The sequence below is a fragment of the Paraburkholderia sp. 2C genome (genome assembly GCF_054589215.1).
This window is the reverse complement of record NZ_BAAILL010000009.1, coordinates 1-56,906: the sequence shown is the minus strand read 5'-3', so window position 1 is coordinate 56,906 and position 56,906 is coordinate 1. Positions and strand designations below refer to the sequence as shown.

Annotated in this window: 53 protein-coding genes; 38 read left to right on the top strand and 15 right to left on the bottom strand. The window is 59.0% G+C overall.

All coding sequences use genetic code 11. The annotated features are described in order from the left end of the window. Positions 1–319: 319 nt before the first annotated feature. Positions 320–610, top strand: a complete 291-nt coding sequence (gene groES / locus ACYPXD_RS01245; RefSeq protein WP_075156406.1) for a co-chaperone GroES — start codon at positions 320–322, stop codon at positions 608–610. A 45-nt stretch (positions 611–655) separates the two neighbouring features. Further along, complete coding sequence (groL, locus tag ACYPXD_RS01240) at positions 656–2,296, top strand: chaperonin GroEL (protein WP_459706537.1); 1,641 nt, start codon at positions 656–658, stop codon at positions 2,294–2,296. Between the two features lie 188 nt (positions 2,297–2,484). On the opposite strand, the gene ACYPXD_RS01235 is transcribed toward groL, so the two are convergent. Continuing rightward, positions 2,485–3,345 (bottom strand): hydroxymethylpyrimidine/phosphomethylpyrimidine kinase, encoded by an 861-nt coding sequence (locus tag ACYPXD_RS01235; RefSeq protein WP_459706535.1) that lies wholly within the window; start codon positions 3,343–3,345, stop codon positions 2,485–2,487. A 226-nt stretch (positions 3,346–3,571) separates the two neighbouring features. Between ACYPXD_RS01235 and ACYPXD_RS01230 the strand changes: the two genes are divergently transcribed. The 9 genes from ACYPXD_RS01230 to ACYPXD_RS01190 all read left to right on the top strand — a co-directional run bounded on the left by ACYPXD_RS01230 (position 3,572) and on the right by ACYPXD_RS01190 (position 11,674). Continuing rightward, the gene (locus ACYPXD_RS01230) at positions 3,572–3,742 is read left to right on the top strand and encodes a rubredoxin (RefSeq protein WP_075156409.1); all 171 of its coding nucleotides are present in this window, start codon (positions 3,572–3,574) and stop codon (positions 3,740–3,742) included. A 401-nt stretch (positions 3,743–4,143) separates the two neighbouring features. Continuing rightward, a complete protein-coding gene (locus ACYPXD_RS01225) occupies positions 4,144–5,763 on the top strand; it encodes a hypothetical protein (protein ID WP_459706533.1) in 1,620 nt (539 codons plus the stop codon). 178 nt (positions 5,764–5,941) lie between these two features. Continuing rightward, on the top strand, positions 5,942–6,520 hold the full coding sequence (locus ACYPXD_RS01220) for a YqgE/AlgH family protein (protein ID WP_219797201.1): 579 nt from the start codon (positions 5,942–5,944) through the stop codon (positions 6,518–6,520). Continuing rightward, positions 6,520–7,011, top strand: coding sequence for a Holliday junction resolvase RuvX (ruvX, locus tag ACYPXD_RS01215; RefSeq protein WP_459706612.1), 492 nt, complete (start codon positions 6,520–6,522; stop codon positions 7,009–7,011). Before ACYPXD_RS01220 ends, ruvX begins: the two co-directional genes overlap by 1 nt. After that, entirely contained in the window at positions 7,004–7,549 is a 546-nt protein-coding gene (gene pyrR / locus ACYPXD_RS01210; protein ID WP_459706530.1) for a bifunctional pyr operon transcriptional regulator/uracil phosphoribosyltransferase PyrR, read from the top strand. Before ruvX ends, pyrR begins: the two co-directional genes overlap by 8 nt. Before the next feature lie 59 nt (positions 7,550–7,608). Then, positions 7,609–8,652: an aspartate carbamoyltransferase catalytic subunit gene (locus ACYPXD_RS01205; RefSeq protein ID WP_459706528.1), complete on the top strand. Its 1,044-nt coding sequence runs from the start codon at positions 7,609–7,611 to the stop codon at positions 8,650–8,652. A 105-nt stretch (positions 8,653–8,757) separates the two neighbouring features. Next, positions 8,758–10,035, top strand: coding sequence for a dihydroorotase (locus tag ACYPXD_RS01200; RefSeq protein ID WP_459706526.1), 1,278 nt, complete (start codon positions 8,758–8,760; stop codon positions 10,033–10,035). A gap of 27 nt (positions 10,036–10,062) precedes the next feature. After that, positions 10,063–10,911 (top strand): lysophospholipid acyltransferase family protein, encoded by an 849-nt coding sequence (locus ACYPXD_RS01195; protein WP_459706524.1) that lies wholly within the window; start codon positions 10,063–10,065, stop codon positions 10,909–10,911. Positions 10,912–11,047: 136 nt separating this feature from the next. After that, positions 11,048–11,674, top strand: a complete 627-nt coding sequence (locus ACYPXD_RS01190) for a phosphatase PAP2 family protein (RefSeq protein ID WP_459706522.1) — start codon at positions 11,048–11,050, stop codon at positions 11,672–11,674. Positions 11,675–11,696: 22 nt separating this feature from the next. Here ACYPXD_RS01190 and ACYPXD_RS01185 read toward each other — a convergent pair whose 3' ends face one another. Next, on the bottom strand, positions 11,697–12,551 hold the full coding sequence (locus ACYPXD_RS01185) for a symmetrical bis(5'-nucleosyl)-tetraphosphatase (RefSeq protein WP_459706520.1): 855 nt from the start codon (positions 12,549–12,551) through the stop codon (positions 11,697–11,699). 408 nt (positions 12,552–12,959) lie between these two features. Here ACYPXD_RS01185 and rfbB point away from each other — a divergent pair, with 408 nt between their 5' ends. The 4 genes from rfbB to rfbD are packed head-to-tail and all read left to right on the top strand — an operon-like array spanning position 12,960 to position 16,371. Next, positions 12,960–14,024, top strand: coding sequence for a dTDP-glucose 4,6-dehydratase (rfbB, locus tag ACYPXD_RS01180; protein WP_459706518.1), 1,065 nt, complete (start codon positions 12,960–12,962; stop codon positions 14,022–14,024). Between the two features lie 12 nt (positions 14,025–14,036). Continuing rightward, positions 14,037–14,930 (top strand): glucose-1-phosphate thymidylyltransferase RfbA, encoded by an 894-nt coding sequence (gene rfbA / locus ACYPXD_RS01175; protein ID WP_459706516.1) that lies wholly within the window; start codon positions 14,037–14,039, stop codon positions 14,928–14,930. Beyond that, positions 14,915–15,466, top strand: a complete 552-nt coding sequence (rfbC, locus tag ACYPXD_RS01170) for a dTDP-4-dehydrorhamnose 3,5-epimerase (protein WP_459706514.1) — start codon at positions 14,915–14,917, stop codon at positions 15,464–15,466. The genes rfbA and rfbC overlap by 16 nt, the downstream gene beginning before the upstream one ends. Before the next feature lie 8 nt (positions 15,467–15,474). After that, positions 15,475–16,371 carry a dTDP-4-dehydrorhamnose reductase gene (gene rfbD, locus ACYPXD_RS01165; protein ID WP_459706512.1) on the top strand — a complete coding sequence of 299 codons (897 nt, stop codon included), beginning with the start codon at positions 15,475–15,477 and terminating at the stop codon, positions 16,369–16,371. 16 nt (positions 16,372–16,387) lie between these two features. Here the strand turns inward: rfbD and ACYPXD_RS01160 are convergent, their stop codons facing one another. Genes ACYPXD_RS01160 through fcl (ACYPXD_RS01150) form a run of 3 tightly spaced genes read right to left on the bottom strand, consistent with a single transcriptional unit; the run spans position 16,388 to position 19,201 of the window. Then, positions 16,388–17,497: a glycosyltransferase family 4 protein gene (locus tag ACYPXD_RS01160; protein ID WP_459706510.1), complete on the bottom strand. Its 1,110-nt coding sequence runs from the start codon at positions 17,495–17,497 to the stop codon at positions 16,388–16,390. A 1-nt stretch (position 17,498) separates the two neighbouring features. Continuing rightward, positions 17,499–18,248 (bottom strand): glycosyltransferase family 2 protein, encoded by a 750-nt coding sequence (locus ACYPXD_RS01155; protein ID WP_459706508.1) that lies wholly within the window; start codon positions 18,246–18,248, stop codon positions 17,499–17,501. 5 nt (positions 18,249–18,253) lie between these two features. Continuing rightward, positions 18,254–19,201: a GDP-L-fucose synthase gene (gene fcl, locus ACYPXD_RS01150; RefSeq protein WP_459706506.1), complete on the bottom strand. Its 948-nt coding sequence runs from the start codon at positions 19,199–19,201 to the stop codon at positions 18,254–18,256. Between the two features lie 657 nt (positions 19,202–19,858). On the opposite strand from fcl (ACYPXD_RS01150), the gene ACYPXD_RS01145 reads away from it, so the two are divergent. The 15 genes from ACYPXD_RS01145 to ACYPXD_RS01075 all read left to right on the top strand — a co-directional run bounded on the left by ACYPXD_RS01145 (position 19,859) and on the right by ACYPXD_RS01075 (position 33,204). Next, complete coding sequence (locus ACYPXD_RS01145) at positions 19,859–20,800, top strand: glycosyltransferase family 2 protein (protein ID WP_459706504.1); 942 nt, start codon at positions 19,859–19,861, stop codon at positions 20,798–20,800. Positions 20,801–20,871: 71 nt separating this feature from the next. After that, positions 20,872–21,675 (top strand): methyltransferase domain-containing protein, encoded by an 804-nt coding sequence (locus ACYPXD_RS01140; RefSeq protein WP_459706502.1) that lies wholly within the window; start codon positions 20,872–20,874, stop codon positions 21,673–21,675. A gap of 12 nt (positions 21,676–21,687) precedes the next feature. Beyond that, the gene (locus ACYPXD_RS01135; protein ID WP_459706499.1) at positions 21,688–22,098 is read left to right on the top strand and encodes a GtrA family protein; all 411 of its coding nucleotides are present in this window, start codon (positions 21,688–21,690) and stop codon (positions 22,096–22,098) included. A 4-nt stretch (positions 22,099–22,102) separates the two neighbouring features. After that, the gene (locus ACYPXD_RS01130; RefSeq protein WP_459706497.1) at positions 22,103–23,062 is read left to right on the top strand and encodes an NAD-dependent epimerase/dehydratase family protein; all 960 of its coding nucleotides are present in this window, start codon (positions 22,103–22,105) and stop codon (positions 23,060–23,062) included. A 2-nt stretch (positions 23,063–23,064) separates the two neighbouring features. Next, on the top strand, positions 23,065–24,366 hold the full coding sequence (locus ACYPXD_RS01125; RefSeq protein WP_459706495.1) for a UDP-glucose dehydrogenase family protein: 1,302 nt from the start codon (positions 23,065–23,067) through the stop codon (positions 24,364–24,366). Position 24,367: 1 nt separating this feature from the next. Further along, positions 24,368–25,243, top strand: a complete 876-nt coding sequence (locus ACYPXD_RS01120) for an SDR family NAD(P)-dependent oxidoreductase (protein ID WP_459706493.1) — start codon at positions 24,368–24,370, stop codon at positions 25,241–25,243. After that, positions 25,240–26,247, top strand: a complete 1,008-nt coding sequence (locus tag ACYPXD_RS01115) for a Gfo/Idh/MocA family protein (protein ID WP_459706491.1) — start codon at positions 25,240–25,242, stop codon at positions 26,245–26,247. Before ACYPXD_RS01120 ends, ACYPXD_RS01115 begins: the two co-directional genes overlap by 4 nt. After that, complete coding sequence (locus ACYPXD_RS01110; protein WP_459706489.1) at positions 26,231–27,214, top strand: GHMP family kinase ATP-binding protein; 984 nt, start codon at positions 26,231–26,233, stop codon at positions 27,212–27,214. The genes ACYPXD_RS01115 and ACYPXD_RS01110 overlap by 17 nt, the downstream gene beginning before the upstream one ends. Next, positions 27,211–27,918, top strand: coding sequence for a nucleotidyltransferase family protein (locus ACYPXD_RS01105; protein WP_459706487.1), 708 nt, complete (start codon positions 27,211–27,213; stop codon positions 27,916–27,918). The genes ACYPXD_RS01110 and ACYPXD_RS01105 overlap by 4 nt, the downstream gene beginning before the upstream one ends. Then, positions 27,915–28,523: an SIS domain-containing protein gene (locus tag ACYPXD_RS01100; protein ID WP_459706485.1), complete on the top strand. Its 609-nt coding sequence runs from the start codon at positions 27,915–27,917 to the stop codon at positions 28,521–28,523. The genes ACYPXD_RS01105 and ACYPXD_RS01100 overlap by 4 nt, the downstream gene beginning before the upstream one ends. Then, positions 28,524–29,054, top strand: a complete 531-nt coding sequence (locus tag ACYPXD_RS01095; RefSeq protein WP_459706483.1) for a D-glycero-alpha-D-manno-heptose-1,7-bisphosphate 7-phosphatase — start codon at positions 28,524–28,526, stop codon at positions 29,052–29,054. Then, positions 29,051–29,767, top strand: coding sequence for a transaldolase (locus tag ACYPXD_RS01090; RefSeq protein WP_459706481.1), 717 nt, complete (start codon positions 29,051–29,053; stop codon positions 29,765–29,767). Before ACYPXD_RS01095 ends, ACYPXD_RS01090 begins: the two co-directional genes overlap by 4 nt. Before the next feature lie 205 nt (positions 29,768–29,972). Beyond that, positions 29,973–32,285, top strand: a complete 2,313-nt coding sequence (locus ACYPXD_RS01085; RefSeq protein ID WP_459706479.1) for a DUF7024 domain-containing protein — start codon at positions 29,973–29,975, stop codon at positions 32,283–32,285. Positions 32,286–32,293: 8 nt separating this feature from the next. Then, positions 32,294–32,458 (top strand): hypothetical protein, encoded by a 165-nt coding sequence (locus ACYPXD_RS01080; RefSeq protein WP_459706477.1) that lies wholly within the window; start codon positions 32,294–32,296, stop codon positions 32,456–32,458. Positions 32,459–32,463: 5 nt separating this feature from the next. Then, on the top strand, positions 32,464–33,204 hold the full coding sequence (locus ACYPXD_RS01075) for a class I SAM-dependent methyltransferase (RefSeq protein WP_459706475.1): 741 nt from the start codon (positions 32,464–32,466) through the stop codon (positions 33,202–33,204). Between the two features lie 181 nt (positions 33,205–33,385). Here ACYPXD_RS01075 and ACYPXD_RS01070 read toward each other — a convergent pair whose 3' ends face one another. Then, the gene (locus ACYPXD_RS01070; RefSeq protein WP_459706609.1) at positions 33,386–33,733 is read right to left on the bottom strand and encodes a transposase; all 348 of its coding nucleotides are present in this window, start codon (positions 33,731–33,733) and stop codon (positions 33,386–33,388) included. A gap of 267 nt (positions 33,734–34,000) precedes the next feature. On the opposite strand from ACYPXD_RS01070, the gene ACYPXD_RS01065 reads away from it, so the two are divergent. Next, positions 34,001–35,143, top strand: coding sequence for an acyltransferase family protein (locus tag ACYPXD_RS01065; RefSeq protein WP_459706473.1), 1,143 nt, complete (start codon positions 34,001–34,003; stop codon positions 35,141–35,143). A gap of 21 nt (positions 35,144–35,164) precedes the next feature. Here ACYPXD_RS01065 and ACYPXD_RS01060 read toward each other — a convergent pair whose 3' ends face one another. From ACYPXD_RS01060 to ACYPXD_RS01025, 8 genes are all read right to left on the bottom strand, one after another. Further along, complete coding sequence (locus ACYPXD_RS01060; protein WP_459706471.1) at positions 35,165–36,280, bottom strand: acyltransferase family protein; 1,116 nt, start codon at positions 36,278–36,280, stop codon at positions 35,165–35,167. A gap of 67 nt (positions 36,281–36,347) precedes the next feature. Continuing rightward, positions 36,348–38,579, bottom strand: coding sequence for a hypothetical protein (locus ACYPXD_RS01055; RefSeq protein WP_459706468.1), 2,232 nt, complete (start codon positions 38,577–38,579; stop codon positions 36,348–36,350). A gap of 150 nt (positions 38,580–38,729) precedes the next feature. Then, positions 38,730–39,584, bottom strand: a complete 855-nt coding sequence (locus tag ACYPXD_RS01050) for a glycosyltransferase family 2 protein (RefSeq protein WP_459706466.1) — start codon at positions 39,582–39,584, stop codon at positions 38,730–38,732. Next, entirely contained in the window at positions 39,581–41,227 is a 1,647-nt protein-coding gene (locus ACYPXD_RS01045; protein WP_459706464.1) for a glycosyltransferase family 4 protein, read from the bottom strand. The genes ACYPXD_RS01050 and ACYPXD_RS01045 overlap by 4 nt, the downstream gene beginning before the upstream one ends. Then, positions 41,224–42,375 carry a class I SAM-dependent methyltransferase gene (locus ACYPXD_RS01040; protein WP_459706462.1) on the bottom strand — a complete coding sequence of 384 codons (1,152 nt, stop codon included), beginning with the start codon at positions 42,373–42,375 and terminating at the stop codon, positions 41,224–41,226. Before ACYPXD_RS01040 ends, ACYPXD_RS01045 begins: the two co-directional genes overlap by 4 nt. Before the next feature lie 246 nt (positions 42,376–42,621). After that, entirely contained in the window at positions 42,622–44,115 is a 1,494-nt protein-coding gene (locus tag ACYPXD_RS01035; RefSeq protein WP_459706460.1) for an ABC transporter ATP-binding protein, read from the bottom strand. Next, positions 44,105–44,896 (bottom strand): ABC transporter permease, encoded by a 792-nt coding sequence (locus ACYPXD_RS01030; protein ID WP_459706457.1) that lies wholly within the window; start codon positions 44,894–44,896, stop codon positions 44,105–44,107. The genes ACYPXD_RS01035 and ACYPXD_RS01030 overlap by 11 nt, the downstream gene beginning before the upstream one ends. Before the next feature lie 104 nt (positions 44,897–45,000). Next, positions 45,001–46,416: a mannose-1-phosphate guanylyltransferase/mannose-6-phosphate isomerase gene (locus ACYPXD_RS01025; RefSeq protein WP_459706455.1), complete on the bottom strand. Its 1,416-nt coding sequence runs from the start codon at positions 46,414–46,416 to the stop codon at positions 45,001–45,003. Positions 46,417–47,254: 838 nt separating this feature from the next. Between ACYPXD_RS01025 and ACYPXD_RS01020 the strand changes: the two genes are divergently transcribed. Genes ACYPXD_RS01020 through ACYPXD_RS00990 form a run of 7 tightly spaced genes read left to right on the top strand, consistent with a single transcriptional unit; the run spans position 47,255 to position 55,453 of the window. Beyond that, positions 47,255–48,412: a glycosyltransferase family 4 protein gene (locus tag ACYPXD_RS01020; protein ID WP_459706453.1), complete on the top strand. Its 1,158-nt coding sequence runs from the start codon at positions 47,255–47,257 to the stop codon at positions 48,410–48,412. Next, the gene (locus tag ACYPXD_RS01015) at positions 48,409–49,431 is read left to right on the top strand and encodes a GDP-mannose 4,6-dehydratase (RefSeq protein ID WP_459706451.1); all 1,023 of its coding nucleotides are present in this window, start codon (positions 48,409–48,411) and stop codon (positions 49,429–49,431) included. The genes ACYPXD_RS01020 and ACYPXD_RS01015 overlap by 4 nt, the downstream gene beginning before the upstream one ends. A 42-nt stretch (positions 49,432–49,473) precedes the next feature. After that, the gene (gene gmd, locus ACYPXD_RS01010) at positions 49,474–50,589 is read left to right on the top strand and encodes a GDP-mannose 4,6-dehydratase (RefSeq protein ID WP_459706448.1); all 1,116 of its coding nucleotides are present in this window, start codon (positions 49,474–49,476) and stop codon (positions 50,587–50,589) included. Positions 50,590–50,597: 8 nt separating this feature from the next. Continuing rightward, positions 50,598–51,527, top strand: coding sequence for a GDP-L-fucose synthase (fcl, locus tag ACYPXD_RS01005; protein ID WP_459706446.1), 930 nt, complete (start codon positions 50,598–50,600; stop codon positions 51,525–51,527). Between the two features lie 38 nt (positions 51,528–51,565). Continuing rightward, on the top strand, positions 51,566–52,543 hold the full coding sequence (locus tag ACYPXD_RS01000) for a UDP-glucose 4-epimerase family protein (protein WP_459706444.1): 978 nt from the start codon (positions 51,566–51,568) through the stop codon (positions 52,541–52,543). Next, on the top strand, positions 52,527–53,570 hold the full coding sequence (locus ACYPXD_RS00995) for an MraY family glycosyltransferase (RefSeq protein ID WP_459706441.1): 1,044 nt from the start codon (positions 52,527–52,529) through the stop codon (positions 53,568–53,570). The genes ACYPXD_RS01000 and ACYPXD_RS00995 overlap by 17 nt, the downstream gene beginning before the upstream one ends. Further along, the gene (locus ACYPXD_RS00990; protein ID WP_459706439.1) at positions 53,567–55,453 is read left to right on the top strand and encodes a polysaccharide biosynthesis protein; all 1,887 of its coding nucleotides are present in this window, start codon (positions 53,567–53,569) and stop codon (positions 55,451–55,453) included. The genes ACYPXD_RS00995 and ACYPXD_RS00990 overlap by 4 nt, the downstream gene beginning before the upstream one ends. 54 nt (positions 55,454–55,507) lie before the next feature. Here ACYPXD_RS00990 and ACYPXD_RS00985 read toward each other — a convergent pair whose 3' ends face one another. Continuing rightward, on the bottom strand, positions 55,508–56,611 hold the full coding sequence (locus ACYPXD_RS00985; RefSeq protein ID WP_459706437.1) for an MraY family glycosyltransferase: 1,104 nt from the start codon (positions 56,609–56,611) through the stop codon (positions 55,508–55,510). Between the last annotated feature and the right edge of the window lie 295 nt (positions 56,612–56,906).

The window sequence follows — 56,906 nt, the reverse complement described above, 5'->3', positions numbered from 1 at the left end:
CGAGTCCGGCGTGACTCGGAGAACGTGCAACGACAATGCTAGCTGCGGGCGGCATGCCATAGCTCAGCGCTGGTCATGAAGTTGTTGTTTTGTCGAGGGTTTTTGAAATCGGGTAGGCGTTTGGGACGTCGTGGAAGTTCAAACTTGAGTGAATCTCGACAGACACCCGGTTAAACGTCATGTCGCTTCTTGAATTTGTCACTGCCCCTCCATATAATTAGCACTCGTCGCACCCGAGTGCTAACAATTTCTCCGGCCGGGCTCTCCGGCCGGGTTTGTCCTCAGCGTTCTTCAGTCTCAACCCAAGAGAGGAGTATGTATGAACCTTCGTCCTTTGCATGATCGCGTGATCGTCAAGCGTCTTGACCAGGAAACCAAGACCGCTTCGGGCATCGTGATCCCCGACGCCGCAGCGGAAAAGCCGGATCAAGGCGAAATTCTGGCAGTTGGCCCGGGCAAGCGTGACGACAAGGGCGGCCTGATCCAGCTCGACGTGAAGGTGGGCGATCGCGTCCTGTTCGGCAAGTACGCTGGCCAGACCGTCAAGGTCGACGGCCAGGAACTGCTGGTGATGCGCGAAGAAGACATCATGGCTGTGGTGAACAAGTAAGTTCAACGTCCCCAGTTCATTCAAAAGCATTCAAGGAGTTAGAAGATGGCAGCTAAAGACGTCGTATTCGGCGATTCCGCCCGCGCGAAGATGGTCGAGGGCGTGAACATTCTCGCCAACGCAGTGAAGGTTACGCTGGGTCCGAAGGGCCGCAATGTCGTGCTCGAGCGTAGCTTCGGCGGCCCGACGGTCACCAAGGACGGTGTGTCGGTCGCGAAGGAAATCGAGCTGAAAGACAAGCTCCAGAACATGGGCGCGCAAATGGTCAAGGAAGTCGCTTCCAAGACCAGCGACAACGCCGGCGACGGTACCACCACGGCTACCGTGCTCGCACAATCGATCGTCCGCGAAGGCATGAAATACGTCGCATCGGGCATGAACCCGATGGACCTGAAGCGCGGTATCGACCGGGCTGTGGCCGCAGCCATCGAAGAGCTGCGCAAGATCAGCAAGCCGTGCACGACGAACAAGGAAATTGCGCAAGTCGGCGCGATCTCGGCGAACAGCGATTCGTCGATCGGCGATCGTATCGCTGAAGCGATGGACAAGGTCGGCAAGGAAGGCGTGATCACCGTCGAAGACGGCAAGTCGCTGCAAGACGAACTCGACGTCGTCGAAGGCATGCAGTTCGACCGCGGCTACCTGTCGCCGTACTTCATCAACAACCCGGACAAGCAAGTCGCCGTCCTCGAGAACCCGTTCGTGCTGCTGCACGACAAGAAGGTGTCGAACATCCGCGATCTGCTGCCGGTGCTCGAGCAAGTCGCGAAGGCTGGCCGTCCGCTGCTGATCATCGCTGAAGACGTCGAAGGCGAAGCGCTCGCCACGCTCGTCGTCAACAACATCCGCGGCATTCTGAAGACCGTTGCCGTCAAGGCGCCGGGCTTCGGCGACCGTCGCAAGGCCATGCTCGAAGACATCGCGATCCTGACCGGCGGCCAGGTAATCGCGGAAGAAACTGGCCTGTCGCTCGAGAAGGCTACGCTGGCCGAACTGGGCCAGGCGAAGCGTATTGAAGTGGGCAAGGAAAACACGACGATCATCGACGGCGCAGGCGAAGCAGCCAGCATCGAAGCGCGCGTGAAGCAGGTGCGCACGCAGATCGAAGAAGCGACGTCGGACTACGACCGTGAAAAGCTGCAGGAGCGCGTGGCGAAGCTGGCCGGCGGCGTGGCAGTGATCAAGGTCGGCGCTGCGACCGAAGTCGAAATGAAGGAAAAGAAGGCACGTGTCGAAGACGCCCTGCACGCTACGCGCGCAGCCGTTGAAGAAGGCATCGTGGCCGGCGGCGGCGTCGCGCTGATCCGCGCTCGCGCTTCCATCGCGGGCGTGAAGGGCGACAACGCCGATCAGGACGCAGGTATCAAGATCGTGCTGCGCGCGATGGAAGAGCCGCTGCGCCAGATCGTCACGAACGGCGGCGAAGAAGCAAGCGTCGTGGTGGCAGCGGTTGCCGGCGGCAAGGGCAACTACGGCTACAATGCAGCGACCGGCGAGTACGTCGACATGGTCGAAGCAGGCGTGGTGGACCCGACGAAGGTTACGCGCACGGCGCTGCAAAACGCAGCTTCGGTCGCTGGCCTGCTGCTGACGACGGACGCCGCCGTGGTCGAACTGCCGAAGGAAGACGCACCGATGCCTGGCGGCATGCCCGGCGGTATGGGCGGCATGGGCATGGACATGTAATTCGACGTCAAGTCGAAGCGCATGTCGGGGGCGCGCTGCGAGGCGCGTTCCTGCTCAAAAAGAAAACCCGCAGCGTGAGCAATCACGGTGCGGGTTTTTTATGCGCGTGCGAATGGCGCGTCAACTGCCAAAGGGCGATGTCGGCGCCGGGCGGCCCGCATCAAACGCATGGGCGGCCCGACATCTCATCAATGCCGCGCCTCTCCCGGCGCATCGCGCTTGCCGCTCGCCGTGGGCGCATCGTCATCGGTTTCTCTTGCCCAGAAAAACCGGTCGGGCAAGTACGCGCCCATCCCAGGCCGGAACGCGTTCTGCATTGCCTGAAACAGATACTCCTGCGCTTCGCGCACCGCTTCCGCCGGTTCCTGGCCATTCGCAAGCAATGCGGCAATCGCCGCGCCGAGCGTATCGGTCATTCCGGTCACGCGCTGCGCGCCGCGGTCCCACAGGTCCTGCCGCAACTGACCTTCCTCGCAGTAGAGCGTGTTGACGAGCCGATGCGTACCTGTTTCCATCGACAGAATGTATTCACAGCCCTGCGCCAGCAGATGCGATACGGCCGCATCGAGTGTCGGCGCCTCGGCGTCGCCGTCCGGCTGCGCGAGCGCGAGCAGCGTCGCGTGGTCGGCGACGAGCAGCGTGGTTTGCGGCGCGAGCAGGTCGGCAAAGGTTTCGCGCAGTTCGTCGGCAGCGAGCACATGTTCGTCGTCGAGCGTGAAATCGGGCGCGAGAATCAGCGGGATGTCGTCATAGTCGGCGACGACTTCCGCAATCGCACTCACCACTTCGGCGCGTGTGGCTGCGCCGACCTTGAATGCGGCGATCGGCATGTCTTCGAGCAGCATGCGCGCCTGGGTGGCGACGGTCTCCGGGTCCAGCGCGGTGACTTCGTCGCAACTCGCCGAGTCGCGCACGGTATAGCCGGTCAGCACCGTGACGCCGTGGCAGCCCATGCTGGCCAGCGTCATCAGGTCCGCTTGCAGCCCGGAGGCGCCGGTGGGGTCGGAAAGGCCGAAGGTCAGAACGATCGGAGGGGTGTCGCTGGGCATGAAAAGTGGGCGAAAAAATAACGCAATGAGTGACGCAAATCGGGAGTCGGCTCAATTATGGGGCTTTCTCCCCCGGCGAGGCGGTTTTTCACACCGGGCCACGTCGCTGCGCCGTATCACAGGTTTGCTGCAGCGCATGATCCTGAATTCCTTCCGCTAGGCATGGGGGCGGCAACACGGTACCATCATGGCTCCCGTTTTAACGGACTTTTCGACGCGCAAAAGAATGGAATATAGAAGCTGGATGTGCCTGATCTGCGGCTGGATCTACGAGGAAGAAGCCGGCTTGCCGGACGAAGGTATTGCGCCGGGCACGCGCTGGGAGGACGTGCCGATCAACTGGACCTGCCCCGAGTGCGGGGCGCGCAAGGAAGACTTCGAAATGGTCCAGATCTGACCGGTTTGCCGGTCGGTTCGTGGCTGGCTTTGCGCTTCTTGCGCCAGATGCCGGGGCTTGTTTTTGCGTTTTGTCATCACACTTTGTCTTGACGTTTTTTTACGCCCTGGTTTCGCGCCGGTTCCCCGTTTTCTAACGCTTGACGCCTGAGTCGATGCCTGAGTCGTTGCCCAATGTTTGCGCATTGGGGTGCGCGTATCGGGGCATCCGGCGTACCTGAACGGAAGAACCATGTGTCGGTCGCGCGAGCATGTGGCGGTCGACGCGAAGCCGGGCATGCCGGCGGAGCGATGTCAGGGTGCACGCTGTGGCCTGCCCAGACGTACCCGGCGTACCACGGCGTGTCGTCAACCCGGTTCTAGCGCTGGTTTCGGTCTGTCGGCGTTTCTGCAAACGTGCCCATGACACCTTCATCCGCTTCCGGCAGTACCCTCGAAGCCTTGCCCAATCCTCGCGGCGGCGCCGTGCGCGCGGCCGAACGCGCGCTTGCCGAAGCGATTTCCGCACACGATCAACACCGCGATGCGGCGTTGCCCGTTCTGCACGCGGCGCACGCGCTTCGCGAGGCGGGATGGCTCGCCGCTCATCGTTTCGCTGACGCGCTGGTTCTCGCCTCGCCGCTCGCCTTCGACGCGAACGACGGCGCCCACGCTATCGCCCCCGCCCAGGGCCACGCAGACCATTCGACACCTTCCGCCCATCGTGCCCATCCGGCCCGCGCTCATCCCGCGGATAACCCGGTACGCGAAGCCTTCGGTGCGGCGCTGCGTGCCTTCGCGGCGGCGCTTGGCCGGCGCAATCCGCAGGAACTCGCGTGCTCGCCGTCCCTGTACGCGCACTATCGTTCGCTGTCAGCGCTGATCGCCCAGCACACGCCGGGCTTCAAGGTCAATTTCGAAGATCTCGCGCTGGCGGGCCGGCCGGTTCCGCCCGCGACCTTGCACGCGCTGCCCGCGCAACGGCTCGCGCATCTGCGTGCCCGCTACGAGCAGGCGCTGCTGCCGGTTCTGCGGGCGCAGACCGGCGAGGGCACGATGTCGGCGGCGACGCTCGTCGTCGAGGCCGCGCTCAACGAACTCGAAGCCTGTATCGCGCAACTGGTCGGTCCCGACCCGTACGATTTCTGGCGGCTTGCCGGCGGTTGCGTCCGCGCGCTGCGCGTGAGCGGTCACTTATCGGGCGACGCCGATGCACGGCGGTTTTTCGCGCGGTGCAACCTCGCGCTCGCCGACCAGGCGCGCGGCATCGAGTACGCGCCACGGTCGCTCGTGCGCGCGACGCTGGCGTTGTTGTGGCGCGACTATGCGCTGTTCGGCGCGGCGGCCGAAGATACCGAACACGTCGAACTGCTGCGCGACTACGGGCTGACCGTGGTCTGGCATGTGGCAAGCACGTCGGCCTCGGAGGCGCTGTGGGAGGCGGGCGCAGCCGAAGCGGCGGCGCAGGTGACCGGGAAGGTGGGAGATCAGGTGGCCGAGACGGCGGTTCAATCACAGCCCGGCTCATCGGAGGCCACGACCCGCAACCTCGGCCCGCTTACCGTCCACGCCAACGCATACGAAGATTTTCTCCAGACCGCCGATGCGTCGATCGCGGCCCTCTCGGAACACGCACGCGCTGCCGATAACCCGCATAAGGCCGACTCGAGCGCGGCATTGCAGGCGGGCGACGCCGCGTGCCGGCTCGGTGCATCCGCAAGCGCGCTCGGGCTCGGCCATGTTGCGTTGCTGTCCGATGCGCTCGGTCTTGCGTGGCGCCGGCGTGCGCATGCGGCGGCCGCGATGCCCGAAGGCCGCACGCAGGCGCATATCGAAGCGCCCAACGCGGCGGTGCTCGAGCAGGCCGCGCTTGCACTGCGTGCAATGCTGCACCAGATCGCGGCAGGTATTGCGCCGCCGCAATGGAGCACGGCAGGAAGCGCTGCAGGGAGTACGGTAGGGAGCACGGCGGGCAGCAGCGCGTCGGGCACCGCGCTCGCGGTCTTGACGCGCGCAATCGAACTGGGCAGCTCATCAACGTGAACTACCGCGCACATCGCGCGCGACCTGCCGGCCAGGCCCGGTCGGCGAGCCGTAAGTGCGTGTTAGAGTGCAGCTATGATCCGCCGTCCGTGGGGCGCGGCCGAGCGCGTTGCGCGTCGCATGACGCGCGGTGCACATGCGGTCTGCACTTCCACTCGTCTTTGCTAGAATTTGACCTATGTCCAAGAGTTCCGATCGCATCAATCTCACCAACCAGTTCCTGATCGCCATGCCCAACATGGCAGATCCGACTTTTTCAGGAACGGTGGTCTATCTTTGCGATCACAGCGAGCGCGGCGCACTCGGCCTTGTCATCAACCGGCCGACCGATATCGATCTGGAAGCGCTCTTCAATCGCATCGATCTGAAGCTCGAAATCGAACCCCTGCTGCATGTCCCCGTCTACTTCGGCGGCCCGGTGCAAACCGAGCGCGGCTTCGTGCTGCATGACGCGGGGCAGGGCAGTTCGTACACGTCGTCCATGCAGGTGCCGGGCGGTCTTGAAATGACCACATCGAAAGACGTGCTCGAAGCGGTCGCGAACGGCAAGGGTCCCGAGCGCTTTCTGCTCACACTCGGTCACGCCGGCTGGGGGGCGGGCCAGCTCGAGGAAGAGATCTCGAAGAACGGCTGGCTCACGGTCGAGGCCGACCCGAAGATCGTCTTCGACGTCCCTGCTGAAGACCGTCTCGAAGCGGCGCTCGCGCTGCTCGGCGTGACGCTCTCCATGCTCTCCGGCGAAGCAGGTCACGCATGATCGGTGTGCCCGGACGTGAGGCCACGCTGCTTGCGTTCGACTATGGCGAGAAACGCATTGGCGTCGCCGTCGGCAATTCCCTGACGAAAAGCGCGCGGCCGCTCGTGGTCGTGCAGAACCGCAACCGCGACTATCGCTTCGCCGAACTCGGCAAGCTGATCGGCGAGTGGCAGCCCGATGCCCTCGTGGTCGGCCTGCCGACGCATCCCGACGGCACACCCCACGCCATGACCCAGCAGGCCAAACGCTTCGGCAACCAGCTGAACGGGCGCTTCAACCTGCCCGTCACATGGGTCGACGAGCGCTACTCGTCGGTGCAGGCGGAAGCGGGCGTGCGCAGCGGCACCGCCCGCGCCGATCTGCTCGATGCCGAAGCCGCCTGCATCATCCTTCAACAGTACTTCGAAGAAACCGGCGCGCGCGGCGAAGCAGGCAGCGAGCTTCGCCGCGAACCGCGCGGTGAAACAGGCAGCGAAACGAGCAATGAGTGAGAACACGAGCGCCATCGATGCGGAGCGGCTGTATCGCGCCGTGCTCGAACAGATTCGCGCGGCTTATGGCGACGCGCTGCTTCGTCCTGACGAGCCCGGCGGCGCCGTGCTCGCCGGCATCTACAGCGGTGGCGCCTGGCTGGCCGGGCGTCTTGCGCGCGATCTGAACGTGCCGGCTTTCGGCGTGGTCAATGTCGCGTTGCATCGCGACGACTATGCGAAAAAAGGCTTGCATACGCAGGCGAGCCCCACCTCGCTGCCTTTCGATGTGAACAACCATCGCATTCTGCTCGTCGACGACGTGCTCTACACGGGCCGTACGATACGCGCGGCGATCAACGAACTGTACGACTATGGCCGGCCCGCCGCGGTCGAGCTCGCGGTGCTCGCGGATCGCGGCGGACGCGAGCTGCCGGTGGCCGCGACTTATGTCGGCGGCACGGTCGATGTGCCGGCCGATGCGACACTCGTGCTCGCGCGTCACGGCGAAGGCGAGGCGCAGCATTTCACGTTTCATACCGAAGCGCGCGCGGACTGAGCGCTCACCGTACTGCGGCACATGCATGCACGCGCAACGAAGTTTGATTCAGGACCACGATGAACAAGCCCAACCCGGTCTCCCAGCGTTCAACTCAGGATTCAACCCAGCGCGCCGCCGAGGCGCGGCACTTTCGTTACGGTTTCCTGAAGGGTAATCCGCAGCTCACGAAGAACGGCGAGCTCAAGCATCTGCTGACCATCGAGGGCCTGCCGCGCGCGATCGTCACGCACATTCTCGATACGGCCGAGCAGTTCGTCAGCGTGACGGACCGCGAGGTGAAGAAGGTGCCGCTGCTGCGCGGCAAGTCCGTGTTCAATCTGTTCTTCGAGAACTCGACGCGCACGCGCACGACCTTCGAGATTGCCGCGAAGCGTCTGTCGGCCGACGTGATCAATCTGAACATCAATGCTTCGTCGACGAGCAAGGGCGAATCGCTGCTCGACACGATCAACAACCTGTCGGCGATGCATGCGGATATGTTTGTCGTGCGGCATGCATCGAGCGGCGCACCGTATCTGATCGCCGAGCACTGCGCGCCGCACGTGCACGTGATCAACGCCGGCGACGGGCGCCATGCGCATCCGACGCAGGGCCTGCTCGACATGTACACCATTCGCCACTACAAGCGCGATTTCACGAATCTGCGCGTGGCGATTGTCGGCGACATCCTGCATTCGCGCGTCGCGCGCTCCGATATCCATGCGCTGACCACGCTCGGCGTGCCCGAGGTGCGCGCGATCGGCCCGCGCACGCTGCTGCCTGGCGGCCTCGAGCAGATGGGCGTGCGCGTGTTCCATAACCTCGACGAAGGCCTCAAGGACGTCGACGTGATCATCATGCTGCGTCTGCAGAACGAGCGGATGAGCGGCGCGCTGCTGCCTTCGGCGCAGGAGTATTTCAAGAGCTGGGGCCTGACGCCCGAGCGGCTCGCGCTGGCGAAGCCCGATGCGATCGTGATGCACCCGGGGCCGATGAACCGTGGCGTCGAAATCGATTCGCAGGTCGCGGACGGGCCGCAATCGGTCATTCTGAATCAGGTGACGTTCGGCATCGCGGTGCGGATGGCGGTGATGGGCATCGTCGCCGGAAACAACGATTAATTCCGGCCAGCCCCAACGACCGACTGCTTGCACGCACAACCATCGCGTAGAACCGGGCACTGAGCATCGAGCATTGCAAAAGACAACGCACAAGAAGGCAGCACCATGAAGATTCACATCCAGGGCGGCACACTGATCGATCCGGTGGCGGGCACCGAACAGCAGCAGGACGTGTTTATCGCGGCCGGCAAGATCGTGGCGCTTGACCGCGCGCCGGAAGAATTTCACGCCGCGAAGACGATCGACGCGCGCGGCCTGATCGTCGCGCCCGGTCTGGTCGACCTGGCTGCGCGCCTGCGCGAACCGGGCTTCGAACACAAGGCGACGCTCGAATCGGAAATGGCCGCGGCGCTCGCGGGCGGCGTAACGACGCTCGTGTGCCCGCCCGATACGGACCCGGTGCTCGACGAACCGGGCCTTGTCGAAATGCTGAAGTTTCGCGCGCGCAATCTGAACCAGGCGCATGTGTATCCGCTCGGCGCGCTGACGGTCGGCCTCAAGGGGCAGGTGATCACCGAGATGGTCGAACTGACGGAAGCGGGCTGCATCGGTTTTTCGCAGGCCGATGTGCCGGTCGTCGATACGCAGGTGCTGCTGCGCGCGCTGCAGTATGCGAGCACGTACGGCTTTACTGTGTGGCTGCGCCCGCAGGACGCGTATCTCGCGCAGGGCGGCGTCGCGGCGAGCGGGCCGCTGGCGTCGCGGCTCGGCTTGTCCGGCGTGCCGGTGTCCGCCGAAACGATCGCGCTGCATACGATTTTCGAGCTTGTCCGCGTGACGGGCGCGCGCGTGCATCTGTCGCATCTGTCGTCGGCGGCGGGCATTGCGCTGATGCGCGCGGCGAAAGCCGAAGGTCTACCGGTTACGTGCGACGTGACGATCAACCACGTGCATCTGATCGACGTCGATATCGGTTACTTCGACGCGCAGTTCCGGCTCGATCCGCCGCTGCGTTCGCAGCGCGATCGCGAGGCGATTCGCGCGGGCCTTGCCGACGGAACGATCGATGCGATCTGTTCGGACCACACGCCCGTCGACGACGACGAAAAGCTGCTGCCGTTTGCCGAAGCGACGCCGGGCGCAACCGGCCTCGAACTGCTGCTGTCGCTGACGGTGAAGTGGGCCGACGAAGCGGGCGTGCCGCTCGCGAAGGCGATAAACCGCATTACCGCGGCGCCGGCCGGTGTGTTGAAGCTTGCCGCGGGCCGCATCGAAACGGGCGCGACAGCGGACCTGTGCATCTTCGAGCGCAACGCGCACTGGCGTATCGAGCCGCGCGCGCTGAAAAGCCAGGGGCATAACACGCCGTTTCTCGGTTACGAACTGCCGGCGCGCGTCCGGGCGACCGTCGTGTCCGGACAACTGGCATTCGAGCAGCGTTAAACAGAAGTCGCGCACGGAACACTCACAATGAAGCTCGCGCTCCGCAAGATACGACTCGTTGTTCATCTGCTGTACGGCATGTGGGTGGTCGCCACGCGCTTTTCGCGCATCACGCCGCAACGGCGCTTCGAACTGAACCGCGCGTGGTCGCGGCGCTTCCTGCAGCTCGCGGGCATGCGGCTTGTCGTGCACAACGACGAAGCGCGGATCGACGAAGGCGCGTTAGTCGTGAGCAACCATATTTCGTGGATCGACATCTATGTGATCAACGCGTGGCGGCCGACGCGTTTCGTATCGAAGGCGGAAGTGCGCAAGTGGCCCGTGGTCGGCTGGCTCGCGTTCAAGCTCGATACGGTGTTCCTGCAGCGCGAGAAGCGCAGCGACGCGAAGCGGATCATGCACGAGCTGGCCGATCACCTGGTTGCCGGCCACGCGATCTGTGTGTTCCCCGAAGGAACCACGACAGACGGACGCGAACTGCTGCCGTTCCATGCGAATCTGTTCCAGGCGGCGGTGTCCGCGTCGCGGCCGGTGCAGCCGATCTGCATTTACTATGAAGACGCGCGCGGTAACCCGTCGACGGCGCCGGCCTATATCGACGACATGTCGCTCGGCGAATCGATGCATGCGCTGCTGTGCGGCGCGCCGTTGACCGCGCACGTCTACGTGTGCGATCCGATTGCGCCGGGCGCGGAGCGGCGCGTGCTGGCGGCCGAGGCGCAGGCGGCGGTGCAAGGGGCGCTCGAGCGTCTGCGGCCGGCGGGCTCACGTGCGCGCGCGGCGGCGCACATGCAGCCGATCCCGGCACAGGACGCCAGCGAAGACGCATCGCACGCGGGCGATACGGCGACACCGAACGGACCGCTTGCGCAGTAAAAGTAAAAGCAACCTGGGTTGCGATCGGACACAGCAATATCTACGTGCTTGAGGGTGGTCGCGAGAACGAACGTCTCGCAACCACCGGTGTCAGATCGTATAGTTGGCCGGACGTCAGGTCGAATACAATCCGTCGATGTTTACCGAACCCGATTTCTTCCTCTGGACTATTTTTGCCAGCATTGGCGACGCGGCGTTCACGCTGCCGATTGCGCTCGTCTGTGCGATCTGGCTGTGGTTCTCGGCGCGCCGGCAGGCCGCGCGCTGGATTGCGCTGCTCGCGATCGGCATGGCGGCGGTCGGCGCCACGAAAATTCTGTATGCGGGCTGCGGCATTGAAATTCCGGCGCTGAATTTCCGCGTGATCAGCGGGCATACGACGCTGTCGACCGCGGTCTGGACCGTCGCGATGGCGCTGTTTTGCCGATGTGCGGGCGTCCGCGCGCGCTATGGCGTGATGCTCGGGCTGCTGATCGGCGCATTGACGGCCGTGGCGCGCGTGTTTGACGACGCGCATTCGATTACCGAAGTGATCGCCGGCTGGGTGGTCGGCGGCACGCTCGCGGTGCTGTTCGTGCGCAACTTCGTGCATTCGGGCGTGAAGCTCGCCAAGCCGCGCTATGCGGCGTTGGGGCTGTTGCTGGTGGCGTCCGTTGCGTATGGGCGGCATGCGCCGATCCAGCAGATGATCGAGCTGTATTCGCCGGGGGTGTGCGCGAAGTTTTTTCCGAGCCTCGTCGATGAGGTGCGGGAGAAGCTGTAGCGCGCGTATGCCGGTTATTCGGCTATTCGACGTCTGCCGAAGCGCGACAGCCTGAGCAATCCATTTGCGTGACCGTGCGGCCGGCGGGCTCCGGCGTGAGCCTCACGGCCGAGAGCTGGTTGCCCCATACACAGCCCGAATCGAGGCCGATTACGTTGTCGCGTACCAGCAGTCCGAGCGCGGCCCAATGGCCGAATACGACGGTGACATCGGCCGTGCGCCGCGACGGCACATCGAACCACGGCATAAAGCCCGCGGGCGCCGAATCGAGGCCGCCGCTCGATGTGAAATCCATTTCGCCATCGGCGTTGCAAAAGCGCATGCGCGTGAGCGCCGTGCAGGTGACGCGCAGACGGTCGATGCCCTTGAGGCTCGGTTTCCAGCGGTTCGGCTCGTTGCCGTAGAGGCCCGCGAGCGTTTCTTTCCAGTTCGGGGCGCGTAGCGCGCGCTGCAGTTCGTCGGCGAGTTCGAGCGTGAGCGTGGTGTCCCATTGCGGCGGGACGCCCGCGTGCACGAGCAGCATGCCTTCGTCGAAATGCGCGATCGGGCGATGGCGGACCCAGTCGAGCAGGTCTTGTGCATCGGGCGCGGCGAGGATGTCGTCGAGCGTGTCGCCTTTCTTCGATTTGCGGATGCCGGCCGAAACCGACAGCAGATGCAGGTCGTGATTGCCGAGCACGGTGACCGCGCGATCGCCGAGCGCGACCAGTTCGCGCAGCGTCGCGAGCGAGCCGGGGCCGCGGTTGACGATGTCGCCGGCGAACCACAACGGGGTGTCGGCGGAGGGGGCGGCTTTCGCGAGCAGTCGCCGGAATTCGCTGTGGCAGCCTTGCAGGTCGCCGAAGGCGAGGGGAGCGGGCCTCGTGGAAGTGGTCATTTCGAGTGAGTTCGGTGAGCGTCGTGGCAGTCGGTGCGGGTTCCGTGTGCGGACTAACAGCGGCGCATAGGCTGCGCCTGGGTTCGATGCCGCAATGCGGCCGCCTGCGTGTTTTGCGTGCTGCGTGGTGTTTCACGACACGCGCATGCAGCACGCTTCGTGACACGACCGGCGGCACGATCGTACGCGGGGCCATCGGCGCCGACTGCACAATATCGCGTGACATAATAGCTGGTTTTAAGAGGGCGCTATAAGCAGACGCGTGAAGCCGCCAGAGACGGTGGCCTGATCGGTCGGCGATACAAAAATAGCGCCACAGCAGATACGCGGTCGGGAACCCGACCGGCGTGCCGCGCGTTCCATTTATTGAGCCGCGCGGCCGCGACACAGGCTTTGCAGGGGGGAATCATGATCATCGTGACCGGCGGGGCGGGCTTTATCGGTGCCAATTTTGTGCTGGACTGGCTGCGCGAAAGTGACGAGCCGATCGTCAACGTCGACAAGCTGACGTATGCCGGCAATGCCGAAACGCTGGCGCCGCTTGCCGGCGACGCGCGACATATTTTCTGCCAGGTCGATATCGGCGACCGCGCGGCAATCGATACGCTGTTTGCCACGCACCGGCCGCGCGCGATTTTGCATTTCGCGGCGGAGAGCCACGTCGACCGGTCGATCAACGGGCCGGACGAATTCGTGCAAACGAACGTGGTCGGCACCTTCACGCTGCTCGAAGCGGCGCGCGCGTACTGGAACGGGCTGGCCGGCGACGAGAGGTCCGCGTTCCGCTTCCTGCATGTCTCGACCGACGAAGTGTTCGGTTCCCTGAACCCGACCGATCCGGCTTTCAACGAGCATACGCCGTACGCGCCGAACAGCCCGTATTCCGCGAGCAAGGCCGCATCGGACCATTTCGTGCGCGCGTACCACCACACCTACGGCCTGCCGACGCTCACCACGAACTGCTCGAATAACTACGGTCCGTATCAGTTTCCCGAGAAGCTGATTCCGCTCACGATCATCAACGCGCTCGCGGGCAAGAAGCTGCCCGTGTATGGCGATGGCAGGAACGTGCGCGACTGGCTCTACGTCACCGATCATTGCGCGGCGATTCGCGCGGTGCTGCAACGAGGCGTGCCGGGCGGGACGTACAACATCGGCGGATGGAACGAGCAGGCGAATATCGATGTCGTGCATACGCTGTGTCGCACGCTCGACGAGTTGCGGCCCGCGGCATCGGGGGCGTCGTACGCGGCGCAGATCGAATTCGTGAAGGACCGGCCGGGCCACGATCGTCGTTATGCGATCGATGCGACGCTGATCGAGCGCGAACTCGGCTGGCGCCCCGCGGAAACGTTTGACACTGGCATCCGCAAAACGGTGCTCTGGTATCTCGAGCATCCGCAGTGGATTGCGGGTGTCACGAGCGGCAGCTATCGTCACTGGATGGAAACGCACTACGCGGGAACCGTATAAAAAGGAACGCCGATGGCACGGAAGGGAATTATTCTCGCGGGCGGATCGGGCACACGGCTGTACCCGATCACGCATGCGATATCGAAGCAGCTGCTGCCGGTGTACGACAAGCCGATGATCTACTATCCGCTGTCGACGCTGATGCTGGCGGGCATACGCGAGGTGCTGATCATCTCGACGCCGCAGGACACGCCGCGCTTCGAAGCGATGCTCGGCGACGGCAGCCGCTGGGGGATGTCGCTGCAATATGCGGTGCAGCCTTCGCCGGATGGGCTCGCGCAGGCGTTTGTGATCGGCCGCGAGTTTATCGGCGGCGATTCGTGCGCGCTGATTCTCGGCGACAACATTTTTCATGGCCACGATCTCGCGCGGCAACTGCGCGAAGCGAATGACCGCACCGATTGCGCGACGGTGTTTGCGTATCACGTGAACGATCCGCAGCGTTATGGCGTGGTCGAGTTCGACGAGAAGATGCGCGCGGTGTCGATCGAAGAGAAGCCCGCGGAACCGCGTTCGTCGTATGCGGTGACGGGCCTTTATTTCTACGACGGGGACGTGTGCGATATCGCGGCGGACATCAAGCCATCGGCGCGCGGCGAGTACGAGATTACCGACGTCAATACGCGCTATCTGGAAGCGGGCAAGCTGCAGGTCGAGATCATGGGGCGCGGGTTTGCATGGCTCGATACGGGCACGCACGATTCGCTGATCGATGCGGCGACGTTTATCGCGACCTTGCAGAAGCGCCAGGGGCTTGTGGTGGCGTGCCCGGAAGAAATTGCGTACCGGTATGGATGGATTGACGCGGAACAGGTGTTGAAGCTTGCGGAGCCGCTGGCGAAGAATGACTACGGGCGGTACCTGAAAAACATTCTGACGGACAAGGTGGTATGGCAATTACAGTGACGGCAACTGCGCTGCCTGAGGTCAAGCTTATCGAGCCGAAGGTGTTTGGGGATGCGCGAGGGTTTTTTCTCGAAAGCTTCAATGAGCGGGAGTTCGCGGAGAAGGTGGGCGTGGCGGCCCGCTTTGTTCAGGACAACCATTCGCGCTCGGCCAAGGGTGTGCTGCGCGGGATGCATTATCAGATTCAGCATGCGCAGGGGAAGCTGGTGAGGGTGGTGGCGGGGGAAGTTTTTGATGTGGTTGTCGATATCCGCAGGCGCTCGCCGAACTTCGGGAAGTGGGTGGGGTTCAATCTGAGTGCGGAAAACCATCGGCAGATGTGGGTGCCGGAAGGGTTTGCGCATGGGTTTCTGGTGCTGTCGGAGACGGCGGATTTTCTCTATAAGACTACTGATTACTGGTATCCGGAATACGAGCGGTGTTTGGCGTGGAATGATCCGGGGGTGGGGATTCAGTGGCCGATGGAGGGGGAGCCGGTGATGGCGGAGAAGGATAGGGCGGGTAGGAATTTGAGCGAAGCGGATGTGTATGCCTGAGGCCTGCAATGACTGATTCGACACATCGCACGATTCTTGTGACGGGGACCAGCGGGCAGGTTGGGTACTCGCTGCTGCGATCGCTGCAAGGCTTGGGAAGGGTCGTCGCAGTCAATCGCCAGGCACTCGATCTCGCCAAGCCCGACCAGATTCGTTCGGTCGTACGCGAGGTGAGGCCCGCGCTTATCGTGAATCCCGCCGCGTACACGGCGGTGGATCACGCCGAATCCGAGCCTGCAATGGCACACCGGATCAACGCAATCGCGCCGGGTGTGCTGGCAGAAGAAGCGAAGGCGCTTGGCGTGCCGCTAGTTCACTATTCGACGGACTATGTGTTCGACGGCGCCAAAGAAGGCGCATACATCGAAGACGATGTTACGAATCCGCAGAACGAATACGGCAAAAGCAAACTGGCGGGAGAGCGCGCGATCGCGGAAGTGGGCGGCGCGCATATCGTGTTCCGCACGAGTTGGGTTTATGGCCGGCGCGGCAAGAACTTTCTGCTGACCATGCTACGCCTCGCGGCGGAGCGGCCTGAGCTGCGCATCGTTGCGGACCAGTACGGCGCGCCGACCTGGTGCGCCACCATCGCTTCGATGACTGCGCAGGTTATCGCGCAAGGATTCGGTGCAGAGTATCCACGGGAATGGTGGGCTGAAAGATCCGGCACATACCATCTGACGGCATCGGGCTCGACATCGTGGTTCGGATTTGCGGCAGCGATTTTTGAACTTGCGCGGCTCGACGCGAAGCCCAAGGTGACGCCGATTCCGGCGTCCGAGTATCCGGTTCCTGCAAAGCGTCCGACGAACTCGCGGCTATCAAACGACAAGCTGGCGTTGACCTTCGGCCTGCGCGCGCCGGACTGGCGCGATGCACTCGAGCTTTGTCTCGAGAAGGCGTGAGCTGACCCAAGCCGTTTCAGCGTTCTGTTGCAACGCGCCGATACAGGTCGACGTACGCATCCGCCATCTTGTCGGCGGTGAACATGGCGCAGAAGCGTGCCCGTGCACCGGCGCCTAGCCTTTGCGCTAGCGCCTCGTCGTTCCAGATACGATCGATGGCTTCGCGCAACGCGGCCGGATTCTCCGGCGGCACGACGAGCCCGGTCTCGTCGGCGACATTGACATACGACGTACCGGTGCCGATCTCACACGAGATGAGCGGCTTGCCATACATTGCCCCTTCGAGCAGCGATATGCCAAACGCTTCCGAGCGCAGATGCGACGGAAAAACGAGGCTATGACAAAGCGTGAGCAGCGCGAATTTATCCTCGTCGGGCAGCGCGCCGACGAAATGCACATGCCGCAGCGATAGCGATTCGGCTTGCGCCTTGAGTTCGCCCTCGAGGGGGCCGCCGCCCAGAATGACGACGTCGTAGTCGGAGCCCTTCAGTGCGTCGAGCAACACGTGAAGCCCCTTGTAGTACCGCAGCATGCCGACGAACAGCAGAAACTTCGAGCCGACGCGCCCGCGCCATTCCGCGAGTTTCGCTTCGCTTGCCTGCGGGTATGCCTGTTCGTTCAACCCGATCGGAATCACTTCCACCTTGTCCGCAAAGCGCTGCAGAACCGGGCTGGTCTGAACGTAGTTCGGCGAGGTCGCGACGATGCGCGTGACGCTGCCGAGAAAGCGCATCATCAACGGCCGATAGAAGCGCAGCAGGTTTTTCTGCCGAACGATGTCCGAGTGATAGGTGACCACCGTGGGCTTGTTCATGCGCGTCAGGAAGTGCGCCATGTCCATGAACGGCCACGGAAAGTGATAGTGGATAACGTCGGCCTGCGCGGACAGTTCTTTCAGGCGTGACAGCGACGCCAGCGAGAACGACGACGAAGCGATCTGGAAGTCGAGCCGCGCGCGATAGTGCAGGTGGTCGCCGAGGTCGACTGTCGCCGTATTCCGGCTGACGGTCAGCACATCGCTCGGTACACCGCGAGCCGCCGAGCCGCTGCAGATTTCCCCGATCAGTTGTTCCACGCCGCCCATCGTATCGGGCTTATAGGTCTTGAAGAAATGAAGAACGCGCATGCTATCGGATCAGGGTCTTCCACCAGACGGCATAGGGCTGGGCAAGCCACCATTTGAGCGGGACATGCCCGTGATGGCGGCGCACCGTTTCCATGGCTTCCTTGTAGTGGAGACGGCGGTGGATGCGGGTCTTCGTTTCGTCGTGGTTGCGGTTGATCGCGACTTCGTCGTCGACAAAACCGAGCGGGCCACCGTGGCGATAGAGCCGCCACCAGAGGTCGTAGTCAAGCGCCATCTTCAGCGAAACGTCGAGCCCGCCGACTGCCGTCCAGGCCGTGCGACGGATGATCGACGCGGGCTGCGTGATCGTGCAACGCACGGCCATGCGGCGCACGCTGAACGGCTCGACCCATGCGGCCGTGCGCCGACCGCTTTTGTCGTCCAGATGCCATGCCTTGCCGTAGGCCGCCGGCCACGCGGCATGGCGCTCCATCGCGTCGACGAGCTTGTCTAGGCCGCCCGGAAGGAACAGGTCGTCGCTATTCAGCCAGCAAACGTAGGGCGCGCTGCCGCGAGCGATGCCTTCGTTGATGGCGGCTGCCTGGCCGTCGTCTTTGTGGCTGCGCCAGCCGGCAAGACGGGGTTCCCATTTCTGGATGATGGACAGCGACTCGTCGTTCGAGCCGCCGTCCATGACGAAGATCTCGGTTGCGACCTTTTGCGCTGCAATGGATTGCAGGGCTTCGTCCAGAAAACGTCCCTGGTTGAAGGATGGGACGACAACGGTTACGAGGGGTTTCCGCTCGGTCATGGTGCTTAGCGTTTTTCGCCGTTGAGGAAGCTTTGGTAAGCGAGTTTAATGCCTTCCTTAAGTGGCGTTTTCGCCTGCCAGCCGAGTGCTTTGAGCTTATCGACTGATAGAAGTTTTCGAGGCGTGCCGTCGGGCTTGCTCGTATCGAAACTGAGCTTGCCATCGAAACCCACGACGTCGATGACTGTTTGCGCCAGCTCGCGGATTGTCACGTCAGTGCCGATGCCGATATTGAAGAGACCCGATGCGACGCCCGACTCCATCAGAAACACACAGGCGTCCGCCATATCGTCGACGTACATGAATTCCCGTCGGGGTGTGCCGGTGCCCCAGACCACCAGTTCCTTGTCGCCGCGCTGCTTCGCTTCATGCGCCTTGCGCAGCAGCGCAGGCAATACATGGCTCGTAGCGAGGTCGTAGTTATCGTTGGAACCGTACAGGTTGGTGGGCATGGCGCTTGCGTACAGCGTGCCGTATTGGCGATTGTACGAGTCGCAAAGCTCGATACCCGCGATCTTGGCGATCGCGTATGGCTGATTGGTCGGTTCGAGTGGGCCGGTCAGCAGATAGTCTTCTCGAATGGGTTGCGCTGCCTGGCGCGGATAGATGCACGAGGATCCGAGGAACAGCAAACGCTCGACACCTGCCTCCCATGCCGAATGGATCACGTTATTCTGGATCGCCAGGTTCTGATAGATGAACTCGCCGGGGAAGGTATTGTTTGCGTAGATGCCGCCTACCTTGGCTGCCGCCAGGAACACGTAGTCGGGTTTCTCTTTCTGCATGAACTCGCGCACCGCCGGCTGGTTGGTCAGATCGAGTTCGGCACGGGCGGCCGTCAATATGTTGGTGTAGCCGCCCGCCTCAAGGCGACGGACAATCGCCGAACCCACCATGCCCCGGTGGCCGCTGACATAAATTTTTGAAGCTCGGGTGACGGGTGCTGCACTCATTGAGACCGCCGTTGCATACGTGCGTGTGGAGATTGGGATTTTGGACCCAGGTGCTCACGGAACGGGGCGGCGTAGCTACGGCGCTAGCCTGTTGTCTTTTGAGGCACCTTACGAAGGTCCGAAAGGATTTGGAGTATTAGCAAGAATTGTAGCATCCGCGATTTGCGGATACTCAGGCAGGGATTTGCCCTGGTACACATCACGGCGGATTGCGTTGCACCTTTCGGCGCGAGTTGTATGCGTCGTCGGTCCCTTGGCCGGGCGTTGTCGCCGGATACACTTGCTCACACCATTCGCGGGTTTCTTACACCCAATTTGTTCTGGTACGAGCATTCCGTTTTACAACCATAAAAATTTCACGTTGGCGGCGGAAAAATTGCAACGCCTGAGCAGGTGAAGTATTTAGCGAGGCGGTGCGTAACGATATACTTCTGCTTTCGCGCCAAAAAGCAGAGTAATGTGCGCGTTATCATGGATCATTCGAGTTTGCAAGGGAAGTTGCCGCCTGTGCCAAGCCGTGTTCGAAAAAGGCGGTCAGACGGTTCTTTGACGGCGTGTCACACGCGAGAGACTGAAAACCGACTCGGGCCATGACCAGCCCGCCTACTCACGGCAATCGCCTCAACGATCAACTATTCCGTATCTCAGGGAGCCCCGGTGCCAGATATTTCCATCATCGTTCCGGTTTATAAAGAAGAGGCCAATATCCGCCCGTTTCTGGCGCGAGCCGAGGCCGTATGTGAGCGGATGGGCAAGAGCTATGAGATTGTCTTCTCGCTCGACCCGTCGCCGGACCGGACCGAAGAGGTCATCCTCGAAGAGATCAACCGCAATCCGGCAATCAAGCTGCTCGTCTTCTCGCGCCGGTTCGGTCAGCCTGCTGCGACAATGGCCGGCATCCTGTCGTGCACCGGCGATACATGCGTCGTCATTGATGTCGACCTGCAGGACCAGCCGGAACTGATCGAGCAGCTTCACGCGAAACTCGCGGACGGCTACGAAGTGGTGTACGCGAGACGTACTTCGCGCAAGGGCGAAACGCTGATCAAACGCGTCATCTCGCATGTCGGGTACTCGGTCATCAACAAGCTCAGCGACGTCAGCATTCCGCGCAATACCGGTGACTTCCGCATCATGACGCGGCGAGTGATCGAAGAACTGCGCCGGCTTAACGAAACCCATGGCTTCCTGCGCGGTCTCGTCGCTTACGTTGGCTTCAAGCAGGCTTTCATCGAATACGAGCGCGATGAGCGCTTTGCAGGCAAGGGCAATTACAACCGGCTCACGGGGTCGTTGAAGATCGGTCTTAACGGGCTGATCAGCTTCAGTTCGCGTCCGCTATTCATGATGTCGATTGCCGGTTTTCTGCTCGCCGGGTTTTCATTTCTGCTTGCCGCCTGGTACGTATTGCAGAAGTTGATCGGCATGAATCTGACGCCGGGGCTTTCCACCAACGTGCTGCTGATCTGTTTCTTCGCCGGCGTGCAGTTGTTGGGTCTTGGCCTGATTGGCGAATACGTCGGACGCATCTACGACGAAGTCAAGCGGCGCCCGATGTATATAGTCGATCGCAAGGTTAATTTCGGAGGACACGAGTGATGTTGCCGTTTGTCTTGCCGGCTCCCCAAGGTTCTTCATCGACACCGCAATGGGATGGAAAGAATTTTGTGGTGGGTGATGTTCATACGCCTGTGCTCGAATACAGCGAAAACTTTGCAGGCTGGTCGGACGATTTGACGGCGCTGCATGAAGAGGCGGCAGGCGAGAACCATCCGATCGACGTTGCGTCGCGCCGGAACGCAATCGACGAGGTTAGAAAGTCGATCCGCACCAGCACCCCAGTGATCATGGAGATCGGGTGCTCTTCCGGCTTCCTGATCCGCGAACTCGTTGCCGAGTTTCCGTCCGCATGCGTGGTCGGTGCCGACGTCGTCAAGGCTCCGCTGTACCAGCTCGCGGGGCGTTTGCCTGGCGTGCCGTTGATCCGTTTTGACCTCTTGCAGTGCCCGCTGCCGGATCAGAGCGTGGATGTGTTGATCATGCTCAATGTGCTCGAGCATATCGAGGATGACGTAACCGCATTGCAACGTGCATTCAATTTGCTCAAGCCGGGCGGCGTACTGATCGCCGAGGTACCCGCGGGCAAGCACCTGTACGACTCGTACGATGCCGAATTGCATCACTTCCGCCGCTACAGTGCGTCGGAACTCGCCGACAAGCTGACGCGGGTCGGTTTCTCATTGAGCCGACGTTCGCATCTCGGTTTTCTATTGTTCCCGGCATTTGCGATGGTGAAGCTGAAGAACAAGCGGGCGCCGAAACGCGACGAGGCAGCCGTGGTCAGGGACCAGGCAGCAAGTACCGCGAGCAGCGGTGTAGTCAAGCTTGCGATGGAACTGGAGACCCGCTATCTGTCGAATATCCGCCTACCGTTCGGCATTCGCGCCCTTGCGACGGCGCAGCGTCCCCGATAGGTATTCCGGCATATGCAACGCTTCGGCTCGCTGGTATCGAATCATTTTTTCTCGCTAACGAAATTCGGGTTCGTTGGAGCGATCACCGCGGCGATCTATTTTCTGGTCATGTGGATTGCGAATTCGCTGATCGGTCTGCATTACATCATCTCGATCACCGCGGCATATATCGCTTCGACGACGTTCCATTTTCTTGCCAATCGGCATTTCACATTCGGCGCGACAGATGATTCACACGGCAATCAGTTGCTTCGGTACCTGGTCATGTGGGTCGTCAACTATGTCATTACGCTCGGTATCGTCAGTTTTTGTGTCAAGAATCTCGGGCTTTCGCCGTATGTCGGCGTTTGCGTTTCGGTCGCCGTCACGGTCATGACCGGCTATCTCTTTTCAAGATTTTGGGTTTTCAGGGCAAGGGGCTAAAAGCATGAGTCGATATGTGGTAACTGGATGCGCGGGATTCATCGGTAGTACGCTTGTCGATCGACTTTTGGCCGATGGTCATGCCGTCATCGGCGTCGACAACTTCAGCACCGGTCAGCGCAGGTTCCTCGATCAGGCGCTCAAGCACTCCGAATTCAAGCTGTGCGAAATCGATACATTGGATCTCGACGCACTGAAGCAGGCATTTGCGGGTGCAAACGCGGTGTTCCACCTGGCTGCTAACGCCGATGTGCGCTTTGGCACCGACCACCCGCGCAGGGATCTCGAACAGAACACGATCGCCACGTACAACGTCCTCGAGGCGATGCGTCACAACGGCATCAAGAAGATCGCGTTTTCGTCCACGGGTTCGGTATATGGCGAAGCGCCGGTGGTGCCGACGCCCGAAGACGGACCCTTCCCGGTGCAAACGTCGCTATACGGCGCGTCGAAGGCGGCCGGCGAAGGGCTCATTTCCGCCTATTGCGAGGGCTTCGGGTTCCAGGCGTGCATCTTCCGCTTCGTGTCGATTCTCGGCGAGCGCTATACGCACGGGCACGTCTTCGATTTCTACCGCAAGCTCAAGGACGATCCGACGCGCCTGCCGGTGCTCGGCAACGGCAAGCAGCGCAAGTCGTATCTCTACGTGCAGGACTGTATCGATGCGATCTTGCTGGCAATGGACAAGGCGCCGGATAAGGTCAATATCTTCAACCTGGGCGTCGATGGGTATTGCGAAGTCAACGACTCGATCGGCTGGATCTGCGAAGAGCTCAACGTGAAGCCCACGCTCGAGTACTCGGGCGGCGATCGCGGCTGGATCGGCGACAACCCGTTCATCTTTCTCGAGACGAAACGCATCCAGGCCCTCGGATGGAAGCCCAAGTACGGCATTCGCGATGGCGTGATCAAAACCGTTCAGTATCTTCGCGAGAACGAATGGGTCTTCGAGGCGAGAGATTGATCATGAAGATTTGCGTGCAAGGATTGTGGCATCTCGGGTCCGTTACCGCGGCGTGCTGCGCATCGGTCGGGCACGAGGTGGTAGGCCTCGATGCAGACGAAAAGACCATTGAAGGGCTGCGCAACGGTAAGGCGCCGCTCTTCGAACCGGGACTGGATGCGTTGCTCGGCGATGGCCTGAGGGCCGGCAAACTGAGCTTCACGACCGACATTGGCGGCGCGGCCGCGAACGCCGATGTGTTGTGGGTCGCATTCGATACGCCGGTCGACGACGACGACAAGGCGGACGTCGATTTCGTACTCGGCGAGATCAAGCGCGTGTTGCCGGCGTTACGGTCGAAGGCTGTGGTGCTGGTGTCGTCGCAGATGCCGGTCGGCTCGATGGGCGCACTCGAAAAGTTTGCGTCGGAAACGTTACCGGATAAGCAGTTGACGTTTGCCTATTCGCCGGAGAATTTGCGTCTCGGCAAAGCCCTGGATGTGTTCCTGAAGCCGGACCGCATCGTCGTCGGCACGAATCGTCCCGAGACGCGTGCGGCGCTGGAAGCGCTCTTTGCGCCGATTACGGACCACGTGGAGTGGATGTCCATCCAGTCGGCCGAGATGACCAAGCATGCGATCAACGCATTTCTCGCGATCTCGGTGACTTTCGCGAACGAGATCGCTTCGATCTGCGAGGCCGTAGGCGCCGATGCAAAGGAAGTGGCACGCGGCCTGAAGACCGAGGCGCGTATCGGTCCGAAGGCCTATGTGTCGCCCGGCGGCCCGTTCGCCGGCGGCACGCTCGCGCGCGACATCGAATTCCTTGGCCTTGCCAGCAAGGCTTCCGGGCTGACCACGCCGCTGCTGTCGTCGGTGCGTGCGAGCAACGACGAACATAAGACCTGGGTTCGCAGAAAGCTGCTTCAGCGGTTCCCGAGCTTGCAAGGAACAGCCGTCGCGATCTGGGGACTGACGTACAAGCCGGGCACCGACACGCTGCGCCGTTCGCTTGCTGTCGAACTGTGCGACTGGCTAATCGAGCAGGGTGCCGCCGTGCACGTGCACGACCCCGTCGTGCGCGAACTGCCTGCACGCTGGCAAGGCCGCGTCACGAACTTCAACGATGCGCAGGCGGCGTTGAAGGATGTCGACGCGCTCGTGGTCGGCACCGAATGGCCCGAATTCCGCGAGACGGGCGAGAAGCTGAAGTCGTCGGCCAAGGCCGGTCTGCTGGTTATCGATGCGAATCGACATCTCGAGTCTTCGCTTGGGGCATCCGCGGTCGACTATGTCGCGGTAGGAACGTCTTCAAAGAAACGCTGATATGGAAAAAGTGCTGTCGGGAAAGATCGCGCTGATCACGGGCGCAAACCAGGGATTCGGGCTCGAAGTGGCCCGGTCGTATCTGTCGGCGGGCGCCGATCTGATGTTGTGCGCGCGCAATGCCGAGATGCTCGAAGGCGCGCGCGCCGAACTGATGCGTTCGGCTGGCGCTGGGCAAAAGGTTCTCGCCCGCGCGGCCGACGTGTCGAACGAACAGCAGGTTCGCGAAGTCGTCGATGCGACCGTCAAGGAACTAGGCGGTTTGCACATTCTTGTGAACAACGCCGGCGTGTATGGCCCGAAAGGCCAGATCGAAGATGTGGACTGGGCCGCGTGGACTCAGGCCATCGAGATCAATGTGTTCGGCTCCGTTCTGATGTGCAAGGCGGTGCTGCCGCATCTGAAGGCACAGCGGTACGGCAAGATTATCCAGCTGTCGGGTGGCGGCGCGACGAACCCGATGCCGCGTATCAGCGCGTATGCGGTGTCGAAGGCGGCCATCGTTCGATTTGCCGAGACGCTCGCGGAAGAAGTGCGCGGCACGGGCATCGATATCAATTCGATCGCGCCCGGCGCACTCAATACACGAATGCTGGACGAAGTGCTCGAGGCCGGCCCCGATAAAGTCGGCAAGGACTTTTACGAACGCGCGCTCAAGCAACGAGACAACGGCGGCGTGCCGTTGCAACGGGGCGCCGATCTGGCCATCTTCCTCGCGTCCAGTGCGAGCGACGGCATCACGGGCAAGCTGATCAGCGCGGTGTGGGACAACTGGGAGCACTGGCCGGAGCATCTGGACAAGCTCTCAAGCAGTGACGTGTATACGCTGCGGCGCATCGTGGGACGCGACCGCGGATTCGAGGCAGGTGACAAATGAACGCCAATACGAAGTTCGGTATCGGAATTATCGGCTGTGGCCTGATCGGACAGAAACGCGCGAAGGCGCTGGGCGTCGACGGCAAGCTCGTCGCATGTGCGGACATCGACGTTGCGCGCGCGACGAACCTCGCGAAGAACGCGGGTGCGAAGGCCTGTGCGGACTGGCGCGAGCTGCTCGCAATGCCGGAGGTGCAGATCGTCGTGATTGCGACGCTCCACGATTCGCTGGCCGAACTTACGCATGCGGCGGTCGAGGCAGGCAAGCACGTGCTGGTCGAAAAACCTGCGGCGCGGTCCGCGCAAGAGCTCGAACCAGTGATGCGTGCGGCGAAGGAGCGGGGCGTGCAGGTGCGCGTCGGCTTCAATCACCGTTATCACCGCGCCTTGCTCAAGGCTAAGGAAATCGCAGATTCCGGCGTGCTCGGCGATCTGATGTTTATCCGCGCGCGCTATGGTCATGGCGCACGGATCGGCTACGACAAGGAGTGGCGTGCCGATCCGAAGCTTTCCGGCGGCGGCGAGCTGATCGACCAGGGCCCTCACCTGATCGACCTGTCGCGCCTGTTCCTTGGAGACTTCAGCGAAACCCAGGGTTTCGCGCACACGTACTACTGGGACATGCCGGTCGATGACAACGGCTTCATGATGCTGAAGACGCCGTCGAAGCAGGTTGCCTTTCTCCACGCATCGTGCACGGAATGGAAGAACCTGTTCTCGATGGAGATCTACGGCAAGCTCGGCAAGCTCGATATCTCAGGTCTGGGCGGCAGCTACGGCGTCGAGCGTTTGACGTACTACAAGATGCTGCCGGAGATGGGGCCGCCCGAGACGACGTCGTGGGAATACCCGATGGGCGACAATTCCTGGCTCGTCGAAATGACGGAATTCTACGAGGACATCCGCCTGAGCCGCACGCCGGCCGCGGGCCTTGCCGACGCTTACGCAGCATTGAAAATCATCGAACAGATCTACAAGGAGTCGGGATATGATCATCGCGCGTAGCCCATTGCGCATTTCGCTTGGCGGCGGAGGCACAGACCTTCCGTCGTACTACCGCGACCACGAAGGGTTCCTCATTTCGGCGGCGATCGACAAGTACGTCTACGTCACGGTGATGCGTCCGTTTACCGAAGGCGTCTACCTCAAGTATTCGCAGCTCGAGCACGTCGAGAAGATCGCTGAGGTCAAGCACCCGATCATCCGCGAAGCCCTGCAAATTCTCAACTTCAAGACGCCGCAGGTCGAAATCACTACGCTGGCCGATATTCCGGCCGGCACCGGCCTCGGCTCGTCCGGCAGCTTCACGACGGCGCTGCTCAAGGCGCTCTACACGCACCGCAAGCGTCACCTGCACCAGGAAGAACTGGCCGAACTCGCGTGCCACATCGAGATCGACCGCCTTTCGCAGCCGATCGGCAAGCAGGATCAGTACATCGCGGCGGTGGGTGGCGTGACCTGCTTTACGTTCCATCAGGACGACAAGGTAACCGCGACGCCTTTGAATCTCAGCCAGGACTCCATGTTCGATCTGGAGGACAACCTGTTGCTGTTTTTCACTGGCTATTCGCGCAGCGCAAGTGGGATCCTGAAGGATCAGCAGGTCCGCTCGCAAAACAACGACGCGGAAATGCTGAACAACCTGCATTATGTGAAGGACCTCGGTTATCGCAGCAAGGAAGCGCTGGAAAGCGGAAACATGACCGCGTTCGGCGAACTGATGCACGAGCACTGGGAGCATAAGAAGAAGCGCTCAGGCGGCATGAGCAATCCGAAGATCGACGAGTGGTACGACCTCGGCATGAAGAATGGCGCCGTGGGCGGCAAGCTGGTTGGTGCAGGCGGCGGTGGCTTCCTGATGTTCCTCGCGCACGACCGTAATAAGCTGCGCCACGCGATGGCTAAAGCGGGGCTTGAAGAAGTGCGGTTCCGTTTCGACTTCGAGGGCACGAAGGTCGTGCTTTCGTCATGACGCTGCCGGTAGCCATTCTCGCAGGCGGACTTGCAACCCGACTTAGGCCGATCACGGAAAAGATTCCGAAGGCGATGGTCGAGGTTGCGGGCGAACCATTCGTGTACAGACAGCTGAAGTACCTGCGCGACCAGGGTGTGCGTCGGGTTGTGATGTGTATTGGGTATCTGGGCGAAATGGTTCAGGAAGCCGTGGGGAACGGCTCGCAATTTGGCATGGACGTTGCATATTCGGTCGATGGCGATGTCCTGCTCGGTACAGGTGGCGCACTCAAGCGTGCGTTACCGCTGCTCGGGCCGCAATTCTTCGTGCTGTATGGGGATTCGTTTCTGCCGGTCGAGTTTCTGCCGGTCGAGCGCGCTTTTACCGCAAGCGGCAAGAAGGCGCTGATGACTGTACTGAAGAACGGTAACCAGTGGGACAAAAGCAATGTCCTGTTTCGCGATGGCGAACTGGTCGAATACAACAAGCGTCAGCCGCGGCCCGAGATGGAGTTTATCGACTACGGCCTCGGTGTCCTGACTGGCAGCGTGCTCGATGCGTATCCCGATCGCGAGCCGTTTGACCTTGCCGACGTCTATCACACGCTGTCGCTTGAACAGCAGCTGGCTGGATACGAAGTCCACCAGCGCTTCTACGAGATCGGATCGCACTCGGGTCTCAAGGAAGCAGAAACGTTTTTTTCTAAAGGGGAGTCACAATGAGCTATGCACAGCAACACCTGAAAGAGGCGGTCGAGATTATCCAGAAGATGGATGCATCGGCAATCGAAAAGATGGCCGATCTGCTCGCGACCGTAAAGCAGGAAGGCGGGCGTATTTTCTTCCTCGGTGTGGGCGGCAGCGCTGGTAACTGTTCGCACGCAGTGAACGACTTCCGGAAGATCGTCGGTATCGAATCGTATGCGCCGACTGACAACGTGTCGGAGCTGACGGCTCGCACGAATGACGAAGGCTGGTCGACGATCTTCGTCGAGTGGCTGAAGACGAGCAAGCTGCTCGCGAAAGACGCGATCTTCATTTTCTCGGTCGGTGGCGGCAACCTCGAGAAGAACATCAGCCCGAACCTCGTCGAAGCATTGAAGTATGCGAAGACGGTCGGCGCGAAGATCACCGGCGTGGTCGGTCGCGATGGCGGCTACACGGCGCAGGTTGCAGACGCATGCGTGATCGTTCCGACGGTGAACCCGGACACCATTACGCCGCATTCGGAAGCGTTCCAGGCAGTGGTGTGGCACCTGCTTGTATCGCACCCGGCTCTGAAGGCGAACCAGACTAAGTGGGAATCGGCTGCTGCGGCCGTCAAGTAAATGACGCGCGCGGTCTTTCTCGATCGGGATGGCGTGATCAATCGCGCGGTCGTGCGCGACGGCAAGCCGTTCCCGCCTGCTTCGGTCGACGAGACGGAGATTCTGCCGGGCGTAGCGGAGGCGCTTGAATCGCTGCGCGACGCCGGGTTCCTGTTGATCGTGGTGACGAACCAGCCGGATGTGGCGCGCGGTACGACGTCGAAAGCTTCGGTGGAGGCGATCAACGCGTATCTGAATGCGCAACTCGCGCTAGACGAGTTTCGTACCTGCTATCACGACAGCGCGGACCAGTGCGAATGCCGCAAGCCTCGCCCCGGATCGCTGCTGGCGGCCGCGGCCGAGCACTCGATCGACCTGGCGCGCAGCTATATGGTCGGCGACCGATGGCGCGATATCGAGGCAGGCGAGCGCGCGGGTTGCAAGACGGTGTTCATCGACTACGGCTACGACGAGAAGCGGCCGGAATCTCCCAGTTTCACGGTGGCGTCTCTGCTCGAGGCGTCGAGAATTATTGTTGAGGAGGCTATATGACTAAGGTTAGCGATCTGAAGGTCAAGATCTTTGCGGACGGTGCGGACAAGGCCGGTATGCTCGAAATGTACGACAAGTCGTTCATCAAGGGCCTGACGACCAACCCGACGCTAATGAAGAAGGCTGGTATTACCGACTACAAGGCGTTCTGCAAGGACATCCTGGGCTCGATCAAGGACAAGCCGCTGTCGTTCGAAGTGTTTTCGGATGACTTCGCGGAAATGGAGCGCCAGGCGATGGAGATCGCGAGCTGGGGCGACAATGTGTACGTCAAGATTCCGGTGACGAACACGAAGCAGCAGACCTGCTATGCGCTCGTGAAGAAGCTGGCGGCGCAGAAGGTGAAGCTGAACGTGACGGCGATCATGACGTTGACTCAAGTGCGCGACGTCGTGGCTTCGCTGGATCCGAAGGTGCCGAGTTATGTGTCGGTGTTTGCCGGTCGGATTGCGGATACTGGGCGTGATCCGGTGCCGTTGATGACCGCTGCGGTCGAGCAATTGAAGGTGGCGCCGGCGGCTGAACTCATTTGGGCCAGCCCGCGTGAACTGCTGAATATCTTCCAGGCGGATGAGATTGGATGCCAGGTGATTACGGTGACCAATGACATTCTGAAGAAGCTGTCGCTGGTGGATTACGATCTGGATCAGTACTCGCTGGATACTGTGAAGATGTTTTATTCGGATGCGGTGGCGGCGGGGTTTAAGCTTTAAATCTTCAACAGAGACCCGCGGATGGTCGAGCGCGTCGAAGTGGTACGGGCCAGTTGCTGTTGCGCTGGCCCGCTCGCTTTATGCGGCACCAAAGTCCACCGACGCGTCTAAGGCACTCGCAGATCGCGTATGGTTTCGATTCGCGGAGCGTCGAAAATAATCAACGTTGACAACTCAACGCCATAACCGCGAACAGTCATAAAAAATGGAATTAATAGTTGCTGTCGTATTCATATGCGTCTTATGGGTGATCGGAAGCGTAATAGTCAGCGACCGGGTCGCAAGAGGTTATGGGTGGCTTGCTGCTCCCGTTGGGCTTTGCGTTGTCTCAATCGCGAGTAATTTTCTCTACTTTGCCGTTGATCTAAGTGCGCACGAAATACAAGGGGTTGTTTTAATTTCTGCATTGCTTTGCCTTGCTGTTGCCATATATCGTCGACCAACGATGCATGATTTTATGCGTTTGTTATCGGTGGTTGCGATTTTCATGGTGCTGGTGTTACCAGCATACATCGGTGGACAACAGTATTATGTCTTTCGCGGAAATCACGGAGATCAGTTTAATTATATCAATCAGGCGCTCGCGCTGTATGGAAACCGTGCCAGTCACTACGTTCATTTTAATCCGAAAGATTTTGTAAGTAACGACATCTGGTTACATGGATTAAAGCTCCTCGGCTTGCGACCTGCAGTAGGGCTTGTCTTTTCGCTTTTATTTCCAGATGCGCGCGGTGATATACATTTACTCGCTTTTGGGTATGAAACCGCGCTTTGGGCGCTCGCATTGCCTGGGCTATGTTTCGCCTGGGGTTGGCTAAACGATAGTGATGAACCCATTAAGCTGGGTCGGCGAGTATTATTTGCGCTTGTCCCACTTGGATACGTTGTTGGCTTTTGGGGGCAATACGTATTCGATATCAGTGCCTGGTCGCAAATTGCATCTTTGCCGATATTGATTGGATTCGTTTTTGTCGTAGTTGACACTTTCAATTTTCCAAGTCTTCAACCGGAAACAACATTTCGTGTGATTCGCTCAAAGAGCGTGATTGCTGGACTTCTTTGTGCGGGGGGATTTCTGCTTTATCCTGAGAGCACCATAGTTCAATGCGGAGTGCTCGCGATCACACTTTGCTGCCTGTTCACTGTGCACCGAAAGCTCCCCGCTCGGGGTGTGGCTGTTGCGTTGGCCGTGTCTTGCATCGTAGCGCTCATGATTTCTGTTATCCCAAATATAGGCGCGAGCTTATTGGCAGGAATCGGCCAGATCAAATTTGGTGCGAGACCCACCCCGTTGCAATGGTCGAATTATTTTGATGCTTATTGGCAAGGATTGCACGGGTATTCATCATTCGCCGGTCGTGCGGTGAATTTTTTACTGGCCACAAATGGGATGTATTTTGTCACGCCCGATTATTCGATCAAATCAGGAATCGGATTGATTTGGAAGCTTTTCTCGCTATTGGTTGCACTGCTTTGCGTTTTTTACGTGCTGAAAATTGCGATTGTGGCGTTCAGTACTCGCAGCACTACAGGTTTTTTAGGTGTGTACTGCGTATTTAGTTGCATCATTATCGCGTGGCTATACATGTCTGGTGCGATCTGGTCCGCAGGGAAGGCTTTATCTTATTTGTCGCCTTTTTTGTATCTCGCCGTCTGTTTCGGAGCATTTCGAGAGAGTTCAAAATTTGGGGGTAAATTCGTAGATTTGCCAGGCAGGCGGGTCTGTGCTTATGGGTTCCTCGTTTTATTTCTTTTTCTCCAGTTCCTCTACGGGGTGCAGCGGATCGAAAAAAGTAATGATGTCAGGGGCATAGGGCTGGAGGACGGTGTCTATCCGTCTATTCAACAGAATTTTTTAAAAAATGACTACATATGGGCCTTCGATGTCGACCCAATTCGACAGTGTCGGAACGTGCATATTGAAGGTGATCCTGGTGTGGTCTATATGGAATACGTGAAAGAGAAGCTTCAATACGTTGGAATTCCGTACTACTCAGATGTATCGATAACAGCCGATTTTGGCACGGGGCTTGAACTAGGTTTCCAACGTCCATTTGTGACGGATTGCAGTATATTTATCCGAAAAGGCGAATTGGGGAAGTGGCGGGCAGAAAGCAAGTTGCTTCCGTTTTACGGTGCTGTAAGCTTTAATAACCGGTCGCCGTGGATCGGCTTCGACGGCTTCGCCCCTGCCGACGGCGGGAGTTGGACGACCTCGGCAGTAGCCAAAGTGTTGCTTCCCCGGATGCTGCCCGAAAAATTCGTGCTCGATCTTACTGTGAGGGGTATCTTCGGTCCGAATGCGGATGATCCTATCATCGTACAGGCTGGCAACCAGCGGCAATCTCTGAGAATCCAGGGGCAGGGTGTTTATACCGTGCACTTTGCTCATGTGAAAGACGCGGACGAAATCGCCATAGTTCTGCCGCACCCCGCTAGTCCGAAGTCTCTTGGTATGTCAGAAGACGAGCGGCTTCTGGGAGTAGCGCTATCGAGCTTGATTGTGCGCCGCGAGTAGAGGGAAATATGTTCAATATTCAATCGCCGCTGTCGCGAGCTTGGGAAGAGGGCTTGCAGAGCGTGATCGGAATCCGCGCCGTCATGCGCCATAGCGTCGAACTTGTGCCGATGCTCCGCCATATTGATGTCAACGACTTTTGTTACACTGCCGATATTTACAAAGGACAATGAAAGATATGCGTGACGATATTGATCAGCTAGCCCAAGAACCGTTCACGGCGGGTCGTGCAACTGGGCGACTTCTCTTTGACTTTGGTGTCATGACCTCGGCGTTGAAACAGGATGTCCTTGAGCATCCCGTACTCGATTTTGGCGCGGGCACGGCATGGGTATCAGAGTTCTGCGCGCGGATGGGCTTCAAGACCGTATCGTTCGATATACACGGCGATCTTAAGGTGTGCGTTGAACGGCGGCAGCAATGCGATAGCCGCATCAATGCGTCGTTAATGAGCTTCGTGCACGGAGACGGCCATAACATGCCGTTCGAGCCGAATACGTTTGGGCATTTTCTTTGTTACGACACCGTGCATCACATGCACGACTACGACAAGGTCTTTTCGGAATTCTTTCGCGTACTGAGGCCCGGCGGACGTGGCATTTTCGTCGAACCGGGAGCTAGACATAGCAGGTCGCCGGAGACAATTGCTTTTGTCGAGGCAATGAAAAAGCAGGATCCGACGTGGATTGAACGTGATGTTGTGCTCGAAGAGATGGACGGCGTCGCCCGCAAAGCAGGCTTCAGGAAAGGGATCACGATCGTTCCGATGCCGCACCCGCTTGCTTTCCAGACTTATGACCTAACGGCTTGGGCAGCGTTTCGGAACGGCGATCGTCTGCAACGCTTACGTTTCACCGACCAGCTCGCGGATTTGAACTACTGGGACCGGGTGATTTTCTTTGTTGATAAGCCCGAATGACGGGTAAGCTAAGCGTGAGACTATTGTCTGCGATGCGCCATCTGTCAAGGCCTGATGGCGCAAATGGACTGAGGCCGTTAAAAATACGACGCTCAACTAGACAGCAACGTCTCTGCCGACGCGCAATCGTGTAGCGCGGAGTTTCCTGGTCCGCGTCAGAGAGCGAAGTAGGCTAGCTGGGTCATGCGCCTGCCATCTTCATCTTCTGCATTGCCTTGCTGAACCCCAGAATCCCGACGACTCGTTTTATGTTATACGCCAGCACATGCACGCTCATTTTGGCAGCGACGTGACTGAGCCCGCGGGTCTGGAAGTGAGTTGAACCCATCCAGTGCTTGAGTGTGCCGAACATATGCTTGACCGTGCGACGCCGTATCGTCATTGCATCAGCTCCTTCACATCCCAGAGCAGCGAGGTCGAGTTTGTCTACAAACGCGTCGACTATCCCTATCGGGTTGTCGTCGGCGGTGAAGTCATCAACGCACTCCGGCAGCAGCGTTGTTTGATTTCGGTTCACGCTTCGACAAATCGCCCCATCTTCGTCTCCCCGTCAACGTCGATTTGGTCTAGGCGATGGCCTGCGCTACGGCCTCGGCTGCTCGCGGTTAGCGTTGTACATCGCTTCATTTCGTAAAGCGTGCCGGTCGGTCGCGTCTGAAATGCCTGATACCACATAAAAAGAGATACTTTCGGCGGCCCGTCTTCTGACGGGCGTTTACTAGTGACGGCATCCTGCGTCTTGCCTGAAGCGGCGAGTTCGACGGGTTCGCAAAAAAATCCATCGGGGCGTGTTAGCGTGAAGATTAAAAACGCGCGCATAGACGACATTCAAGTATTGCGTGCGGTGGCGGTTCTCTTGACCATGTTTGAGCACCTTCAGTATCTGCTACCAGATCCTGGCAAATTTCTTTCGGTCACTCACTCGCATTTCGCCTATTGGGCTGGCGTCGATCTGTTCTTCGCCATATCAGGATATGTCATTGCGCGGAACCTATTCGCGCGATTGGCCTGCAGCGGATCAATATCCGAGTTTTGGCGCATCTCACTGACGTTCTGGACGCGGCGTGCTTTTCGGATCTGGCCATCGTCGTGGTTCTGGCTGATAGTGCTCGCCGTCTGCAGCGTTGTGTTCGAACCGTTCCATATTTTTCATCCCCTTCGAACGAATCTCCTTGATCTATTCGCCTCTGTCTTACAGGTGCAGAATTTTCATATGTGGGACTGCATCGCACATAATGCCTATCAACGTTGCGGCGACGCTGGATCGTGGTGGTCCCTTTCACTTGAAGAGCAGTTTTATCTTGCTTTGCCCTTTATTGTGTTTTTTCTAGGCCGATATGCGCTTTTGCTCGTTACCACATTAGTTGTTGTCCAGCTATCGATTCCTCGTGAGGCATGGACTATATTATGGGCAATCAGAAGCGACGCATTGGGGCTTGGCGTCCTGCTTGCAGCTTTCGAGTCGACGAACGTTTATGGTTCTATCGGTGCATATATCGCAAACGCCCGGAACGTTATCGCCGCATTGTGTGTAATGCTGTTTTATGTCTTGATCGCCGCTCCTGTCCAGACTGCCTTATTCATGCCGCCCGGTTTTTCAACGGGTATCGTTGCTCTGGCATCTGCAGGTCTTGTATTCGTCGCGTCTTACGATCAGAACATACTCGCTCGCGGGCCACTGAAGAATGTGTGGCTGTGGATCGGGTCACGATCATACGGGATCTATCTTATTCATTGGCCGATGGTTACGCTGACCAAAATAGGCTGGAAAATTTTCGAACCGTCCGAGCCTCACCACATTGTTCGTTACGTCGCTCTCTGGCTAACCCTGTCTTTCGGGTTCGCCGAACTCAATTATCGTTTTCTCGAGGAGCCTTTGCGAAAGCGGGGAAAGTTGATCGTGTCACGCCGACGGCCGTCGACCAACTATCAGTCGTAGGCATGCACATGCTTTCCTTTGTCATGCGCTTTTGATTGTTTTAACGTTTGTCGCCGACCGGATTTCACCCTTTGGAAGCAGTTTGTTGCGGATCAAGTGTTGCATTGGCAACTCAAAATGTAGGTACGAAACGCGCCCAAGCAAGAAAACGGATGCAATGAACGGAATGAAGAATCTATCCCTGCTCACGATGGGGAGTCGGTCTATACCGGCTACGGAAAATGTGAACAGAATCAGCATGATCAAGGGCAGGTGCAGCAGATAGGTACTGTACGTGCTCTCGCCGATCCATGCGAGTCTTTGCAGAGCCGAGGCCGCAAGCTTCGATTTGTCAATGGCGGCGGACATTATGAGGCACGCGGCGGCCAACAATGGGATTGCGAACCATATAGTCTGATCTACGGCCATTCCCTTGGCAACCCACAAGGCGACACCAAAAACCCCAACGAGCGCGCTTGCGCGACCTAGGATGTCAACAAGCGAAAAGGCGAGTACCCCTATGTAGAAGTAATACCCACACGTCCAAAAAACGCCCGGAACGCTTCGGATCTGCAAGGTGTAGAACACGACCACAAGGACAGCGGGGACGAGGAGTCTGGAGCGCGCGACCAAAGGAATCGTGACAAAGAAAATCAAATAGATCACCACCTCGATCGACACTGACCAGATGGGCGCATTGAAAGAAAATCCTTTCTCAAGTCCCCAATTTGATGCCATGAAGAGATTGAGCACAAAGTGGTAAGCATCGTTGTATCCGCCGAGCTGGAAGTGCCCGACGAAACGCATGCTTACGATTTGGATTACAGCGACCGCGATCAGTGTGGCAAAGTGAAGCGGGTACAGGCGAGCAAATCGCGCAACAAAAAAATGCCTGGCAGAATTCCTGTGTTTGACGTAAGTCGCTGTGAATACGAATCCACTGATCGCCCAAAAAAATTGGACAGCGAATTGCCCATATTCATAAAAGATTCTAAAGATGGGGTACATCGGTTGTTCAGTGCGGCTATGCCATAACAAAGGTGCACCATTTGCTACGAAATAGAAAGACTGGTAGTGCCACAAGATAACAGCGAGGGCACAGATCCCTCGCATCAGATCGACCGCAAGATATTCGTGTCTGGTACTCTGGCGCTTCATTTCGTGCTCCGAGGAATCTCGCGAGTCTATCAAATCAGTATTCATCGATACGACAGAACATGCAGGTTCATTTCCCTAACGGCGCCTCAGTAATCGATAGATCGGTAAGTCCCAGACCAAGCTCGCGCAGATCCCCGCTCAGAGGATCGAGCGAGTTTGGTGAGGCAGCGTTTGGCAGTTCCAGCTCGAGAGACAACATGCGATCCTGAAAACCCGAAAGATCGCCCTTTCGAAATGGAATACTGATCCACTCCGGCTGACGCACAACAATCTCGGACTTTTCGTCGCTTCCCCAATCTGCCTTCACGTTCTGAACTCCTGCGTTAGCCGCAGGAAAGGGGTGGACATGCAAGTTCAGGTAGCGCACGGTGTCCGTGGACATAAATCCACTATCCATTAGCAACCGCATCTTTAGGCGCTTGCCATTGCTCCAGCGCCCCCAAGGTTCGACTCCACCCATGCCATAACTGACGAAGAGCCCAGGAATATTTTTGCCTAACGGATAGTCGGTGCCCAATTTGAGGCCCGGGGCCTGGAAGTACAGACAACCGACGCCCGCAATGGTCACCGCATCGGCGTCCGCGGCGCAGGCATCGCCCTCAACAAATAACGGAGTTGCCGGCGTGATCTTTTCCGGAGCGAGTGTTTCCTGAGTGTAGTAGCTGGGACTGAGCAGATGCACAACCTTCGACCGAAGAAAATAGACAGGGAAGAAGGTTGAAGACATCGACGACATGTCGACGTATATGTCGTTGGTGTTCCCTATCATGTCAAGCGCGCGCAGGTTCGCGTAGCTTGATGGAAATTCATCAAGGGGACGCTCTACGTTGTAGTGGTAGGCGATGTTCAGCCCAAGAAATATGGGTCCGAGAGATGCCAGGGCGAAGGTAGTGCGACGCCGTTCACCGTTTGCCGTAATCACACCTGCTACCGACGCGAGCGCAAATGGCGCGATAAATAGCGGAAGGTATGTTGCGATCTTCCATTGCTGGTAAGACGGGCCCGAACGGAAGAAGTAGGCAAAGTACAATAGGAATGAAAGCGCGGGTAACAGCAGAAAGACCTGCAGTCCATGCGACTTTTCTCTAGTGCGCCTTGCAAAAAAGAAGGCGGCGACAAAGAACAGCGTCAGCGCGATGACGCCAAGGATTTGCTGATTGCGTCGATGGATTTCGAGTTCAGTCGGGAATCCGAGGATCGCTGCGGGCGAGATAAAGTCGAGCGGCCAGCCAAACGTCTGTTTGTCGGAGATGACGAAGAGCAGTTTCAGCATTTCGCGCGCATGCTGCGGATCGAGGAGCATCGGAACTAGCGACGATGCAATGATCGCCAAAATCCATTTGCTCGCAACTTGCACTCTTTGCAGCAACGAATTGCTGGCGTCCGATCTGTCGGAGTCGAACAAAAAAAGGAAAAGAAGCACAAAGCCGACTTGCAAGCCCGTACCTATAACATATAGCGGAGGGTACGTGAAAAACAGCAACAAATGGTATGGTGCAATGAGGCAAACGACGCTGGTCCACTTGCGGGGAGGATCGGTGCGCAGTAGTTGAGCAGTTTTACTGAGCAGCAAAATCACAAAGAATTCAGCGATAACGGTGGAAAGGAAATAATTTCCGATCACGTATCGAAGGAAGGGGGAGCTGATGAACAGGAGTCCCACGGCAGCGGCCAGAAATCTCGGAGTTTCGAAATTTTCGGAGATGATCCACGTGATGCTGCAGCCTCCAAGCGCCGCCATCGCAAATATTGCAGGCATTGCCGCGAGCATGGTCTGTGCATTGAAAAACACTGCAAAGCCATTGATAATGTCAAATGCCGACGGTGTGAACGCAACCATCGAGGACAGCGGCCGGATAAATGAAAATCCGGCAATGTTGGATGGTCCAAGACGCTGCAAGTACTGCGCTATGTTGATATAGTTAAATATATCGTTGTTAAATATTCTGGCGATTGGAAGGCGATCGTGAGTAACTGGTGGTAATGTGAAAATATAATTCGCAGAATAGAAAAGCACATAAAGTCCGACCCAGAACAGCGAATCGCGATTGATCACGCGTGTGAGATCAAAAAATTGGCAAGCCGCTCGCCGTCTGAAAAGGATCAGGGCGATTGTGAGCGCAAATAGGACCTTCGCCGAGGTGGACGCGGGAACATGAAGTCGGAGGCCGTACCAGAACCACATGACCGCAAGAGCTGCTCCGATGACCACTACATGGGGCACGGAGCGCAAGGATGCGTACATTTTCGTAGGGGTAACAACAAGACACAGGGCGTACAGCCAGGCGATCAGTATCAAGCCGACGCATGCCCCCGTTGCGATGCTCCAAATGTGCGCTAGTATCATCTGCAATTTATTGTCAGGTTGATTCGGTATCTGGAAGCGCCCGGCTTCTGCACCTTGGTTCGGGCGACCGCTATGGCCGTGTCTAGGCGTGTTGTGGTCGGGCTACTTGCGCAACCAAGAGCAAATGGTTCGCAGCATGCCTCCTGATACCTTGTGGTTCCATTTCAGTGAAGCGGCAACGGCGGCAATGCCAACATGTAACGGAAATGAACGGGAATTTTTCTCCCGCGAATAGTTCCTCTCCGTCATTGCGTGAGCATAGTTGAACAGCCACCGGTCGGGAACGGTGCCAAATAGCTTCCGGAACATGTCGTTGATCTCTGCATGCACTTTGACCCTCGCGCCCAGCGTCTTGTTGTCCGCGTAGAGTCTCGAACCCGCCAGCTTTTCCTGGAGAAACGCAAACTTAACGCCTGCTTTCCCTAGGCGAAGCCAATAAGCGTAGTCCATGCAATAGTTAAGCGATTCGTCGAGCAATCCGTGTTTCTCGACTACGCTGCGCCGAAAGAAGAGCGCGGGCTGGCAAATGAAGCAGGTCTCTTTAAGGCGCTCCAGATCCCACGGTTCAGATGGATATTCCTCGAACGCCTTGTCTTCCAGATCGATGTGGTCAGCCTGACCGTAGACAATTTCCACATCCGGGTGGGAATCGAAGTAAGCAACGACCTTGCTGATAGCGTCCGCATAATAAATATCGTCCGAGTTAAGCCAGCCGATGACTTCACCGCTGGTCGCCCGAATCCCTTTATTTACCGCGTCCGTTTGACCGTTATCCTTCTGCGAAACCCATCGCACCGGCGGCACAAACGCCTTAAGAACATCGACAGTATTGTCCTTACTGCCGCCGTCAAAGACCACATGCTCGATTTCCACACCTGTCTGAGATGCTACGCTTTGCAGCGTGCGCTCGATAAATTGTCCCTGGTTATATGACGGGGTGACGATACTGACTTTCATGCAGAGGTCTTCTCCGGAAACAACTGGAGGCTAAGGGAGTTGTTGGCAAGGATACTGCATCGTTTTAACATCGCGGAAAGTTCGCGCTGGTCGTCGCCGAGGCCTAAGCGTGCGGGGACGAAGGTCGGAGACAACTGCAATTCGCAATATCCACCGGCTTCATCGATCGGCAACGAGACGACAGCGGTTGCCGCGCGTTTGAGCTTGATTGGCGCACCATCCGCTTTTCCGTTGCGGATCACCTGCACGGCGATCGATCGTTGCGGCAGCCAATCCGGTGCCATCAACTCTATTTCGAGTCGACGCGCGCCTTGTAATGGAGCGACCTGTATTTTTAGCCCTTCGCCAATCCACCCATCAACCGCGACGCCTGTTATCAGATTCTCCTGCCGAGTATCGGCCAGCGCATGCTGGAACAACTCCCAGTACTCGTTCGCCATGCGCTGGGAATCGGCGAACTCTTCCGCGCGCTGTTGGCCTGCCGCGGCAAGCCGGGTCCGCAGCGTCTCGTCGTTGACGAGCGTCATCATTGCGTTTGCGATCTGATCAGGAACACGCGGGTCAAAAAGAATCGCGGCATCCGCGGCGACTTCCGGCAGCGATGTCGTGTTGCTGCACGCTACCGGTACGCCGGCAGTCATCGCTTCGATGACGGGCAGCCCGAACCCTTCATAGAGCGACGGAAAGACGACACCTCGCGAATGCGACATCAACGTCGCCAGTTCAGAGTTCGGCAGATAACCTGGAAAGACAATGCGGTCGCCGAGCCGCATATCATGTGCGGCATTCCTCAACCATTCCTGCCGCACACCGGGCGCGCCCGTGCATACAAGCTTGATATCGGCCGCCAACCCTTTACCGACAGCCATCCCGAACGCCGTCAGCAGCATCTCATGATTCTTGTGTTTCCAGAAGTTCGCGGGGTAGATCAAATACTGGTGCGACGCGATCCCTAGGCGATCAAGCACATCTGTGCTTTGATCCGTTTGCGGCGCGATCCGCCGCGCCATGCGCAAATAGATGGTCCGGATACGCGATGGATCGAGTCCACCATGCTCGATAGCAGACTGTCGCGAATATTCTGAAATAGCCGCAAGGGCCGTCGCCCTCCGTGATGCTTCCAGAAACGTTTGTGCACGATGCGCCACATCTTCCGGCGCGAAGAATTCCGGGTAGGTCTTGTATTGCAGATCGTAGATAGTGCAGACCGTGGGAATACCTGGCTCAAAATAGGTTGGAGCGGTAAATGGGCAGAAGAGCAGATCTACGCCCAAGTTGCGCAACAGTGCACTGGCCTCGCGCCGCTTAAGCCTCACGTTCAGCCGATATCCAACGCGGCCTACCACTCTTCTGAGTCGCCCCGGAATGCGCGGGCCGATACGCGATGCAAGTTGCTTGAGCCGCGGGCGCGCCGAGTTTGGCGAGACCGGGCCAATTACCATCCTGCGCTGCACGTTGGCGCGATCGAGCGATGCCAATTCATCATGGGACGCTGCCTGCGTAAGCAAAATGAACTGGGTCTCCGGCGCCATGTCTGCCAGTTGGCGCAGCAGATCCAATACGAAGATCTTCGCGCCGCCGTTCTCCCCGCCAGGTAGAACAGGCGTCAAATCGACTGCAACCCGAACAGGGCTTTTATTCATGGTTCTTCAATCCGTTTTTCTAGTTTCTCTGCTTCGCGCCAGTGTCCTAACCTGGCAAGCACCCTGAATGCAATGTGGCGGAACAGCCCCCGTACATCGCTGAGCAGTGAGGAAATCTCCTGTTCCTTTTCCGCAATCTGTTTTTCCGTTGTGGCGAGCCGCTGATCTCTCTCCGCGAGTTCTGCCTGTCTTGCCTGCAATTGAACTTCTCGCTCTGACACGCGCGCGTGGGTGTGCTTGACCATCGCAGTCAGTGTGGCGATCTGCTCGCCTCGCGCCAAGCGATCGGCCTCTGACTCGTGCACCATTCGAGTGAGCGTGTCGATCTGTTCTCCGCGCGCAATTCGATCTGCGAGCGACTCGAGCTCGCGTTCGCGCAAATCGAGCAATGCCGTCGTCATGCGTCCGTTCGGCGTGGACAGCAAAACTGCCTCTGCCTCTTCGCGGCTATGCGTATTCAGCGGCTTTCGGCTGACCACAAAGAACATGTCGTAATGGTCAAAAATCGCTTTCTCGAACGCAATATGCGACGCACCCAATTGCTCGAAGAACTGCGTGACCGACTTCTGGCTAAAAAGGTAGATATGTTCTTCGGGAAGCAGCATCTCGAGAAACCGGTCGCCTTCCGCGACGAAGTCCTCGTGCGCGCTGCCGTTCCTGAACTGCGGCGTCTGTATGATCAGCAAGCCGTCCGGTTTGAGCAACTCAAGACACCGGGCCATAGTTTTTGCCGGATCGGGCAGATGTTCAAGCACATCCATCGCAACGATGATATCTGCGCTTGCCAGTGGCGCGTCAAGGGTTTCGAGCGGCCCGAGCGACACCGGAACGCCAAACGTCTTTTGCCCGAATTCCACCACCCATGGGCTCATTTCGACGCCGGACGCCTCATAACCCGCGTGCTGCATCAGAGCGACAAAACTGCCATGCGAACATCCCAGCTCCAGGACTTTGGCTGGCGGGAGGCGGTACTTTAGCAGCGCTTTGAGCCAATAAAGGTTACGTTCCGTCAAATCGTTTCTTGCTCGCGCGAAAATGTCCGCGCTGCCGTGATCCCGTTGGCGCTCCAGCCAATAGTTTTTGCCGTAGAAGTCGGACTCGTCGTTCTGTACGAGCAGACGCTCGGGTGGCGTCGCCTCGAGATACACGAGCGTTCCGCAAGCATTACATTCGCCGTATTGATCGCCAAACGGTCGAAAGCTGGCATTTCCGCACCAACAGGTTCGCATGTTCCTCACCGGGGTTCCCGTACGAAAGGGTCAATCACATTAACCTCTTTTTCACTGCTCTTTGTCGGCCCGCCGGGAAATAATAATGAAGCAACTCTTTTCTCAGCGACACGGCGGTTTTTTTGTTGCACGGCTTGAAAGACCGCGACTGGTGGCCGCTATCCGCTAACCATTAAAACTTGAAGCCAGGCCATCTGTCGAGTTCGTCGCGGTGGGGCTCCTTTCGACCGAAATGGACATGCCGCCAGGCAAGTCCGCCACGCCGTGGTGCGTCAATTTCGCCACGCCGTTTTCCATCGCGAGCCCGACGGTAAACGATCCGACATTGGGGACGTGGCACTTGCGCGACTCGTGTGCGGACATTTCATCGTGCGACATCGAATCGCGCGCAGCCCAAACCTCATCAGTAATTGAGGCGAGGCCAACTTCAAACACATATTCGCCCGGGCCGATATCCAGCTTTACTTCCTGCTTGACCAGCACTCGCGAGTTAGGGCCGAGGCTTGCGGGGACGTCGCGCGCGCTTTGCCAACTGTTCTTGCCGTGCACGATCGTTCCTCGTTCGCTTTGTATGACAAGGCCGCAAATCGGAACGCCGATGTCCTCCGTCAAGGCGAACTCGTAGTAAAAGACAGCGACGTCGCCCTGACGGAAAGTGTTGGTCGGCTCACCCGCTTCGTTGCACAGCGCCACGCCGACGCAACGTGCGACTCCGCTGGTAACCTGCGATTTACTGCTCAGATCGATAAACGCCTCTGATGGCGGACGTCCCGCCGTGCTTGAAGGTTCGGCAGAAGTCTTTCTTCCATCCGGCAGCGCCTTGGCATGCGCTTGCGCCGCATCGCCAATCGCTGCGCGACTATCCACCTGATGCAACAGGTAGTAATGTTTGGCCGCCTCACCGGAAGGCCCGATAAATCGACACGTTCCATGATCCAGCAGCACGGCACGCTCACAATACTGCTCGATGTCGGGCATCGAGTGCGACACGAGCAGAATCGCCGCGCCCGAACTGCGCAGTTGCTCGAGGCGCGTGTAGCACTTCTTCCGGAAGAACACGTCGCCGACCGCCAGTGCTTCGTCGATGATAATGATCGACGCGTCGATGTGAGCCTGAACGGCAAACGCGAGACGCACGAACATCCCGCTCGAATACGTCATAACCGGCTGTTCGATGAAATCACCGATGTCGGCGAATTCGACAATCTGGTCATAGCGTGCTTCGATCTCGCGCTGCGACAGGCCGAGAATCCGCCCGTTCAGATAGACGTTGTCGCGCCCACTGAACTCCGGATTAAAGCCGCTGCCAAGTTCGAGTAGAGCGGCCACCCGGCCATTCACGCTCACCTCTCCATTGGTCGGCGCGAGCGTGCCAGCGAGAATTTGCAGTAGCGTGCTTTTGCCGCTTCCGTTGCGACCGATCACACCAATGGTTTCGCCTCGCCGAACCTGAAACGACACATCGCGCAGCGCCCAGAACTCACGAAAGTAGTGCGGCGCCGGCTTCTGCTTCGCGACATGCAGCGCGCTGCCGATCCGATTTGCCGTGCGATGCACGCGCGGCAGCACAAGCTGCTTGAGCCGGTCCCGTGGAGTTTTATAGATTTCGTAACGCTTGCTGAGGTTACGAACTTCGATGACATTTTCCTCAGACGACATCGGCGAAACCTCGACGGGACTTCTGGAACCACCAGTAACCTGTCTGGAAGATCAGTCCTCCCGCAATCAGGCTAAGGCCCCACGGTTGCCACTGAAATGGCTTGCCAAACAGCATCAGGTCACGCAATTGAAGTACGGGCAACGTGATCGGATTCCACACGAGAATGGCGCGGTACACAGGCGGCAACGATTCGATCGGATAGAAGACAGGCGCGAGAAACATCGAGATCGTCGCCACCATGCCGATGACTTGCGACAGGTCGCGCAAATAGACCCCGAGCGAGGCGAGAATCCACGACATGCCCATCACGATAAGAATGAGCGGCAGAAGGGCGAGCGGCACCAGCAAGATGCCCGCGTGGATGTTGACGTGGGACACGAGACAGAACGCCAGCAACACGCAGAAGCTAACCAGAAAATGCAGCAAAGCGGAGAGCAGCGCCATCCACGGAAGAATTTCCAATGGAAAGACCACCTTCTTCACGTAGTTCGCGTGGCTCGTGATGAGAGCCGGCGCCCGATTGAGACACTCCGCGAAGAAGCTGTGCACGATGATGCCCGAGAACAGCACGATCGCGAACGCAATCTTGCTCTCGTCGCTATGTCCGCCCCAGCGTGCCTTGAACGCGACGCTAAAGACGAATGTGTAGATGGCCAGCATCAGCAGCGGGTTGAACAGCGACCAGACAACACCGAGCATCGAGCCCTTGTAGCGCCCGATGAAGTCGCGCTTGACCAGCTCGCGAAGAAGCTCACGATGCCGGACCAAGCCTCTGAGCATAGCGGCCGGCGTCGCTGGATGGTAAGTAGACATCGACCAGATTGCCTGTCCTGATGAGTTACACAAAATGGCGTTCGCGCTGGCGAACACGCCCGCGAACCGCGTCAGGCGCGGCCGTAGATGTCGTCAAAGCGGACGATGTCGTCTTCGCCCAGATAGGCCCCGCTTTGGACTTCGATCATCACGAGACTCAAGATGCCCGGATTTTCCAGGCGGTGCTTATGACCGGCTGGAATGTAAGTCGATTCGTTCGTGTTGACGAAGAGCTCGGCATCGCCGTTGACGACCTTCGCCATGCCTCGCACGACAATCCAATGCTCGCTGCGATGATGATGCATCTGAAGGCTGAGGCTGGCGCCGGGCTTCACTTCGATACGCTTGATCTTGAAGCCGTTGCCTTCCTCGAGAACCGTGTACGTGCCCCAAGGACGGTGCACGGTTCGATGGATCTTATGTGCCTCGTGACCGGTTGCCTTGAGCTGTGCGTAAATATGCTTCACGTCCTGCGCGCTCGATTTTTTTGCGATCAGTACGGCATCGGGTGTGTCGACCACGATCAGGTCGTCCACGCCCACTGCGCCTACGAGGCGGTCCGTACTTTGTATGATGCAATTGTGTGTGTTGTAGGCGAGTGCGTCGCCGAGAATGCGGTTGCCGCTTTCATCTGCCTGCACGAGATTGCCTAGTGCCGTCCACGAGCCGATGTCAGTCCAGCCGATGCTGCAAGGGACAACGGCGATACGGTCGGACTTCTCCATCACCGCATAGTCGATGGATACGTCGGGTACGGTCTGGAAGGACTTGTTGTCAAGCTCGAGCTGCGTGAAGCCATTGCCCTGTGCTTCGCGCGACAGCTCCGCGCATGCGGCGGTTGCGGCGAACACGTCGGGGCAGTGCAGTTCCAGCTGTTTCAGCATCGTTCCCGCAGTGAAGCAGAAGATGCCCGAGTTCCACAGGAACCTGCCCGACGCGAGATATTCCTGCGCTTTTTCGAGCGATGGCTTCTCAACGAAGCGCAGCACTTCATTGCCCTTTGCTTCGATGTAGCCGTAACCGGTTTCCGGCGCATTGGGTTCGATCCCAAAGGTGACCAGTTTGCCGGCGGCGGCCAGCTCGCTCGCCTTCGCGACGGCCGTTTCGAATGCGGCTTGATCGGTGATCAGGTGGTCGGCGGCGAGGACGAGCATCAGCGCATCCGGGCCATACCGCTTTATCACCTGCAGCACGGCGATCGCGATGGCCGCAGCAGTATTACGCCCACAGGGCTCAAGTACGAATGAAGTAGGCAAATCTGCAGTATTGACTTCCCGGAATTCGTCCTGCGTTTTGAAGAGCAACTCGCGATTCGTGACCGTCAGAATCTCGGCCACGCCGGGCAATTGGGCGCCGCGCAGGAATGCCTTCTGCAACAGACTTTGCCCGTCCTCAAGACGAATAAAAGGCTTGGGGTGAAGTTCGCGGGAAACAGGCCAGAGTCTGGAGCCGGCACCGCCGCAAAGGATAGTCGTAATCAACTGCATAACCTTCCCTAGTGTCTTTTTAAGCCTCGATACCGAGCTTCGTAGCCTGCGGTTATCACCGGCCGGGTGCTAACTGCAACTGGTCAGACGTAAGCGCCGCCGTTTTTCGAGCAGCTAACGCTTTCGCCGAGGTCAGACTGATTATCGAGCCTTTTCTAGCTTTTCCTGGCCGCCCGAATATAGCAGCCATGCTCTGATGCAGTCCAGCCAGACTACCCTGCCGTGTGCTCGCAATGTGGAGCGAGTGTCCGACGATAGACTTAAGGGCGTGCAGTGGTAGCGCGAGCGGGGAAGGTGCTTCGTTCGATGACTCACTGCCAAGAGCCGCCCTTGTTGAGAGGGTGCGTAAGTATACCAAACGCGGCGGATACAGAGCAATTTGGCCGGGCCGCCTCGCCCTAGCGCGATGATGTGTTGGATTTATGACACTTGACAACGACTTCGCATCGAAGGCGAAAAACGGTGAAGGAACCGCTTCACGTCCGGACGCGTACGGTAAGATACGGCCTTGGTCGCGATTACCGCGCAGACGGTCGTGCCCGACCAGCAATCGACCGCTGGTAATACCTTTCCGATTTTACAAATAACAACATTTTTCTGGCCCGCTACATGTCACCATCTTGCTGCGTCGACTTCACCTCGATGTAAGTGAAGGACTTCGCTATCTCATTCGAATACCCTTGGGCTCGTCGTTGTACGCGCGTCGCCGCCTCCGGGCGGACCTCTAAATGTGGCGCGCGCGCACGGGGCCTATCGACCAACGATCCAAAGAGGCAAATATGCCCAACGGTAATAGGTCGGTTCTTGTTACTTATCCCTTCAGCCTTGGAAGTAATTTATGCGTATAGGCTTCGATATTTCTCAGACAGGCTCCGGCAAAGCGGGATGCGGTTATTTCGCGCATGCCATAGCGACTGCGATGATAGGTATCGCTCCACAACACTCATATTTTCTCTACCCAAGCTTTGGCGATTTCTATTTCGACGCGCGCATGCCCGTGCTCAATCCATATTCTGGCGATCACGTCGAATATGGCCCACGTCACTTAACGCGCGAAACCGCACGCGCATTCTGGACAAAGAACGACACCGAAGCCTCGCTCGGTTCGCCGGACATCGTCCATTCGAACAACTTCTGGTCGCCGGTGCAGTTCTCTACGACCCGTCTGGTCTATACGTTCTACGATATGGGCTTCACGATCGACCCGACATGGACAACCGAGGCAAACAGGCTCGGCTGTTTCGAAGGGGTGTTTCGATCGGCCGTTGCGGCGGACTGGATCATCGCGATTTCGAAGGCATCGCGCGATCACTATCTGAGCGTGTTTCCTCATTTTCCCGAAGAGCGCATGCGCGTGGTCTACCCGTGCTCGCGCTTCACCGATCCGTCTGATCCCGGAAAGCGTCCGAAGGCGCTTGAAGGTATAGCCGAAGGCGGTTTCTGGCTCAACGTCGGGACGATCGAGCCGCGCAAGAACCAACGGCGCCTTGCCGCGGCCTATGCGCGCTACCTGGCGCTTGGTGGGGCGCCGATGCCCCTCGTGCTCGCCGGTGGCAAAGGCTGGCTGATGGAGGACTTCACGAAGTACCTGGCCGAGCTTGGTGTCGAACAGAACGTCATCATGACCGGCTATGTGTCGGACGAAGAGCTCGTCTGGCTGTATCGCAACTGTTATGCAAGTCTTTACCCTTCGCTGTTTGAAGGGTTTGGTCTGCCGGTGCTCGAAGGAATGCAAATGGGAGCGCCGACGATCACATCTACTACGAGTTCAATTCCCGAGGTGGCAGGAGACGCCGCCATTCTTCTCGATCCAAAAGACCCCGAGGCATGGGCGCATGCGATGTTGCGTCTCTCTCAGGATCAGAACGAGCGGAATGAGCGTAGCGCGGCAAGTCTGAAGCAATCTGGACGTTTTGAATGGCGGCGCAGTGCGGAAGATCTGCTTGGTATCTATGAAGAGGCGCTGGCCTCGCCTAAGCGGAGCGTGATGAGATGAAGATTGCATTGATTACTGGCATCACTGGCCAGGATGGGTCCTTCCTCGCTGAATTTTTGCTCGACCGCGGCTACAAGGTTTATGGGTTTACCCGGCGCGAAAGCTGGATCAAGCCCAATAACTCGAGCCACCTCGCCGACCGGATCACCGTGCTGTTCGGCGACATGTCAGAAGGCATCGACATCGCCAATGCTTTGCAGGAAGCGAAGCCTGACGAAATCTACAACCTCGCATCGCAGTCGCGCCCGGGTGAGTCCTGGTCGCGTTCCGCCGAGACACTCGTGATCAACGGACTCGGCGCAATCCGCCTATTCGAAGCGGTGCGGCACGGCCTGCCCATCACGCGAATCTATCACGCGTCCTCGTCGGAAATGTTCGGGCATGCGACGGTGATCCCGCAAAACGAAAACACGCCGTTTCAACCGCTGAATCCCTATGCGGCCGCGAAAGTGTACGCGCATCAGATGGCACGCATTTGCCGCGACAGCTACGGCATGTTCATTTCAAGCGGCATATTGTTCAACCACGAGAGCGAGCGCCGGCCTTTACACTTCGTGACGCAAAAGATAGCCTATGGCGCAGCTTGTGCGTCGTTGGGCATCACCAATTCCCTCGACCGGAACGAGCGCGGTCAGCCGATCGTCGCGAACGGCAAGCTGGCGCTCGGCAATCTCGACGTCGCGCGTGACTGGGGGCACGCAATCGATTTTGTCAGGGCAATGTGGGTCATGTTGCAGCAGGAAAAGCCTGATGATTTCGTCGTGGGAACGGGGCAACTGCACACGCTGCGCGACCTGTGCCATGTGGCATACGGGCGCGTGGGACTAGACTGGAAAGACCACGTCATCAGCGACCCCGCCTTGGTGCGGCCGCTGGAAACGGGGCAGACATTGGCAGATCCATCGAAAGCTCGCAAGGTACTCAACTGGGAGCCGGCTATCAGCTTCGAAGAGATGGTCGGAAAAATGGTTGATGCGCAACTGGAAAGGCTCAGTCGCAGGACTGGACGTGGCGAGTAAAAATATCTATCTTGACGGGTTTGCTACGCGGATTAAGTGACGATGAAAAAGGCTCTAATTACCGGTATCACCGGCCAGGACGGTTCGTATCTGGCCGAGTTTCTGTTGTCTAAAGGTTATGAAGTGCACGGCATCAAACGCCGTGCATCGCTGTTCAATACCGAACGCATCGATCACATTTATGAAGACCCGCATGCACAGCATGCACGTCTAAAGTTGCACTACGGTGACTTGACCGATACGTCGAACCTGATTCGTATCCTGCAGGAAGTGCAGCCCGATGAGGTGTACAACCTCGGCGCGCAATCGCACGTCGCCGTCAGCTTCGAGTCGCCTGAATATACGGCCGATGTCGACGCGATCGGCGCACTCAGACTTCTGGAGGGCATTCGTTTCCTCGGTCTGGAAAAGAAAACGCGCTTTTACCAGGCGAGCACGTCGGAACTTTATGGGCTGGTTCAGGAAATTCCGCAAAAGGAAACCACGCCTTTTTATCCGCGATCGCCTTATGCCGTTGCAAAACTCTATGCGTACTGGATCACGGTGAACTATCGCGAGGCATACGGGCTGTATGCGTGTAACGGTATTCTGTTTAACCACGAATCGGCACGGCGCGGGGAAACCTTTGTCACGCGAAAGATTACGCGTGGCTTGGCGAATATCGCGCAGGGCCTCGAGCAGTGCATTTTCATGGGTAATCTGAGCGCCTTGCGTGACTGGGGTCATGCAAAAGATTACGTCGAAATGCAGTGGCTGATGCTGCAGCAGGATCAAGCGGAAGACTTCGTCATTGCAACGGGCGTGCAATACAGCGTGCGCGCGTTCATCGAGAAGGCCGCCAAACGCCTTGGTGTGACGCTCGCGTGGGAAGGTTCGGGCGTGGACGAGCAAGGACGCGTGGCGGCAGTCGAGGGCGACGACGCTCCGGGCGTGAAGGTTGGCGACGTGATCGTGAAGATCGACCCGCGTTACTTCCGTCCGTCGGAAGTGGAGACGTTGCTCGGCGATCCGGGCAAGGCGAAAGAGCGCCTCGGCTGGGTGCCGAAAATCACGCTGGACGAAATGGTCGAAGAGATGGTGGCAAGCGACCTCGACAAGGCTCGCCAGCATGCGCTGCTCAAAAGCAAAGGCTTTAACGTTTCGGTCGGGCGCGAGTGAGGCTCAGCTTGAACAAGAACGCAAAAATATACGTCGCCGGGCATCGGGGGATGGTTGGTTCGGCGTTACATCGCCTGCTGCAGAAGAAGGGCTACACAAACCTCGTAACCCGGACCCGCGACGAGCTCGACCTTCTGGACCAGGCAGCGGTACGCGGCTTTTTCGAGGCCGAGCGTCCCGAATACGTCTTTGTTGCCGCGGCGAAGGTGGGCGGCATCTACGCCAACAATGCGTATGGCGCGGACTTCATCTTCGAGAATCTGGCTGTCGAAACGAACGTCATTAACAGCGCGCATAAGGCCGGTGTCGATCGCTTGTGCTTTCTCGGTTCGAGCTGCATTTATCCTCGCGACTGCCCGCAGCCCATCAAGGAAGAGTATCTGCTGACCGGCCCGCTCGAGCCGACCAACGAGCCCTATGCGATTGCAAAAATCGCGGGCGTGAAGATGTGCGAGAGCTACAACCGCCAGTACGGCCGGCGCTATGTTTCCGTCATGCCCACGAATCTCTACGGCCCCAACGACAACTACGACCTGAAGAATAGTCACGTGCTGCCGGCGCTGATCCGCAAAGCGCATGAGGCGAAAGTTGGCGGTGCCAGAGACCTGACCGTATGGGGCTCCGGCAAGCCGATGCGTGAGTTCCTGTATGTCGACGATCTCGCCGAGGCCTGCGTGTTCCTGATGGAAAAAGACATCGGTGAAGGTCTGTTCAACATCGGCACGGGCGCGGACGTCACGATTCGCGAACTCGCGAAAACCATCATGAGCGTGGTTGGCTTTAATGGCGAAATCGTATTCGACTCGAGCAAACCCGATGGCACGCCGCGCAAGCTGCTGAACGTGGGCCGGATGAAAGACCTCGGGTGGGAGGCGAAAACGTCGCTGCGTGACGGCATCGCACTGGCCTATGCCGACTTCCTCAAGTCAGCGGCGTAACACGTACTGGCGGACATGGTCCGCCCCGGGCGACGTCGATGACTTTGTCAGTTCTTGTTTCCGGTGCAAACGGCTTCGTCGGCAAGGCGCTTTCAAGCGCCCTTCTAAAAGACGGGCGTGATGTCACGGGCCTCGTGCGACGCGCGGGAACGGTGGGAGCCGGCGTGCGCGAATGGCTGCTGCAAGCGGACGACTTCGCAAATATCGAGCAACTGTGGCGCGGCGATATCCGATGCGATGTCGTGATTCACCTCGCGGCTCGCGTGCATGTGATGCACGACACGTCGGCTGATCCGCTGGCGGCGTACCGCGCGACGAACGTGAACGGGTCGCTTCGGTTGGCGAAGGCGGCCAGAGCGGCCGGCGCTCGACGCTTCGTCTATATCAGTAGCGTCAAGGCGATTGCGGAAGCCAGTACCGGAGCACCGCTGCGCGAGTCCGATACACCGGCGCCGCAGGACCCGTATGGCGTCTCCAAGCTCGAAGCCGAGCGTGCGCTGCTGAACTTTGGTCGCGAGAGCGGCCTCGAGGTGGTGGTCGTGCGCCCGCCGCTGATCTACGGGGCGGGCGTGCGTGCGAATTTCTTCAGCCTGATGCGAGCGATCGCTGGCGGCATACCTTTGCCTTTGGGTGCGGTGCGCGCGCGACGCAGTATGGTCTACATCGGTAATCTCGTGCATGCGTTGATCCAATGCGCCGTCGATCCTCGCGCGGCTGGCCAGACCTTCCACGTGACCGATGGCTACGATCCGACCGTGGCGGAACTGGCGCGGCTGCTCGCGAAGCCGATGAACGCGCATGCCCGGCTGCTTCCGGTTCCGCCCTCATGGTTGCGGGTGGCGGGACGCCTGACCGGGAAGTCCGCGCAGGTGGATCGTTTGATCGGCGAGTTGCGGCTCGATACTCGCCACATCCAGGAGGTCCTTGGATGGAAGCCGCCCTTTACATTGGAGCAGGGGCTTACAGAAACGGCCGCATGGTATCGCACGGAGAACGGTCATGCGTGCGCTGCTTGATGGGCTGCCCATGGGGCTGCCTGTGACGGTGATGGTGTGCGCGATCGTCGCGCTCTTCGCTTGCGCAGCGATCCTCAAGACGCTGCTCGTCACGGGCCTCGCATGGCGCCTCGCCATGGACATCCCTAACGCGCGTTCGTTGCATACACGTCCGACGCCGCGCATCGGAGGGTGGGGCGTCGTGCCGGTCTCAGTGATCCTGATTGGAGTCGTGGCGCCCGCACTTTGGCTCACGGCTTGCCTCGCGGTGCTGCTCGCTGTGATGTCGCAGATAGACGATCGCCGCGGTCTGCCTGCGCGAATTCGCTTTGGCGGGCATGTGGCCGCAGTGGCGATTCTGATCGTTTCGTACCCCGCGGACGCGCCTGTGTGGGTCCTGCTTGGCGTGGGTTTTCTGCTCGTATGGCTGGTGAATCTTTACAATTTTATGGACGGTAGTGACGGACTCGCGGGAGGCATGGGCATGTTCGGCTTCGGCGGCTACGCGCTTGCTGCGTTGCTCGCGCAACATCCCGATCCGGTGCTGGCACTCGCCGCGGCAGCGGTGGCCGGTGCTGCCGCAGGTTTCCTGATCTTCAATTTTTATCCAGCCAGAATATTTCTGGGCGACGTGGGGTCCATCCCCTTAGGGTTTCTCGCAGGTGCGCTGGGCTACTGGGGATGGCGAAATGCAGTCTGGCCGGCATGGTTGCCGGCCATGGTCTTCGCGCCATTCATTTGCGATGCGTCGATTACGCTGCTCAAACGCTTGTCACGGGGAGAGAAATTCTGGCAGGCACATCGAGAACATTACTATCAGAGAATGGTTCAATCCGGCTTGGGTCATGCGTTGACGGCAGGGCTCTGGTACGCGCTGATGGCGGTTGGCATAGTCCTCGCTTTGATCGCGCTGCAGTTGCCCGCCTCGTATCAGTGGTTCGTCATTGGGTGTTGGGCTGTCGTTCTGGTTGTGGCCGGCGCGTGGGTCGATCGGCGCTGGCACCAGCATATGTCGAACGTGGGGCAACCTGAGGTCTTACGCAAATGATCAAAGTGAAAGCCCGTTGGCTGTCTATCAGCGCTTTTGTGTTCGACTTGTTGGCGGTCGTCCTCGCCTGGACGCTCGCGTACATCATTCGCTTCAATGGCCCTGTTCCCGAGCAGTTTGCTCACGGCGGGCTCGAAGCCCTGATGTGGGTTCTGGTGGTCTATGCCGTGCTGTTCCGCAGTTACGGTCTGTATCGCGGCATGTGGGTGTTTGCCAGTCTGCCGGACCTGATGCGCATCGCGAAGGCGGTGGCAGTCGGTGCGCTGGTGGTCATGATCGGCTCGGTTCTACTGCAGCCTTACCCAGTCATTCCGCGGTCGGTGCTGCTTATTTCGCCGCTGTTCCTGTTTCTGATCATGGGCGGCTCGCGCGCGCTGTATCGCGCTGCCAAAGAGTTTTACCGCTACGGTGGCCTCGTCGGGCAGGGGCGGCCGGTGCTGGTCATAGGCGCGGGAAGCGCGGCGGCGAGTCTCATCCGCGAACTGAAGCGCTCGGGCGAGTGGCGTCTGGTCGGTATTCTCGACGACGACCCGACCAAACAGGGCCGCGAACTTTATGGCTGCCGCGTGCTCGGTTCGATCGGCGATTTGCAGAAGGTCGCCTCCGGATTGAAGGTCGAGCATGTGATCATCGCCGTTCCATCGGCGCCGGTTGAAGCGCACCGCCGTATTGCGTCGCTGTGCGTGCGCGCGGGCGTGCGGGCGTTGGTATTGCCCGCCCTGACTCCGCTGACGCAAGGGCAGCCGTTCCTGTCGCGTGTCCGCCAGATCGATCTGGAAGACCTGCTCGGGCGCGAGTCTGTGATGATCGATACGGCGCACGTCGAAGAACTGCTGAAAAGTCGCGTAGTGATGGTGACGGGCGCGGGTGGCTCGATCGGATCGGAGTTGTGCCGGCAGATGCTGCGCTTCCGTCCCGCACAGCTCATTGCTTATGACGTTTCCGAGTTTGCGGTCTATCAGCTCAACGAGGAACTGCGCGACAAGTTTCCTGAAACGGCCGTCATTCCGGTAATCGGCGATGTGAAAGACGCGTTGCTGCTCGACCAGGTGATGGCGCGATATACGCCGCACATCGTTTTCCATGCGGCGGCCTACAAGCATGTGCCGTTGATGGAAGAGATCAACTCGTGGCAGGCCGTACGCAACAATGTTCTGGGCACGTATCGTGTGGCACGTGCGGCGATGCGCCGCGACGTTGCTCACTTCGTACTGATCTCGACCGACAAGGCGGTGAACCCGACCAACGTGATGGGCGCGACCAAACGCCTTGCGGAAATGGTTTGCTCAGCGTTGCAGCAGGGCAGCCGCCGTACGCGCTTCGAGACGGTGCGCTTCGGGAATGTACTTGGCAGCGCCGGCAGCGTGATTCCGAAGTTTCAGGATCAGATTGCGCGCGGCGGACCACTGACCGTCACGCATCCGGAAATCACGCGCTTCTTCATGACCATTCCCGAGGCGTCGCAGCTCGTTCTGCAGGCGTCGAGCATGGGACGTGGCGGCGAGATTTTTATCCTCGATATGGGCAAGCCAGTGCGGATTGCGGATCTGGCTCGCGACCTGATTGGTCTCTACGGATTCTCGGAAGAGCAGATCAGGATCGTGTACACGGGACTGCGGCCGGGCGAAAAGCTTTACGAGGAGCTCCTCGCCGACGAAGAGACGACGGTTCGAACCCCACACCCGAAACTGCGGATCGCGCGTGCGAGAGACGTGTCGATCGACCTCGTCGACGAGCTTTTGCCGTGGCTCCAGCAGCGCCGCGTGCCGACCGACGACGAGGTACGCCGCGATTTGCGCCGGTGGGTGCCGGAGTATCAGCCCGCTACCGTGCCGGTTGTGCAATCTGCTACGCCGCAAGGGCCGAAAGCGGCGTTGTACTAGGTTGATTCCGCGCGACGCGCGGCTGGCCGCGAGTGCCGGCGCGCGCGCCCATCGCTAACTTTTGTGGCCCTTGCGCACCACCAACCACCGCGGCGACTTGAACCGCACAATACTCACATAAAGCCACACATAAGTCGCCGCAAACACCACGACAAAGCAGAACAGGTGCACCGTATGCCGCCAGAACAGGGTGGCCGGAATCACCGCAATCAGACACAGCAGCCATAGGTACGGCGACGTCAGCGAATTGCGCTGCGTCAGCTCCCGCGCCGTCTTCACGCCCACCGCCCAACGCATCAAGCGCTTATAAACGAGCATATGCAGGTGCACGCCGTCCGGAATGCCGGGCGACATCCCGCGAATAAACTTCTTCCGATAGATCGAGAAGCACGTCTCGAAGATGGGGTACATGAACAGCAGCACCGGATACCACGCGGACACATCGCGATTGCGCATCACGAGCATGATCGACAGCTCGCCGAGCATGAAGCCGACGAAGTACGCGCCGCCGTCGCCAAGAAAAATCAGCCCCGCCGGGAAGTTCCAGATAAAGAAGCCCATTACCGCGCCCATCATGATCAGCGACGCCGAGAGCACGACCGGGTCATGCACCTGGAACGCCACATACCCAAGCGACGCGAACATCATGAACGCGACCATCGAGGCGAGCCCGTTGAAGCCGTCGATGATATTGATCGCATTCGCGAGCGCCGCGACCGCGAGCACCGTGACGCCGCATGAGATAGCCGCGTAAGTCAGCAGAAAATCGAGCGGCGGCACGCTGATGCGCGTGACCGCGATGTGGAGCAGAAAGTAGGCGAGCGCCGCGGCCGCCATCGTACAGATCAGGCGCGCCAACGGCGAGACACGCTTGGTCAGGTCTTCGATCAGTCCGGCGCCGAACGCGGGCAATCCGCACGCCACGAGAAACAGAATGCCGTTGGACACCGCCGGATACGCATGTTGCAACTGCGCGGCCGACGCAACGAGACCCAGCAGTATGCCAATCCCGCCGACCCGTGGCACCGGATTCACATGGAATTTCTGGGCGCCCGACAAATCGTTGTCGAGCGAGAACCGTTCATGCAGATGCGCATAGCGGACGATCAGCAGCGTAATCAGCAGGGAAACGATGAAACCGAGCGCGAAGCTGAGCATGAGAGGAGGCCGGACAGTGGGCCGGCAAGGGCGGCCCGGACACAAAACGCACGATTATACAAATGATCCATGACGCATCCGGCATCGCGCATCCCCGGCGTCCTTATCTTCGTCTCATGGATTGTCCCTATCCGCCGGCAGGGCCCTGCTGCCGTTATGACGAGTGCGGAGAATTCAGCACACAGCCGCGATCATGTTCCGGAGATGGTATGGACGCCTCCCTCCCACGTCGGGCTAGGTAGGCAGCAAGAACGGCGGAGCCCTCGCTATACCCGACGGCATCAGAGTGCCAAAG

What these genes read in the sequence shown, in the direction of transcription:
- groES (WP_075156406.1), top strand. Translation starts at nt 320, where the DNA reads ATGAACCTTCGTCCTTTGCATGATCGCGTGATCGTCAAGCGTCTTGAC.
- groL (WP_459706537.1), top strand. Translation starts at nt 656, where the DNA reads ATGGCAGCTAAAGACGTCGTATTCGGCGATTCCGCCCGCGCGAAGATG.
- ACYPXD_RS01235 (WP_459706535.1), bottom strand. Translation starts at nt 3,345, where the DNA reads ATGCCCAGCGACACCCCTCCGATCGTTCTGACCTTCGGCCTTTCCGAC.
- ACYPXD_RS01230 (WP_075156409.1), top strand. Translation starts at nt 3,572, where the DNA reads ATGGAATATAGAAGCTGGATGTGCCTGATCTGCGGCTGGATCTACGAG.
- ACYPXD_RS01225 (WP_459706533.1), top strand. Translation starts at nt 4,144, where the DNA reads ATGACACCTTCATCCGCTTCCGGCAGTACCCTCGAAGCCTTGCCCAAT.
- ACYPXD_RS01220 (WP_219797201.1), top strand. Translation starts at nt 5,942, where the DNA reads ATGTCCAAGAGTTCCGATCGCATCAATCTCACCAACCAGTTCCTGATC.
- pyrR (WP_459706530.1), top strand. Translation starts at nt 7,004, where the DNA reads ATGAGTGAGAACACGAGCGCCATCGATGCGGAGCGGCTGTATCGCGCC.
- ACYPXD_RS01205 (WP_459706528.1), top strand. Translation starts at nt 7,609, where the DNA reads ATGAACAAGCCCAACCCGGTCTCCCAGCGTTCAACTCAGGATTCAACC.
- ACYPXD_RS01200 (WP_459706526.1), top strand. Translation starts at nt 8,758, where the DNA reads ATGAAGATTCACATCCAGGGCGGCACACTGATCGATCCGGTGGCGGGC.
- ACYPXD_RS01195 (WP_459706524.1), top strand. Translation starts at nt 10,063, where the DNA reads ATGAAGCTCGCGCTCCGCAAGATACGACTCGTTGTTCATCTGCTGTAC.
- ACYPXD_RS01190 (WP_459706522.1), top strand. Translation starts at nt 11,048, where the DNA reads ATGTTTACCGAACCCGATTTCTTCCTCTGGACTATTTTTGCCAGCATT.
- ACYPXD_RS01185 (WP_459706520.1), bottom strand. Translation starts at nt 12,551, where the DNA reads ATGACCACTTCCACGAGGCCCGCTCCCCTCGCCTTCGGCGACCTGCAA.
- rfbB (WP_459706518.1), top strand. Translation starts at nt 12,960, where the DNA reads ATGATCATCGTGACCGGCGGGGCGGGCTTTATCGGTGCCAATTTTGTG.
- rfbA (WP_459706516.1), top strand. Translation starts at nt 14,037, where the DNA reads ATGGCACGGAAGGGAATTATTCTCGCGGGCGGATCGGGCACACGGCTG.
- rfbC (WP_459706514.1), top strand. Translation starts at nt 14,915, where the DNA reads ATGGCAATTACAGTGACGGCAACTGCGCTGCCTGAGGTCAAGCTTATC.
- rfbD (WP_459706512.1), top strand. Translation starts at nt 15,475, where the DNA reads ATGACTGATTCGACACATCGCACGATTCTTGTGACGGGGACCAGCGGG.
- ACYPXD_RS01160 (WP_459706510.1), bottom strand. Translation starts at nt 17,497, where the DNA reads ATGCGCGTTCTTCATTTCTTCAAGACCTATAAGCCCGATACGATGGGC.
- ACYPXD_RS01155 (WP_459706508.1), bottom strand. Translation starts at nt 18,248, where the DNA reads ATGACCGAGCGGAAACCCCTCGTAACCGTTGTCGTCCCATCCTTCAAC.
- fcl (WP_459706506.1), bottom strand. Translation starts at nt 19,201, where the DNA reads ATGAGTGCAGCACCCGTCACCCGAGCTTCAAAAATTTATGTCAGCGGC.
- ACYPXD_RS01135 (WP_459706499.1), top strand. Translation starts at nt 21,688, where the DNA reads ATGCAACGCTTCGGCTCGCTGGTATCGAATCATTTTTTCTCGCTAACG.
- ACYPXD_RS01130 (WP_459706497.1), top strand. Translation starts at nt 22,103, where the DNA reads ATGAGTCGATATGTGGTAACTGGATGCGCGGGATTCATCGGTAGTACG.
- ACYPXD_RS01125 (WP_459706495.1), top strand. Translation starts at nt 23,065, where the DNA reads ATGAAGATTTGCGTGCAAGGATTGTGGCATCTCGGGTCCGTTACCGCG.
- ACYPXD_RS01120 (WP_459706493.1), top strand. Translation starts at nt 24,368, where the DNA reads ATGGAAAAAGTGCTGTCGGGAAAGATCGCGCTGATCACGGGCGCAAAC.
- ACYPXD_RS01115 (WP_459706491.1), top strand. Translation starts at nt 25,240, where the DNA reads ATGAACGCCAATACGAAGTTCGGTATCGGAATTATCGGCTGTGGCCTG.
- ACYPXD_RS01110 (WP_459706489.1), top strand. Translation starts at nt 26,231, where the DNA reads ATGATCATCGCGCGTAGCCCATTGCGCATTTCGCTTGGCGGCGGAGGC.
- ACYPXD_RS01105 (WP_459706487.1), top strand. Translation starts at nt 27,211, where the DNA reads ATGACGCTGCCGGTAGCCATTCTCGCAGGCGGACTTGCAACCCGACTT.
- ACYPXD_RS01100 (WP_459706485.1), top strand. Translation starts at nt 27,915, where the DNA reads ATGAGCTATGCACAGCAACACCTGAAAGAGGCGGTCGAGATTATCCAG.
- ACYPXD_RS01095 (WP_459706483.1), top strand. Translation starts at nt 28,524, where the DNA reads ATGACGCGCGCGGTCTTTCTCGATCGGGATGGCGTGATCAATCGCGCG.
- ACYPXD_RS01090 (WP_459706481.1), top strand. Translation starts at nt 29,051, where the DNA reads ATGACTAAGGTTAGCGATCTGAAGGTCAAGATCTTTGCGGACGGTGCG.
- ACYPXD_RS01085 (WP_459706479.1), top strand. Translation starts at nt 29,973, where the DNA reads ATGGAATTAATAGTTGCTGTCGTATTCATATGCGTCTTATGGGTGATC.
- ACYPXD_RS01080 (WP_459706477.1), top strand. Translation starts at nt 32,294, where the DNA reads ATGTTCAATATTCAATCGCCGCTGTCGCGAGCTTGGGAAGAGGGCTTG.
- ACYPXD_RS01075 (WP_459706475.1), top strand. Translation starts at nt 32,464, where the DNA reads ATGCGTGACGATATTGATCAGCTAGCCCAAGAACCGTTCACGGCGGGT.
- ACYPXD_RS01060 (WP_459706471.1), bottom strand. Translation starts at nt 36,280, where the DNA reads ATGAAGCGCCAGAGTACCAGACACGAATATCTTGCGGTCGATCTGATG.
- ACYPXD_RS01050 (WP_459706466.1), bottom strand. Translation starts at nt 39,584, where the DNA reads ATGAAAGTCAGTATCGTCACCCCGTCATATAACCAGGGACAATTTATC.
- ACYPXD_RS01045 (WP_459706464.1), bottom strand. Translation starts at nt 41,227, where the DNA reads ATGAATAAAAGCCCTGTTCGGGTTGCAGTCGATTTGACGCCTGTTCTA.
- ACYPXD_RS01035 (WP_459706460.1), bottom strand. Translation starts at nt 44,115, where the DNA reads ATGTCGTCTGAGGAAAATGTCATCGAAGTTCGTAACCTCAGCAAGCGT.
- ACYPXD_RS01030 (WP_459706457.1), bottom strand. Translation starts at nt 44,896, where the DNA reads ATGCTCAGAGGCTTGGTCCGGCATCGTGAGCTTCTTCGCGAGCTGGTC.
- ACYPXD_RS01025 (WP_459706455.1), bottom strand. Translation starts at nt 46,416, where the DNA reads ATGCAGTTGATTACGACTATCCTTTGCGGCGGTGCCGGCTCCAGACTC.
- ACYPXD_RS01020 (WP_459706453.1), top strand. Translation starts at nt 47,255, where the DNA reads ATGCGTATAGGCTTCGATATTTCTCAGACAGGCTCCGGCAAAGCGGGA.
- ACYPXD_RS01015 (WP_459706451.1), top strand. Translation starts at nt 48,409, where the DNA reads ATGAAGATTGCATTGATTACTGGCATCACTGGCCAGGATGGGTCCTTC.
- gmd (WP_459706448.1), top strand. Translation starts at nt 49,474, where the DNA reads ATGAAAAAGGCTCTAATTACCGGTATCACCGGCCAGGACGGTTCGTAT.
- ACYPXD_RS01000 (WP_459706444.1), top strand. Translation starts at nt 51,566, where the DNA reads ATGACTTTGTCAGTTCTTGTTTCCGGTGCAAACGGCTTCGTCGGCAAG.
- ACYPXD_RS00995 (WP_459706441.1), top strand. Translation starts at nt 52,527, where the DNA reads ATGCGTGCGCTGCTTGATGGGCTGCCCATGGGGCTGCCTGTGACGGTG.
- ACYPXD_RS00990 (WP_459706439.1), top strand. Translation starts at nt 53,567, where the DNA reads ATGATCAAAGTGAAAGCCCGTTGGCTGTCTATCAGCGCTTTTGTGTTC.
- ACYPXD_RS00985 (WP_459706437.1), bottom strand. Translation starts at nt 56,611, where the DNA reads ATGCTCAGCTTCGCGCTCGGTTTCATCGTTTCCCTGCTGATTACGCTG.